The sequence below is a fragment of the Streptomyces sp. NPDC047853 genome (genome assembly GCF_043204535.1).
GTDB lineage: Bacteria > Actinomycetota > Actinomycetes > Streptomycetales > Streptomycetaceae > Streptomyces.
In genome coordinates this window covers 55,784-103,951 of sequence record NZ_JBIDCI010000021.1, presented here as the reverse complement: position 1 = coordinate 103,951, position 48,168 = coordinate 55,784, and the positions used below count along the sequence as shown (strand labels likewise).

Sequence of the window (48,168 nt, the reverse complement as noted above, 5' to 3'; positions counted from 1 at the left end):
AGCGCCGATGGTACTGCAGGGGGGACCCTGTGGGAGAGTAGGACGCCGCCGAACAATTATTGCGAGAAGACCCCGCACCGGGAACGGTGCGGGGTCTTCTGCGTTTAGGGTCGTCTTATGCGCTATGAACTGGTCATCTTCGACAACGACGGTGTTCTCGTCGACAGCGAGCCGATCTCCAACCGGCTCCTGGCCGGCTATCTGACCGAGCTGGGACACCCGACGTCGTACGAGGACTCCCTCCGGGACTACATGGGGGGAGCGATGCACCGCGTGCATGACCTCGTGCTGGAGCGGACCGGGCGGCGGCTGCCCGACGACTTCGACGACGTCTTCCACCGGCGGGTGTTCGCGGCGTTCGAGCGCGACCTGGAGCCCGTGCCCGGGGCCGTGGACGTACTCGGGAAGCTCGCGGCGGACGGGACGGCCTTCTGCGTGGCCTCCTCCGGGAGTCACGAGCGGATCCGGGTGGGGCACCGGAAGACCGGGCTGGACCGGTGGTTCGGAGACGAGCGGATCTTCAGCTCCGAGGACGTGGGGCGGGGAAAGCCCGCACCGGACCTGTTCCTCCACGCGGCCGAGCGGATGGGCGTCGCACCACAACGGTGTGTCGTGATCGAGGACAGCCCGCTCGGCGTGCGGGCGGCCCACGCCGCCGGCATGGACGTCTACGGGTTCACCGCGATGACGCCGCCCGCGAAGCTCGCCGTGGCCGACCGGCTCTTCGGCGACATGGGGGACCTGGTCGACCTGCTGCAGTGACCCACCGCGGTGAAGCTGAGCCGGATTCATCTTTGGCTGGATCTACCCACGGGTAGGCGGGGGCCCTACGCTCGCCGCCATGACTGATGTGCTGCGGCGCGGCAGGGTCTCGTTGGCGTTCGGCTTCTTGGCCCAGGGCGTCGCCTTCGCGCTGCTCGTCACGCGCATCCCGGCCGTCCAGGAGCAGTACGGCGTGTCCGACGCGCTCCTGCCCGTCTTCCTGGCCGCCGTGCCCGTCCTCGCCGGTGTCGGCAGTGTGGTGACCGAGCGGTGGGTGCGGCGGACACCGCCGAGCCGGGTGCTGCGGTGGTCCCAGCCCGTGGTGCTCCTGGCCCTGCTCGGCGTGGGGGTGGGGGACCGGCTGGCGGTGCTGGCCGTCGCGCTGGCCGTCTTCGGGCTCGCGGTGGGCGCGTTGGACGCGTCGATGAACATGCTGGGGGTGAGCCTGCAGCGGTCGTACCGGCGCAGCATCATGCTGGGGTTCCACGCGGCGTACAGCCTGGGCGGGATTCTGGGCGCCTCGCTGGCCTGGGCCGGTGCGCACTGGGGTCTGGCGTTGTGGGTGTCGTATCTCCCGGTCGTGGCCGTGCTGTTGCCGGCCGCGCTGGTGGGCAGCCGGTGGTACGTCGACGGGGAGGACGGGGTGGGTGGGGCGGCCGGGAGTCAGGGGCCGCGGAAGGGGGAGCGTGCGGGCGTCGGCTTCGCCGTGCTGTTGCCGCTGTGCCTGGTGATGACGTTCGCGTACATCGGGGACTCGACCGTCTCCAACTGGAGCGCGAAGTACCTCCAGGACGTGCTGGGGAGTTCGGAGCAGACGGCGACCGTGCCGTACAACGTGTACATGGTGACCACGCTGGTGGGGCGGGCCGTCGGGGACTTCGGTGTGCGGCGGTTCGGGGCCGTGGCCGTGGTGCGGGTGGGCGCGGTCGTCGCGGCGTGCGGGTTCGCGGTGGTGGCCGGGGCGCCGGGGGCGTGGGTGGGGATGCTCGGGTTCACGCTGGTGGGGCTGGGGTTGTGTGTGCTGGTGCCGCAGACGTTCGCGGCGGCCGGGCGGCTCGCAGCGGAGCGGGACGGCCGGCCCGGTGCGTCCGACGCGGCGGTGGCGCGGCTCAATGTGTTCAACTACGTCGGTTTTCTGATCGGTTCGCCGCTGGTCGGGGCGCTCGGGGATGTCTGGAGCTACCGCGGGGCGATGCTCGTACCGATGGTGTTGGTGCTGGTGACGGTCGTGTACGCCCGGTCGTTCGAGGCTCAACCGGACCGATACGGTGGCGGGCATGAGCGGTCGCGCACAGCTGATGTGGGACGAGGCGGTAACGGGCTATGACTTCGGGCCGGAGCATCCGATGGACCCGGTCCGGCTCGCCCTGACGCGAGGACTGGTCGGTGCCCTGGGGATCGACCGCGAGGTGGAGGTCGTCTCGGCGCGGCCGGCCGGGGAGTCGACGCTGCGGCTCGTCCACCGGCAGGACTACATCGACGCGGTGAAGGCGGCTTCGGCCGAACCGGGTTCGGCGGACGGGTCGTACGGGCTCGGGACGGTCGACGATCCGGCCTTCGCGGGGATGCACGAGGTGTCCTCGCTGATCGCCGGGCAGTCGGTGGGGGCCGCGGAGGCGGTGTGGCGGGGGGAGGCGTCGCACGCGGTGAACTTCGCGGGCGGGCTGCACCACGCGATGCCGGGCGCGGCCTCGGGGTTCTGCGTGTACAACGACGCGGCGCTGGCGATCGCGCGGCTGCTGGAGCTGGGGGCCGAGCGGGTCGCGTACGTCGATGTGGACGTGCATCACGGGGACGGCGTGCAGGCGGCGTTCTGGGAGGACCCGCGGGTGCTGACGGTGTCGCTGCACGAGCATCCGCGGACGCTGTTCCCGCAGACCGGGTGGCCGGAGGAGACCGGGGCCGACTGCGCCGAGGGATCGGCGGTGAACGTCGCGCTGCCGGCGGGGACCGGGGACGCGGGGTGGCTGCGGGCGTTCCACGCGGTGGTGCCGGAGGTGCTGGCCGACTTCCGGCCGCAGGTGCTGGTGACGCAGCACGGGGCGGACACGCACTTCGAGGATCCGCTCGCGCACCTCGCGGTGTCGCTGGACGCGCAGCGGGCGGTGCAGGTGGCGTGCCACGAGCTGGCGCACGAGTACGCGGAAGGGCGGTGGGTGGCGCTGGGCGGGGGTGGATACGCCGTGGTGGACGTGGTGCCGCGGTCGTGGACGCACCTGGTGGGGATCGCGGCGGGGCGGCCGGTGGAGCCGGAGACGGTGATCCCGGAGGGGTGGCGGCAGGAGGTGTTCGCGCGGACGCGGCAGCTCGGGCCGATGCGGATGACGGACGGGCGCTGGCCGGTGTCGTGGGCGGCGTGGGAGGCGGGCTACGACCCCGCGGACCGGTTGGACCAGGCGGTGGTGGCGGCTCGGCGGGCGGTGTTCCCGTTGCGGGGCCTGCTGGCGTGACGGTGCGGGCCCTACCGGGGTGAGCCGGGGTGAGGGGGTGAGCGGGGCGCGGTGAGCGCGACGGTGTGCGGGCCCGGCGTCGCGGGGGTGCTCCGCCGGTGTGTCTCCCACGCGTGCGCCTGCGCCGGGGAGGTTACGCCGACCGTGGGTGGATTCCGGCGTTCCTCGTCGCGGGGGCCGGTGGAACCGGCAGCATCGGGTGCGTGCTGACCCGTGAAGCTCTTCGGGCCCATCTTCTGGACGCCGGTCTCGCCGGGGTCGTGGCGACCTCGCGCGAGGTGAGTCTGCGGAGTTACCGGTTGTTCGCCGCACGGGATCCGCGGGCGCTGATCGGGATCGACCCGGTGCGGGACTGGGGGCCGCGGGAGCTGCTCGGACTGATGGCGGAGAGATGCGGGGTCTCGGCCGACCCGCGGCACACCTCGGGCCAGGACGTGATCGACCCGGACCGTACCCTGGCCGCCCTCGACGCCTTCGCGGGCCGGCTCGCGGCGGTCGCTCAGCGTGGCGCACCGGTCCTCCTCGGCACCGGGCACCCGCACCGGCTGCTCGGCTTCTACGCCGCCTTGGCCCAGGCGCTGTCGGCGGCGGGATGTGCTGTCCTCACCCCGGCGCAGGGTCGCCGTGTCGACATAACGACCCGGTTCGGTCTACGCACGTACCGCCTCGACTACGACCGGGGAGTCGCGTTGGTGCGGGAGCCCGGTACCGGGCGCGCCGGTGGTGAGCCCGGCGCACACACGCATTCGCCGCTCCCGGTTCGTACCGCGCTGGCCGTCGCGGCCGAGGGCGGGGGGCCGTTGCCCGAGCTGGTGATCGGGGACCACGGCTGGGTCTGCGGAGCAGGTCAGCTGGGGTTCGAGGCGATCGGGCCGGCCGACACGGACGATCCCGCGCCCTTCGTCGGCCAGGCGGAGGGGTCCGTGTCCGTCGTCGTTCCCCTTGATGACGCTGTGCGTTCCGAGTACTACCGTCCGCTCACCCGCTACGTACTCAATCGGGCCTGTCTGTCACGGTAGGGAAGCGATGGGTGCACCTCTTCCCCATTCGCATCACCCGCCCCTACATTGGGGAGTGAGCACGCAGCGACGAAGAGTCACCGGAAGGGGAAGCCGGTGGCCGTCGAGTGCGGAAGGTTCAGGTGTGTCATGGCTGCAGCAGGCGAAAGGCCTCTGAACGAGGTTCAGTTCCTTACCGTGGCGGAGGTCGCCTCGGTGATGCGCGTGTCCAAGATGACCGTGTACCGGTTGGTGCACAGCGGTCATCTGCCCGCGATCCGGGTGGGACGGTCGTTCCGTGTCCCGGAGCAAGCGGTTCACGAGTACCTCCGCGAGAGCTACGTGGGGGTGGAAACGGCCTGACGGTGGCCCGGGGGAGGCTCTCCGGGCCCCAGGGCTCATCGGGGCTCATCAGGACCTCTCCCGGCCTCCCGGACCCCCTCGGCACCTCGATTACGACCTCAGCGCTCGGGCGGGTAGGCTGACCCCTCGTAGGTCGTGTGGGCCCATGGCGCCCAACAACCGAGTGATGAGAAGTGAGCGAGGGTAGTCGTGGGCTCTGTTATCAAGAAGCGGCGCAAGCGGATGGCCAAGAAGAAGCACCGCAAGCTGCTCAAGCGCACGCGCGTTCAGCGTCGCAACAAGAAGTAAGCGACGCTGCGCCGTCAGCGTGTCCTGTGGCCCCCCACCGCGTCCGGTGGGGGGCCACAGTCGTGTCCGGCGCGGGGCTCGGCCGTATCCGCGAATTCTCGTCACGTGCCGCGTCCGGTGGTGGTCGCCGTGCGACACCGACCGGCTAAGTTGGCCCGCAGACGGGAACGCGGCAGGGTACGGAGCGAGGCGGAAGGAAGGCGCTGATCTTGGGCAAGGTCGTGCTCGTGACCGGAGTGGCCCGGCCGCTGGGGGGCCGGTTCGTGCGGCGCATCCAGCGCGATCCCGACGTGGACCGGGTCGTGGCCGTGGACGCCGTCGCGCCCGAGCACCATCTGGGCGGCGCCGACTTCGTGCAGGCCGACATCCGGCAGTCGGCCATCGGCCGGGTGCTCGCCGAGACCCGCGCCGACACGGTCGTCCACCTGGACGTCACGGGTACGCCGCTGGTCAGCGGCAGCCGTACGTCGGTCAAGGAGACCAACGTCATCGGCACGATGCAGCTGCTCGGTGCCTGCCAGAAGTCGCCGGCCGTGCAGCGGCTCGTGGTGAAGTCCAGTACGAACGTCTACGGGTCCGCTCCGCGCGACCCGGCCGTGTGCACCGAGACCACCGCGCCCAAGTCCCTGCCCAGCGGCGGCTTCGCCAAGGACGCGGTGGAGGTCGAGGGGTACGTGCGCGGGTTCGCGCGCCGGCGTCCCGACGTGGCGGTGACGGTCCTGCGGTTCGCCAACATCCTGGGCCCGGGCGCGGACACCCCGCTCGCCTCGTACTTCGGGCTGCCGGTGCTGCCGACGGTGTTCGGTTACGACCCGCGGCTGCAGTTCGTGCACGAGGACGACGTGATCGAGGTCCTGCGGATCTCCTCGCACGAGCCGCGGCGGGGGACGCTGAACAGCGGCACCTTCAACATCGCGGGCGACGGCGTGCTGCTGCTCTCCCAGTGCTCGCGCCGGCTGGGCCGCCCCACGGTTCCGCTGCTGCTTCCCGCGGTCACCTGGGCGGGCACGCTCGTGCGTACGCTGGGGATGACGGACTTCTCCCCCGAGCAGATCCGGCTGCTCACCCACGGGCGGGTGGTGGACACGACGCAGATGCGCGAGACGCTGGGTTTTCGGCCGAAGTACACGACGGCCGGGGCGTTCACGGACTTCGCGCGCGGCCGCGGTGCCGGACTGCTGCCGCCCCAGGCCCTCGCGGGGGCCGTCGACCGGATCGCGGAGCTGTCCCTGCGGGGCAGCGGCCCCCTCCCGACGCAGAGCGCCAACTGAGGAGCGCAGCAACGATGGCGGACGCCAAGGTCATTCCGTTCGACGACGACCGGTCGCGGGGGAGCGGCACCAGCGGTGGCGGCGCGGCGGCACAGCGCCCGGCGCGGCGCCGTGGCGCGGGGAGCCGGCCCAAGGGCGCGGCGGAGTCCGCGCCGGTGCGTGAGGTGGCGCCCCTGCCGGTGCGGGGTGCCGCGCAGGATGATGCCCGTGCGACGGAGGAACCGCAGGAGAGGCCGGGCGAGGCCGAGCCGCGTGCGGAGGGCGGGGACAGCGGCCTGGAGCGGCGGATCGCGGGCGGCCTGGCCTTCCTGCGCCGCCGGCTCACCGGTGACTACGAGGTCGACGACTTCGGCTACGACGCCGAGCTCACCGACCAGGTGCTGATGTCCCTGCTGCGGCCGGTGTACGAGAAGTACTTCCGGGTCGAGGTGAAGGGCGTGGAGAACATCCCGGCCGAGGGCGGTGCGCTGATCGTCGCCAACCACTCCGGGACGCTGCCGCTGGACGGCCTGATGATGCAGGTCGCCGTCCACGACCACCATCCGGCGGACCGGCATCTGCGGCTGCTGGCGGCGGACCTGGTGTTCGTGCTGCCGGTGGTGAACGAACTGGCCCGCAAGCTCGGCCACACCCTGGCCTGCGCGGAGGACGCCGAACGGCTGCTCGGTCAGGGCGAGCTGGTCGGCGTGATGCCGGAGGGGTTCAAGGGCATCGGCAAGCCGTTCGGCGAGCGCTACAAGCTGCAACGTTTCGGCCGGGGCGGCTTCGTGTCCACGGCGCTGCGGCAGGGCGCGCCGATCATCCCGTGCTCGATCGTGGGCGCGGAGGAGATCTACCCGATGATCGGCAACGCCAAGACCCTGGCGCGGTTGCTGGGCTTCCCGTACTTCCCGCTCACGCCGACCTTCCCGTGGCTGGGCCCGCTCGGCGCGGTGCCGCTGCCGACGAAGTGGACGATCCAGTTCGGCGAGCCGATCCCGACGGACGGCTACCCGCCGGAGGCCGCCGACGACCCGATGCTGATGTTCAACCTGACCGACCAGGTACGGGAGCAGATCCAGCACACGCTGTACAAGCTGCTGGTGCAGCGGCGGTCGGTGTTCTTCTGAGGTGGGGTGTCGCGTGCCGATGGGTGCGGTGAGTCGGCGGACGGAGTCCGGCGCGGCTGCGTGAAGCCCGCGGAGCGGTGCGAGGGCAGCGGGCGGGAGGGGCCAAGCTGCTGGTGCAGCGGCGGTCGGTGTTCTTCTGAGGCTCGCGGTCTTCTTCTGAGGCTCGTCGTACGCCGACGGGGGCGCCCCTCGTGGGAAGGGCGCCCCCGTCGGCGTACCAGCCGTGGATCAGTCCGCGTCCTCCGCCTCGATGCCCAGGCCGGGCAGCAGGCCGGGGAGGAGGGGCGGCAGGGTCACGTCCGGCTCGGTGGGCGGGGTGTTGCCGCCCGTGGACGGAGAGGCGGGACCGCTGTCCTTCGGCGGGTCGAGCAGGCCGCCCGTGTTGCCGCCGAGCAGGCCGTCCTCGGCGCTGCCGGAGCCGGCCGACTCGCTGGGCGCACGGCTGTCGCCGCGCCCCCGGTCGGGCGTGCCGTCGCCGCCGGTGCTGGGCGTCGACGTGCGGCCGGAGCCGGGGGTGTCGGTGGTCGCCGACTCGGAGCCGCCCCGTCGGCCGCCGTCACCGCCGCCGCTCTCGCCGTCCTGGGCCGGTGGCTGCGGCAGCATGGACTGCAGCGGGGCCACGTCGTCCTCTATGGCGGCGAAGACCGATGACACCTGTTCGCTGACGTCCCCGAGCTGTACGGGCAGGCGCTCGCGCAGTGCTCCCCAGGCCTCCCGGTGGGAGCGGGAGAAGGCGGAGAGTGCCTGCATGGGGGCCAGCGACCCGGGGTCGCGCGCATAGGCCGCGCTGAGCAGCCGGTGGCCCTCGGACGCGTCGTGCCGCATGCCGGACAGGGCGCGGCGGATCTCGCCGAGGGACTCGTGGTCGAGGGGTCCGCTGCGCCCGCGCTCCATCAGCCGGCGCGCCTCGCTGAGCCGGGTCGAGGCCAGGTCCAGATAGGCCTCGCCGCGCTCGTCGTCCCCGTCGGTGAGACCGAGGCGGAAGTCCTCTATGCCGCGTTTGAGGCCGTAGAGCGAATCGCCGGGAAGGGCGTCCGAACTGGCGGCGGCGACTCCGCCGAAGGCTCCGGCGGCCACGCTCACGCTCAGTCCGCCCGCGGTGAGGCCCTTGGCCAGCCGTGAGCGCGGCCGGAACCTCTGAAGCGGGGCCGCCCGGTGGGTGCCGCGCGTCCGGCGCTGTTCGGGAACCGAAGTGGCCGCCGCCCCGCCCTCCTGGAGCATGGCCTCGAACGCGGCCACCAGCTGGGCTCGCTGGACGACCTTGACCTCGGGATCCAGCTCGGGCCGGGGCAGCGTCTCCAGACCGGTGGCTAGGGTCAGGAGACGACCCTGCTCGGTCGGTTCAACGGTGGCCTCGGCGCCTGCCGGTCCTTCGGACTGCTCGGCCGCCGCCCCGGGATCGGACTGCTCCTCCAGAGCCTGGGCGAAGGCGTTCGCCCGCCGGTGTGCCGATACGTTCGCGATCACTGGCGGCACCTCCTCTCGTCATGACGGTCGACTCCCCAGGGGGTCCTGAGGGTTGCACACCCTGATCGGAACCACCCGATCGTGTGATCGGAGTCGACCAGGGGGTGACCACAGGGAGCCTGCATCCCGCACAACGAGCGGCGTGGCACTTGGGTTACGGACGGTGGATGATCGGACCGCGGACTCAACAGACTCTCACTGGTGGTGATTTGGGGACAGCGGAGAGTTCCGGTGGGGACGGCGCCTCGGGGGCGCCGGGATCTCAGCGCACGTCGTCCGGGAGCAGCCGGGCCAGGGTGCGCACGGCCCGGTACTGGAGCGTCTTGATGGCGCCCTCGTTCTTGCCCATGACACGGGCCGTCTCGGCGACCGAGAGGCCCTGGAGGAAGCGCAGGGTCACGCACTCCTGCTGCTGCGGGTTGAGCCGGCGCACCGCCTCCAGCAGGGCGGCGTTGGAGAGGGATTCGAGGACGGAGTCCTCGGGGGACCGCTCGACCTCGTTGGCGTCGAGCATCTCGCCGGTGGTGACCTCCAGGCGGAAGCGGCTGGACTTGAAGTGGTCGGCGACCAGGTTGCGGGCGATGGTCACCAGCCAGGCGCCGAAGTCTCGGCCCTGCCAGGTGAAGGTGCCGATGCGTCGCAGGGCCCGCAGGAAGGTCTCGCTGGTGAGGTCCTCGGCGGTCGCCTTGCCGCCCACGCGGTAGTAGATGTAGCGGTACACGGTGTCGCTGTACTGGTCGTAGAGCCGTCCGAAGGCGTCGGCCTCGCCGGCCTGAGCCCGCTCGACCAGGTCCATCATGCGGGCGCTGTCGCTGTCCGCGGCGGGACGGCGGTGGGTGGTGGCGGCGGTCCCGGACGAGGACGACCGCGCGCGTCTGCCGACGGCGGCGCTTCCGTCGGCCAGTGCGTAGCAAGGACCGACGGGGGCGGCGGCGGAGGCGAGGGCGGGGACGGCATACGCGGTGGGGACGAAGCCGCGCAACAGGTCTTGTGCTGTTTTGACCGTTGCGCGCAGCGTAGCCAGGCCCGAGGCGTCAACCCCGACGTGTGGGTACACGGGACTCCCAGAGGCAGAGCTTCCATCACGTGCAGTACGGAACCATTCACCCGTCGTAGCGAAGGTGGGGTGCCGGAATGCGTCTGAGGAGAATAACGCTTCGTGCAGGCACTGCTACGCCCAGTTGCTCAAATCATCGATTACGTCGCTTCCGTGCCCGATTGACGCTCGATCGGATGCGACAGGATGATCGCTTGGTGACCGGAACGGTTCGGATTCCGGTTGACTACAGAGCGTGTTGTGGCCGATGTGAGAAAAGGGGACTGGAGCGGCCGGACGGGGGGTACGTCACATGGCTTGGGGCGACGGCCGGCCCGGATCAGCGGCGGCGGCGGTGCAGCGCGATGGCCGCCGCGGTGCCGCCGGCCACGGCCCCGACGCCCGCGGCCGCGGGGATGCCGACCTTGGCCGCCTTGCGGCCGGTGCGGTAGTCGCGTAGGCGCCACTCCAGCTCGCGGGCGTGCTTGCGCAGCTTGGAGTCCGGGTTGATGGCGTACGGGTGTCCGACCAGGGACAGCATCGGGATGTCGTTGTGCGAGTCGCTGTAGGCGGCGCAGCGGGACAGGTCGAGGGCCTCCGCGGCCGCCAGCGCCCGTACCGCCTCGGCCTTCGCGGGGCCGTGCAGCGGTTCGCCGACCAGCTTGCCCGTGTAGACGCCGCCGATGGACTCGGCCACCGTGCCGAGCGCACCGGTCAGGCCGAGGCGGCGGGCGATCACCTGGGCGATCTCCACCGGGGCGGCCGTGACCAGCCAGACCTTCTGCCCGGCGTCCAGGTGGGCCTGGGCGAGGGCGCGGGTGCCGGGCCAGATCCGCTCGGCCATGTACTCGTCGTAGATCTCCTCGCCGATGGTCTTCAGCTCGGAGACGCGGTGGCCCTTGACGATCGACAGCGCGGAGTCGCGGGCGTCCTGCATGTGCTCGGGGTCCTCGAGCCCGGCGAGCCGGAAGTAGGCCTGCTGCCAGGCGAACCGGGCGAGGTCGCGGGTCTCGAAGAACTTCCGCTTGTACAGGCCCCGGCCGAAGTGGAAGATCGCGGCGCCCTGCATGACGGTGTTGTCGAGGTCGAAGAAGGCGGCCGCCCGGTCGTCGCCGTGGACGGGGAAGTCCGGTTCCGCACCCGTGTCCGGAGGCGCGGACTGCGCGGACTTGCGGGCTGCCTCGGCCGAGGCCTCGCCTGCCAACACGCTCCGCGCCGTGGCGGAGCGCCTCCGGGGGGTGAGCCATCGAAGAGCGGCCATGTCCGTGAGCATAGCCAGTTTGTTCGGAGGCTTCGGAGCCGAGAGGTTCGGAGGGTGTGAACTCTGGGCGACCGGGTCGCCGCAGGAGCGGTCACCGGTGCGCGCCGGGGCGCCGGGGCGGCAGGCGGGCCGGTTCGTGCGCGGGGCTCGGCCGGCGGGGCCGTGCGCGCGAGAATGGCCGGCATGAGTCCCCTCTTCCGCCGAAAGCCCTCGCAGACCCCGCAGGCCCCGCAGGCCGCGCAGTCCCCTGAGTACTCCGAGAACCATCTCGTCACCCTCATCCGCAAACCCGGCTGCCATCTGTGTGATGACGCACAGCTCGTCGTCGAGAAGGTCTGCGCCGACCTGGGCGTCCCCTGGGAGGGGAAGGACATCACCCAGGACCGCGCGCTCCACGACCAGTACTGGGAGCAGATCCCGGTCGTCCTCGTGGACGGTCGGCAGCACACCTTCTGGCGTGTGAACGAGGAACGGCTGCGCAAGGCACTGACCGACGAGTCCAAGTAGTCCGGATGGTCGCTTAGGATCGATGGTGACTTGGTCTCGGGGGCGTTGATCGTGAGGAGCGTGTGCGGCTTTGCCTCCGATGGGAGAGGAGCGCGGGCGCGTATGCGCCGGTTCCCGGTTCGTGCGCCGGGGGCGCGTGAGCCCGGTCACGTTGGCCGGGCAAATCGGACACCATCTTTGTGCACGCGTTCACAAAGACATAGCCTGCATTCGACGGGGCGGTCATGTAGGGACGTATGACCGCCTACAGCCCCGCTCTACCCGCAGGAGCACCGTGGCAACTGGCCGAACACACCGACCGGCGACCCGCAGCCGAGGGATTCCCGAGGCCACCGTCGCCAGGCTTCCGCTGTACCTCCGAGCCCTCACCGCACTGTCGGAGCGCTCGGTGCCCACGGTCTCCTCCGAGGAGCTGGCGGCCGCGGCGGGAGTCAACTCCGCGAAGCTGCGCAAGGACTTCTCCTACCTCGGCTCCTACGGGACCCGGGGCGTCGGCTACGACGTCGAGTATCTCGTCTACCAGATCTCCCGCGAGCTGGGGCTCACCCAGGACTGGCCGGTTGTGATCGTCGGTATCGGTAACCTCGGCGCCGCGCTCGCCAACTACGGCGGTTTCGCCTCCCGCGGGTTCCGGGTCGCCGCGCTCATCGACGCCGATCCGGGAATGGCCGGAAAGCCCGTCGCCGGCATCCCGGTGCAGCACACCGACGAGCTGGAGAAGATCATCCAGGACGACGGTGTCTCCATCGGTGTGATCGCGACGCCCGCCGGTGCCGCCCAGCAGGTCTGCGACCGGCTCGTGGCCGCCGGCGTCACCTCCATCCTGAACTTCGCGCCGACCGTGCTGTCCGTGCCGGACGGCGTCGACGTGCGCAAGGTCGACCTCTCCATCGAACTGCAGATCCTCGCCTTCCACGAGCAGCGCAAGGCGGGCGAGGAGGCCGCGGCCGACGCCGGTGCCGTGCCGCGCGTCGCCGCCCGCAAGCAGCCCTCCACCGACCAGGGACCCGACGGGGACGTGCCCGCCGTGATGCCGGCATGAGTCTCCTCGTCGTCGGGCTGAGTCACCGCAGCGCTCCGGTCAGCGTCCTGGAGCGGGCCTCGCTGAACGCGGACGCCCAGCTCAAGCTGTTGCAGGACACGGTCGCCGCCGAACCGGCCACCGAGGCCGCGGTGCTGGCCACCTGCAACCGCATCGAGCTGTACGCCGACGTGGACAAGTTCCACGCCGGTGTCGCCGAGCTGTCCACGCTGCTGGCCCAGCACAGCGGGGTCGGCCTGGAGGAGCTCACTCCGCATCTGTACGTGCACTACGAGGACCGGGCCGTCCACCACTTCTTCTCGGTGGCCTGCGGGCTCGACTCGATGGTGGTCGGCGAGGGCCAGATCCTCGGCCAGATAAAGGACTCCCTGGCCCGGGCGCAGGACTCGCACACCGCCGGACGGCTGCTGAACGACCTGTTCCAGCAGGCGCTCAGGGTCGGCAAGCGGGCCCACTCCGAGACCGGCATCGACCGGGCCGGGCAGTCCCTGGTCACCTTCGGCCTGGAGCAGCTCGCGGCCGGGGCCGAGGTCCAGACCTGGGTGCGGGGCAAGAAGGCCCTGGTCATCGGCGCCGGTTCGATGTCCTCGCTGGCCGCCGCCACGCTGGCGCGGGCCGGGGTCGCCGAGATCGTGGTCGCCAACCGCACCTTCGAGCGGGCCGAGCGGCTCGCGCGCATCCTGACCGAGGGCGACGACACGGACGTGCTGGCCCGTGCGGTACCGATGGACGCGGTGCCGGACGAACTGACACGTGCCGACGTGGCCGTCTCCTGCACCGGCGCGACCGGGCTCGTCCTCACCGCCGACGCCGTGGCGGCGACGGTGGAGGGCCGTACCGGCGCTCCCGTCGCCGAGGTGGGCACCGCCGCGTCCGCCGCGGCCCCGGTCGCCGGCACGGACGCCGCGCCCGAGACGCCGCTGCCGGGTGCGGGCGCCGACGAGAACTGTCCGCTCGACCTGTCGTCCGTGCCGACCGGCTTCTCCGTCATGGGTGAGGCCGCCGTGGCCGGCATGGACGCGGCGACGCTGGAGCAGCACGGGGCGTGGGCCGCGGGCGGTACGGCGGTGGACCGGCCGCGCGAGGCCGGGCGCCCGGGCGCCGAGGCGGACGCCGAGCTGATCACCGCGCTGGCCGCGACGGCCGCGAGCGTCGGCCGCATCCCCGAGCGCCGACGGCCCGAGCCGGTCGCCGAGGCGCCGCGCCCCGAGCCCGTGCTCTTCCTGCTCGACCTCGCCATGCCGCGCGACATCGACGCCGCCGCGCACCGGCTGGCCGGGGTGCGCCTGGTGGACATCGAGTCGCTCGCCGACGCCTCGGCCGACGCGCCGATGGCCGCCGACGTCGACCTGGTCCGGCGGATCGTCGCCGACGAGGTCGCCGCCTTCGGTGCCGCCCAGCGGGCCGCGCACATCACGCCCACCGTGGTCGCGCTGCGCAGCATGGCCGCCGGCGTCGTGGCGGGCGAGATCGCCCGGCTGGAGGGGCGGCTGCCGGGCCTCGACGACAAGCACCGCGCCGAGATCACCCAGACCGTCAAGCGTGTGGTCGACAAGCTGCTGCACGCGCCGACGGTCCGGGTCAAGCAGCTCGCCGCCGAGCCCGGCGGCGCCGGGTACGCGGACGCGCTGCGCACCCTGTTCGACCTCGACCCCGAGACGGTGGCCTCCGTCTCCCGCGCCGAGAACAGCACTGAGAAGAACCGAGGGCCGGCATGACTGAGAAGGCACTGAGGCTGGGGACCAGGCGGAGCAAGCTCGCCCTGGCCCAGTCCGGGCAGGTGGCGGACGCCGTGAGCCAGGTGACCGGTCGGCCCGTTGAGCTGGTCGAGATCACGACCTACGGCGACGTCTCGCGCGAGCACCTGGCGCAGATCGGCGGCACGGGCGTGTTCGTGGCGGCGCTGCGCGAGGCGCTGCTGCGGGGGGAGGTGGACTTCGCGGTTCACTCGCTCAAGGACCTCCCCACGGCGCAGCACGAGGACCTGGTGGTGGCCGCCGTCCCGGTCCGCGAGGACCCGCGGGACGTGGTCGTCGCCCGGGACGCGCGCAAGCTGACCGACCTGCCCCGCGGGGCGCGCATAGGCACCGGCGCCCCGCGCCGCATGGCGCAGCTGAACGCGTACGCCCGCACCCACGGGCTGGAGATCGAGACGGTCCCGATCCGGGGCAACGTCGACACCCGCATCGGATACGTGCACAGCGGTGAGCTGGACGCCGTCGTGCTGGCCGCCGCCGGGCTGAACCGGGTGGGCCGCATCGACGAGGTGACCGACTTCCTGTCGGTCGACACGGTTCTGCCCGCCCCCGGCCAGGGGGCACTGGCGATCGAGTGCAGGGCGGCGAACACCGCCCAGGACGCCGAACTCGTCGCCGCGCTCGCCGAACTCGACGACCCGTTCACGCGGGTCGCCGTGACGGCCGAGCGGTCACTGCTCGCCGCCCTGGAGGCCGGCTGCAGCGCCCCTGTGGGCGCACTGGCCGACCTCCTGGCCGACGGGCAGATTGTCAAGGAAATGCGCCTGCGCGGCGTCGTCGGCACGACCGACGGCTCGACGCTGGTGCAGCTGTCCACCACCGGTCCCGTGCCCGAGACGCACGAGGCGGCACTGGCATTCGGTCGCGAACTCGCCACCGACATGCTCGCCCAGGGCGCGGCCGGTCTGATGGGGGAGCGAGCACAGTGAGCCCCACCACCTTTACCGCCGGTCCCGAACACGGGCACGTCACCTTCCTCGGTGCCGGACCCGGAGATCCGGGACTGCTGACTCTGCGCGCCGTGGAGGCGCTGTCGCACGCGGATGTCCTCGTCGCCGAGCACGAGGTGCTCGACGTCGTGCGCACGCATGCGCGGCAGGGCGTGACCGAGATGCACACGGACGCCGATCCGTCGGATCCGGGTGCAGGCACGCCCCAGCTGACGGTAGTTGACGGCTCGTCAACGACCGTGGGCGTCCCCGCCGTGCGGGATGCCGCACATCTTGTCATGGAGGCCGCGCGGGGCGGCAGGCGGGTCGTGCGTGCCGTGACCGGGGACCCCGGGCTCGACACGTACGCCGCCGAGGAGATGCTGGCGTGCGCCGCGGCCGGGGTGCCCTTCGAGGTCGTCCCCGGTATCGCGAACGCCGTCGGTGTGCCCGCGTACGCCGGTGTGCCGCTGCGGGACGCCGAGGGCGCCGACGTGCGGTTCGTGGACGCCCGTACGGCGTCGGCCCGGTGCTGGACGGAGGTGGGCGCCTCCGACGGGACCGTGGTGGTCTCGACGACGCTCGACTCGGTCGCCGCGGCCGCCGGTGAGCTGGTGTCGGCGGGCCGCAAGCCGGACACCCCGCTGACGGTGACGGTCGCCGGTACGACGACGCGGCAGCGCACCTGGACGGCGACGCTCGGCACGGTCGCGCAGACGCTGAAGCAGGCGAAGGTGCTGCCGTCCCCGGACGGTGGCCGTCCGGTGATAGCCGTGGTCGGCGAGCGCAGCGCCCCCGCCCGGCGCGACCAGCTGTCGTGGTTCGAGTCCAAGCCGCTGTTCGGCTGGAAGGTCCTCGTGCCGCGCACGAAGGAGCAGGCGGCGTCGCTCTCCGACCAGCTGCGGTCGTACGGGGCCGTGCCCAGCGAGGTGCCGACCATCGCGGTCGAGCCGCCGCGCACGCCCCAGCAGATGGAGCGGGCGGTCAAGGGCCTGGTGACGGGCCGCTACGAGTGGATCGCGTTCACGTCGGTCAACGCGGTGAAGGCGGTCCGGGAGAAGTTCGAGGAGTACGGTCTCGACGCCCGTGCGTTCGCGGGGATCAAGGTCGCGGCGGTGGGCGAGCAGACGGCGAAGGCCCTCGTGGCCTTCGGGGTGAAGCCGGACCTGGTGCCGAGCGGTGAGCAGTCGGCAGCCGGTCTGCTGGAGGACTGGCCGCCCTACGACCCGGTCTTCGACCCGATCGACCGCGTCTTCCTGCCGCGTGCCGACATCGCCACGGAGACGCTGGTCGCCGGGCTGATCGAGCTGGGCTGGGAGGTCGACGACGTCACCGCCTACCGGACGGTGCGCGCCTCGCCGCCGCCGGCCACCACCCGCGAGGCGATCAAGGGCGGCGGCTTCGACGCGGTGCTGTTCACCTCGTCGTCCACCGTGCGGAACCTGGTGGGGATCGCGGGCAAGCCGCACAACGTCACCGTGATCGCGTGCATCGGCCCGGCCACGGCCAAGACGGCCGAGGAACACGGGCTGCGGGTGGACGTCATGGCTCCCGAGCCGTCCGTCCACAAGCTGGCGGAGGCCCTGGCCGACTTCGGCCTGGCGCGCCGGGCGGCGGCCCTGGAGGCCGGGGACCCGGTGACGCGGCCGAGCGAGCGGCGGCCGGGGGCGCGCAGGCGTCGCTCCTCTACATGAGGGGTCGCTCCTCCACGTGAGGCGTCGCGACTGACTGATCCGCGGACATGGCCCGCACCCGGAACCCGGGTGCGGGCCATGTGCGTGGGGCGCCGGGCCCGTGCCGGAACTCCGTTGACAGCCGGTCGGCGGGTGCGTGTAATGGGGGCGGTGCCGCGTGGCGCCGGTCAAAGAGCAGTGGGCCGGCCGGCGATCGGGCGAGCGCCCTTCTTCAAGGGGTACGTGATGAGTTCGCACTCCGCGCCCTGACACGACGTAGCGCATCCGCACGTCGTCGTCCTTCCGCCGCCTCGCCTCTTCCCCTTTTTCCGGTTTTCCCGGCACCGTGACGTCCGTCGCGGTCCGCCGTCATGGAGACACGCAACCGTATGCCCACGCCTTTCCCGCGACCCGTCACCGCCGAGGACGGGAACCTGCTCCTGCTGACCACCACCGACGCCGGGACGGGGGCGCCGCGCACCACTCGGCTCGGACACGTCCGCCATGGGGACTCCCTCCTGGTCCTCGTCTCCGGCCCCGGTCCGGACCGCGCCGCCTGGTACCGCGACGTGCTGGCCCGTCCCCTGGTCGGTGTCGAGATCGGCACCGACTCCTTCGAGGCCCTCGCCGTGCCGACGGCCGGCCCGCTGCCCCCGGGGGTGGTGCTGGAGCGGGCCGAGCCCGAGGGATGGGAGGGCCCGGCGGAGGTCCACACGCTCGCCGACAAGCTGCTCGAGGTCCACACCTGGCTGCGGGGGCAGGTGCGTCAGGTGCGGGCCGAGACCGAGGCGCACTTCGCGCGCCGGGGTGCCGGTGCGCCGGCCGACCTCGGGCTCCAGATCCGGCAGCGGTGCCTGGCGTTCTGCCAGGCGCTGGAGTTCCATCACGTGAGTGAGGACGGGCACCTCTTCCCGGGGATCGCCCGTCACCACCCCCAGCTGGCCGACGTCTTCGACCGGCTCGCCGGCGAACACCGCGCGATCGCCCGCGTCCAGGCCGACCTGGCGGCGCTGCTGGCGGACATCCACATCACCGACCCGCGGCGTTTCCGTACGGAGCTGGCGGCGATGTCGGCGGAGCTGGACGCCCACCTCGACCATGAGGAGGAGGCGCTGATCCCGTTGCTGACCGACGTGCCGTGGCCGCCGGCCGGGCCGCCCGACACCCCCTAGTGGTGCCAGGCCTTTCCGCCGGTGTTGTGGATGAAGCGCTGGAGCACCTTCATGGTGGTCAGGTACTCCGCGTCGGAGATGCCGGCGTGGCGTTCCGCCCACAGCTCGCTCTGGAGGGCGGCGGCCTTCTCCTGGAAGGCCCTGCCCTCGGGGGTGAGGGTCAGGTGGCCGTCGGGGCTCTGGGTGATCCAGCCCCGCGCGAGGGTCGCGTCGATCTCCGGTTCCATCTCCTGGCCCGTGTCGAGGTAGTTCCGCAGGAGGGCGGACACCTCCTCACGGGCCTTCGGGGCGTCGGCGACCTGGTTGAGGACCCACCACTGGGGCTGGGTCGTGCCGATCCCGTCGAGGGCGGCGCGGGTGCGGTCGATGACGGCCTTGTAGGCGGCCCAGCTCCAGTAGCCGATCGGCTGCTTCACCAGTTCGGCGTCGGTGTGCGTGTACCGCATGGTCACTCCCTTGTCCGGTGTGCGTGGGAGCGACCGTAGAAGCTCGACCGGACTTGAGGTCAAGGGCGGCCGGGTCCGACTCCTCGTCGGCAAAGGCACGGGTGGGGCGGGCGTAGCGTAGGTGGTATGTCGACGTACGGATCCTTTCCCGGCACCCGGCCCCGGCGGCTGCGGAGCACCCCCGTCATGCGTCGGATGGTCGCCGAGACCCGGCTGCACCCCGCCGACTTCATCCTCCCCGCCTTCGTCCGCGAGGGCGTGAGCGAGCCGGTGCCGATCGGCGCGATGCCCGGCGTCGTGCAGCACACCCGGGACTCCCTGAAGAAGGCCGCCGCGGAGGCGGTCGAGGCCGGGGTCTCCGGGATCATGCTCTTCGGGGTGCCGGAGGACGAGAAGAAGGACGCGGCCGGTACGGCCGGCACCGACCCGGACGGGATTCTCCAGGTCGCGCTGCGGGACGTGCGGGCCGAGGTCGGGGACGAGCTGCTCGTCATGTCCGACCTGTGTCTCGACGAGTTCACGGACCACGGGCACTGCGGGGTGCTGGACGCCCAGGGGCGGGTCGACAACGACGCCACCCTGGAGCGGTACGCCGAGATGGCGCAGGTCCAGGCCGACGCGGGCGCCCACGTGGTGGGGCCCAGCGGGATGATGGACGGGCAGATCGGTGTCGTCCGGGACGCGCTGGACCAGATCGGGCGGGAGGACGTCGCCGTCCTCGCCTACACGGTCAAGTACGCGTCCGCCTTCTACGGCCCCTTCCGCGAGGCCGTCGGGTCCTCCCTGCGGGGGGACCGGAAGACCTACCAGCAGGACGCCGCCAACGCGCGGGACGCGATGCGGGAGCTGGCCCTCGACCTGGAGGAGGGCGCCGACATGGTGATGGTGAAGCCGGCCGGCCCCTACCTCGACATCCTGGCCAAGGTCGCCGAGGCCTCGGACGTGCCCGTCGCCGCCTACCAGATCTCCGGCGAGTACTCGATGATCGAGGCCGCCGCCGAGAAGGGCTGGATCGACCGCGACCGGGCCATCATCGAGGCGCTCACCGGCATCAAGCGGGCCGGCGCGCGCAACATCCTGACCTACTGGGCCACCGAGGTCGCTCGCACGCTGCGCTGAGCGACCTCCCCCGGTGCTTCGTGCAGGGGGTGCGGACACCCCTTCAGTGGCTGAGCGCCGCGTCCATGTCGGTCTGCCAGTAGGTGACCGTCAGCGCGGTGTCGACGTACACGCCGCCGGAGGGCATGGCGACGGTGGCGATGGAGCCGTCCTCGAAGGGGATCGTGAGGGTGTCGGTCCGGTAGCCGTTCTCGCCGCTGCCGTCGCCGGCCGACAGCAGGACCCCGGCGTAGCCGGCCTCACCGGGCTGGACGCCGGTCAGCGACTGCGGCTTGGTCGACTCCGCGACCGGCGGCACCGACTGCGCCTCGCCGAAGCGGGCCGCCGGGTACTGCGGGAGCATGCAGGTCTTCGAGCCGGTGTTGGTGGCGGTCAGCAGCAGGTGGTTGAGCGGGCGGGGCACCTCCGTCGCGGTGATCTCGACGTCGGCCGCGGAGCACTTGCCGGGCAGGTCGGAGTCCTTGTCACCGGTGCCGCCCGAGGTGCCGGACGAACCCGAGGTGCCGGCGGAGCCGGAGTCGGAAGCGCCTGCGGAACCGGTGGAACCGGCGGAACCGGTGGAGGCGGCCGAGCCTGCGGAGCCGTTCGTCTCCTTGGTGCCGTCGGCCTCCGTGTCCCCGGCCGACTCCTTCCCGCCGGTGGGCTGTTCGCTCTGCTGTCCGGCCGGGGCGGCGGAGGACGGGGACGAGGCGCCCGTGTCCGATCCGTCGCCCTCGCAGGCCGTCAGGGCGAGCGCGGCCAGCGCGACGGTGGTGGCGGCGAACAGGCGGGTACGGGTGGTGCGTGCGGACATGACTGGTGCCCCTTCGGGAGGAGTTGGGGTGAGCCGCTCGGCCGTCGGCCGGGAGCGGCTGCTTGGATGACCACAGCTTGGGGCCGGGTCCGTCCCGGTCGCCAGCGGTGCCGGAGGATGCGGGACAATGGGATGCCGGGACGGCTCTGACCTGGGGGAACGGCATCCTGCTGGGACGCCGTACGGGGATGCGGGGAGAGGGAGGAACGGGTGGCGGGGGACGATTTCGCGGGACTGCTGCGGGAGTTGAAGGAGCGGTCCGGGCTCAGTTACGGAGCACTGGGCAAGCGGCTGCACATGAGCGCCTCGACCCTCCACCGGTACGTCAGCGGGGAGGTCGTACCCACCGAGTTCGCCCCGGTCGAGCGCCTCGCCCGGGTGTGCCGGGCGACCCCCGACGAGGTGCTCGAACTCCACCGCCGCTGGATCCGCGCGGACGCGCTGCGTGGCGTGAAGAAGGAGGAGGGGAGCGCCCCGAAGGGGGCGGGAACCGCCGGGTCGCACGCGGTGGGGGACGCCGAAGTCGCCGAAGTGGCCGAAGTCGCCGAAGTCGAAGTCGCTGATGTGGCTGATGTGGCCGATGTGGTCGAGGGGGCCGAGGTCGCCGGGGCCGACGACGCCTTCGGGGCGGGCGCGGACGGCACCCCGCCGCTCCCGCCCGCGCAGCCCGCCCCGCAGGCGCCACGCCGCCGGGTGCCGCGCAGTGCCCTGTACGCCGCGATCGGCGTCGTAGCCGTCAGTGCGGCCGTGGCCCTGGTGGTCAACCTGGTGCCGGGCACGGGTGGTGACGAAAGCGGGCGCCGCGGACCGGCCGGGGCTGCCGCGCGGGCCTCCGTCTCGGAGTCGGCGACCGCCACCCGGTCGGCGTCCCCCAGCCGTTCCTCCTCGCCGTCCCCCTCCGCGTCCGCGTCGGCGCCCCGGTCCGCCTCACCCTCCGCGTCCGCGTCCGCGCGGGGCGGGAGCACCGCCGGGCCGAGTCGCCGCGCTGCCGACACCGGCCCTCCGCTCACCGTGTCGACCACCCCGTACTACTGGGACACCCCCTGTGAGCACGCGTTCCTGGTGGACCGCAGTCCGAAGAACGTGCTGCCGCCGCCGCCCCAGCAGGACGCGGTCGGCTGGGCCACCGCCTACGGCGCGGTCTCGGCGAACCGGCAGACGGCCGTCCTGACCGTGCAGGGAACCGGCGCGGAGACCGTGGTCCTGACGGGCCTGCACGTGCGCGTGGTGAGCAGCGGGCCGCCGCTGGACTGGGACCAGTACGTGATGGGCAACGGCTGTGGCGGCCAGGTGGACCCCAAGGACTTCGACGTCGCCCTCGACCTGGGCAACCCCCTGGTGATGCCGGTCGGCGGGCAGCGGAACTTCCCGTACAAGGTGAGCGAGTCCGACCCCGAGGTCTTCCGGGTCGACGCGCACACCAGCGGCCACGACGTCAGCTGGTACCTGGAGCTGGAGTGGTCGAGCGGAGGGCGGGAGGGCACGGTGCGCGTCGACGACAACGGCCGTCCGTTCCGCACCAGCGCCTCCAAGGACAGCTCCTACTACGCGTATCCCCTCGGCAGCGACGCCTGGGAGTTCGTCCCGGCCGAGTGAGGCGGGCGGGGCCGGGGCGCCGGAGGGGCCGAACACGCGGCGGTCGTAGGGGTGTCCGGATCGCGGAAAGCCGCGTGTAGACGGCACGCGGTTTCCTAGGGTGCGGGCATGACCGTGACTGAGAACGCGCCCGCACCCTCCGCCTCCCCGCCGCCGCCGCTCGCCGCACGGGCCCGGTCGATCGGCGGGTCGCCCGTACGGGACATCCTCGCCGTCACCGCCCGCCCCGAGGTGATCAACTTCGCGGGCGGGCTGCCGGCTCCGGAGCTGTTCGACGCGGAGGGCATCGCCGCCGCGTACCGGGACGTCCTCGCCGAGCAGCCCGCGCGGGCGCTCCAGTACTCGACCACGGAGGGCGAGCCCTCGTTGCGGGCCGCACTGGCCGCCCGCACCTCGGTCCGCGGGCTGGACACCGACCCCGACGACCTCCTCGTCACCACCGGTTCGCAGCAGGCCCTGTCGCTGCTCGCCACCGCCCTGATCGAACCCGGCGACACCGTCCTCGTCGAGAACCCCTGCTACCTGGCCGCGCTCCAGGCCTTCGGCTTCGCGGGCGCCCGGGTCGTCGCGGTGCCCGGGGACCAGGACGGCATGGACCCGGAGGCGCTGGAGGAGCTGGTGCTGCGCGAGCGGCCCAAGCTGCTCTACACCGTCCCCACCTTCCAGAACCCCACCGGCCGCACCCTCCCCGCCGCGCGCCGTGCCGCCGTGGCCGAGATCGCCGGCCGCTGCGGTCTGTGGATCGTCGAGGACGACCCGTACGGGGAGCTGCGCTTCGAGGGCGAGCGGCTGCCGTGGATCGCCTCCCACGAGGGGGCTCGGGACCGGACCGTGCTGCTGGGCTCCTTCTCCAAGGTCATGGCGCCCGGCCTGCGCCTCGGCTGGCTGCGGGCCCCCGCCGCGCTGCGCCGGGCCTGTGCGGTGGCCAAACAGGCCGCCGACCTGCACACCCCGACGGTCAACCAGCTGGCCGCCGCCCGGTACCTGGCCGACCGGGACCTGGACGCGCACGTCGCCCGGGTCGCCGGGGCCTACGGCGCACGCCGGGACGCGATGCTCGCCGGTCTGGCGGACGCGCTCCCGGCGGGGTCGGTGTGGAGCCGTCCCGAGGGCGGCATGTTCCTGTGGGCGCGGCTGCCGGACGGCCACGACACGACCGCCCTGCTCCCCGCGGTGGTCCGGCACGACGTGGCGTACGTGCCCGGCGCCCCCTTCCACGCCGGGGAACCCGACCGCGCGACGCTGCGGCTGTGCTTCGTGACGCAGACGCCGGACGAGATCACGGAGGGGCTGCGGCGGCTGGGGGCGGCGCTGCGGGAGGCGGCGCCGCGGGGGGCGTAGGACCGGTCCTAGGACGAAGAGCCGAGGCAGGGGCGTCGCGCGCGCACGTACCGTGAGGGCATGCCTGCGACCGTGCCGACGACGACGCCCTTCGACCTCGACGCCTACCTCGACCGGATCGGCTGGGAGGGGGAGCGGCGGCCCGACGCGGCGGTGCTCCGCGGGGTGCACCTCGCCCACCTGCGGGCCGTCCCGTTCGAGAACCTCGACGCCGTCGGCGGCAGGGCGCCCTCCCTCGCGCTGTCCGACCTGATGGCCAAGCTGGTGCGCGGCCGCCGTCGCGGGGGCTACTGCTACGAGCACAACACCCTGTTCGCGGCGGCCCTGGAGGCGCTGGGCTTCGGGGTGACCCGGCTGACCGCGCGGGTCGTCGTCGGCGCGGAGCGCTTCGAGGACCGTCCGCGCACCCACATGGCGCTCCTTGCCGAGGTGCCCGGCGACCCGCGACCGTACCTGGCCGACGTCGGCTTCGGTGCCGTCGGCTCCCTGCTGGAGCCGGTGCCGCTCGTGGCGGACACCGAGTTCCACGACGCCGGGCGCCGGCACCGGCTGGTGCACGCGCCGCGCCGCGGGCCGCTGGAGACGTGGGTGCTGGAGGCGTACCGGCCCGGCGCGGACAGCGGTTGGCAGGCCCAGTACGCCTTCACCCTCGAGCCGTTCGAGGCGTCCGACTACGAGGTCGTCAACTGGCACGTCGCCACCAACCCGCGCTCCCCGTTCTCCCGGCGGCCCTACGTGCAGCGGCTGCTGCCCGACGGACACCTGGCCCTCGACGGCGGCGTCCTCACCAGGACCGGGGCCGACGGCGCGGTCACCGAGCGGAAGCCGGGGGACGAGGCGGAGGTCCGCCGGGTGCTGGCGGAGGAGTTCGGCATCGACGCGCCCGAGGGGGTGCGGCTGACCGGCTGACGGCCGGGGGGAGCGTTGGGGAATGTGCGCTTCCAGTGGTTTGTGTGAAGCAGTGGGGGATAGTCAACTCCGTGTTGTGCACAACCAGTTCGGGCGCCTCCAGGGGCGCCCGCCTCATGAGGGGGAGGCATCCGTGCGCACTCGCACCGGATGGCGGCGTGCCCTGCTCGGCACGCTGGCGGGCCTGACCGCGACGATCGGCCTGACGGCCGGCCTGTCGGCGCCCGCCGCGGCGGCGACCGGGACACCGGTGGCCGTGACGAAGTACAGCCACACCAGCGCGGCCGGCGATTGGGTCGGGCAGGGCGGAAGCGTCGCCTACACGCCCGGGACGGCGGACATCACCGTGTCCGGCGAGCGAGAGGCGCTGACCGTCCGGATCGAGAACGAGACCGACTGGTGGACCGTCGAACTGGCCGCTCCGCAGGGGGAGAAGCTCCACCCCGGGGTCTACCGCGGCGCGGAACGGGCGTCCTCGCGCACCGGGCGGGCCCCGGGCCTCGACGTCAGCGGCGACTCGCGCGGCTGCAACCAGGTCTTCGGGCAGTTCTCGGTCCACCAGATCGAGGCGGACGCGACCGGCGCGGTCACCGTGCTCGACGCGACCTACACGCAGCGGTGCGAGGCGGCCGACGCCCCGGTCCTCAAGGGCGTCGTCAAGTACCGCGCCTTCCCGCTGTCCTTCACCTACGCCAGCGAGCCCGGTGACTACCCCGGCCAGGGCAGGAGCGGCACCCACACCGGCGCCACCAGCCTCTTCTCACTCCAGGAATGGGGCACCGGCGGTCTCCAGTACGACGTGTCCGGCAAGCGCGAGACCTGGTCGGCCCTGCTCGTCCCGCCGGCCGGCGAGCGCTTCGAGGCCGGACGCACCTACCGGACGGAACGCGGCAACGGGCCCGGCGTGGCCGGCCTCGACGTGTCCGGCTTCGGCGGGTGCAACGCCAGTGAGGGCACCCTGACCCTCACCAGGCTGGCCCGCGGCGAGGACGGCGTGGTCACCGCCTTCGCCGCCACGTTCGTCCAGCACTGCGAGGGCGCCGAGCCGGCGCTGCGCGGGACGATCCACTACTACGCCTGACGTCCGACGCCTGACGCGCGGGCCGGGTGCGTCCCGGCCCGCCGGGTCAGAGCCGCTCGGGCGTCCGGATGCCCAGCAGCGCCATCCCCTGGTGCAGGGTGCGCGCCGTGAGGTCGCACAGGAACAGGCGGTTCTCCACCTGCTCCGGGGTGTCGGCCTTGAGGACCGGGCACTTGTCGTAGAACGACGTGTACAGCGAAGCCAGTTGGTACAGGTACGCGGCCAGCTTGTGCGGGGCGTACTCCGCCGCCGCCTCGAAGACCGTGCTGCCGAACGCGTCCAGGTGCAGGCCCAGCGCGCGCTCCGCCTCGTGCAGGTCCAGCTCCGGGTGGGCCGCGGGGCGGAACTCGCCGGCCTTGCGGAGGATGGACCGGATACGGGCGTAGGCGTACTGGAGGTACACGCTGGTGTCGCCGTTGAGCGAGACCATCTGGTCCAGGTCGAACTTGTAGTCCCGGCTCGGCGACGTCGACAGGTCCGCGTACTTCACGGCGCCGATGCCGACCTGCGCGGCCCGCTCCTGGATCTCGTCCTCGGTGAGGTCACGCGCCTTCTCCCGGACCACCTCGGCGGCCCGCTGCACCGCCTCGTCCAGCAGGTCCTCCAGCCGGACGGTCTCGCCCTCACGCGTCTTGAAGGGCTTGCCGTCGGCGCCGAGCACCGTGCCGTAGCCCATGTTGTGCGCGGTGACGTCGTCGTTCAGCCAGCCGGCCCGGCGGGCCGTCTCGAAGACCATCCGGAAGTGCAGCGACTGGCGCACGTCCACGACGTACAGCAGCGTGGTCGCGTGCAGGTCGCCGACGCGGTTGCGGACCGCGGTCAGGTCGGAGGCCGCGTAGCCGAAGCCGCCGTCCGCCTTCTGCACGATCAGCGGGACCGGCTGGTCGTCCTTGCCGCGGATCTCGTCGAAGAAGACGACGAGCGCGCCCTCGGAACGCACCGCGACGCCCATCTCCTCCAGGAGGCGGGCGGTCTCGGGCATCCCCTCGTTGTACGCGGACTCGCCGACGATCTCCTCGTCGCGGATCTCCATGTCGAGCTTCTCGAAGACGGAGTAGAAGTACACCTTCGACTCGTCCACGAACTGCTGCCACAGTTCGAGGGTCTCCTTGTCGCCGGACTGGAGGGCGACGACCCGCCTGCGGGCCCGCTCCTTGAACTCCTCGTCGGAGTCGAAGAGGGCACGCGAGGCCTTGTACACCCGGTTCAGGTTGCTCATGGCCTGCTCGCCGTCGACGTCGGCCGCGGGGGCCAGCTCGCCGGGGTGCTCGAACAGGTACTGGATGAGCATGCCGAACTGGGTGCCCCAGTCGCCGATGTGGTGCCGGCCGATGGTCTTCTCGCCGGTGAAGTCGAGCATGCCGCGCAGGGCGTCGCCGATCACCGCGGAACGCAGGTGGCCGACGTGCATCTCCTTCGCCACGTTCGGCTGGGCGTAGTCGATCACCGTCGTGCCCGGCCGCTCGGCGTACGGGACGCCCAGCCGGCCGGTCTCGTCCGCGTACCGCGCGGCGAGGTTCCCGATGATCGCGCGGTCGCCGACGGTGATGTTGAGGAAGCCGGGCCCGGAGACCTCGACCTCCTTGATCAGGTCACCGGTGGTGAGGTGCGCGACGACCTCGGTGGCCAGCTCCCGCGGGTTCGCCTTGGCTTTCTTGGCCAGGGCGAGGATGCCGTTGGCCTGGTAGTCCGCCCGGTCGCTTCGTCGCAGCAGCGGGTCGGCGCCGGCGGCCTCGGGCCGGGTGGCCGTGAGGGCGGACGCGAGGTGCTGCTGGACGGAGTCGCTGAGGGACGTGACCGAGGCCATGGAGTGGTTCGCCGTTCTGCTCGGGGTTCCGGGAGTGAGGCTGTCGTTAGCTACGGAACCCGAGTATCCCACGCGGTGAAAAGCCGTTTTCGCGGATGCGGGCCGGGCTGGGAGAATGGAGCGGCCAGCCGTGCGACCGTACCGGCTGCTCAGCAGAAGTCCTGGGAATTCCAGGGAACCAGGGAAGAGGACGTGCCGATCGTGGCTCAGAGCACAGAGACCACCGACTGGGTCTCCCGTTTCGCGGACGAGGTCATCGCCGAGTCGGAGCGCCGTGCACCGGGCAAACCCGTCGTCGTCGCGTCCGGACTCTCTCCGTCCGGCCCCATCCACCTCGGCAACCTGCGCGAGGTCATGACCCCGCACCTGGTCGCCGACGAGGTGCGCCGCCGGGGCCACCAGGTCCGGCACCTGATCTCCTGGGACGACTACGACCGCTACCGCAAGGTGCCGGCCGGCATCGCCGGGGTGGACGAGTCGTGGGCCGAGCACATCGGCAAGCCCCTCACCTCCGTCCCCGCGCCGAAGGGCTCCTCGCACCCGAACTGGGCCGAGCACTTCAAGGCCGCGATGGTCGCCTCGCTCGCCGAGATGGGCGTCGAGTTCGACGGGATCAGCCAGACCGAGCAGTACACCTCCGGTGTCTACCGCGAGCAGGTCCTGCACGCCATGCGGCACCGGCAGGACATCGACGCGATCCTCGACCAGTACCGGACGAAGAAGGCCGCGCCGAAGAAGCAGCAGCAGAAGCAGCAGCAGAAGTCGGTCGACGAGGCCGAGCTGGAGGCCGCCGAGGGCTCCGGCGCCGCCGCCGAGGACGACGGCAGCTCCGGCTCCGCCGGGTACTTCCCGTACAAGCCGTACTGCGGCAACTGCGAGAAGGACCTGACGACGGTCACCGCCTACGACGACGACTCGACCGAGCTGACCTACGCCTGCACCGCGTGCGGCTTCTCCGAGACGGTCCGGCTCAGCGAGTTCAACCGCGGCAAGCTGGTCTGGAAGGTCGACTGGCCGATGCGCTGGGCCTACGAGGGCGTGATCTTCGAGCCCAGCGGCGTGGACCACTCGTCGCCCGGGTCGTCGTTCCAGGTCGGCGGGCAGATCGTCGGCATCTTCGGCGGTGAGCAGCCGATCGGGCCGATGTACGCGTTCGTCGGCATCAGCGGCATGGCGAAGATGTCCTCGTCGAAGGGCGGGGTGCCCACCCCGGCCGACGCGCTCCAGATCATGGAGCCGCAGCTGTTGCGCTGGCTGTACGCCCGCCGCCGGCCCAACCAGTCCTTCAAGATCGCCTTCGACCAGGAGATCCAGCGCCTCTACGACGAGTGGGACCGCCTCGACGCGAAGGTCGCCGACGGTACCGCCCTGCCCGCCGACGTGGCCGCCCACGCGCGCGCCGTCCGCACGGCCGCCGGTGAGCTGCCGCGCACGCCCAGGCCGCTGCCGTACCGGACGCTGGCGTCCGTGGCCGACATCACCGCCGGGCACGAGGACCAGGCGCTGCGCATCCTCAGCGAGCTGGACCCGGCCGACCCGCTGGGGACGCTCGCGGAGGCCCGGCCCCGGTACGACAAGGCCGAGGCGTGGATCAACACCCACGTCCCCGCCGACCAGCGGACCATCGTGCGCGGGGAGCCCGACGCCGAGCTGCTGAAGTCCCTCGACGAGCAGGGCCGGCAGTCGCTGCGGCTGCTGCTCGACGGGCTCGCCGAGCACTGGTCGCTGGACGGGCTCACCCACCTCGTCTACGGGGTGCCGAAGGTCCAGGCCGGCTTCTCCGCCGACGCCACGCCCAAGGAGCTGCCGCCGGAGATCAAGGCCGCCCAGCGGTCGTTCTTCGCGCTGCTCTACCACCTGCTCGTCGGCCGCGACACCGGTCCGCGGCTGCCCACGCTGCTGCTGGCGGTGGGGCAGGAGCGGGTGCGGACCCTGCTCGGGGAGTAGGCAGGCGCCACGGCGAAAGGGGCCCTCTGCCGACGGAGGGCCCCTTTCGGCTGTCGGTCACACGCTCCGCCTGCCGGTTACGCGATGTGCTCCTCCTGGAGCTCCCGCGTGTGGCGTTCGCTGAAGACCTTCACCATCCGGTCGGCCTCCCGCGGAGCGAGCGGCACGCCGAAGGTCGCCTCGACGTCGTCCCGGAACTGGGCGGCCGTGGGGTAGCTGCCGTCGATCGACTTCCGGAAGACGGTGTAGTAGTCCTCCGGCGTCGGCGGCGGCTCGGCCGTACCGCCGCCCTCGCCCAGCTCGCGCGTGCGGGTCGGGCCCACCGGGATCGGGAAGCTGCCGGTCTCCTCGGGGGACGGCTCCTGCGGCGGCGGCTCCTCCTCGAACTGCTCCCGGTACTGCTCGGCCTGCCGCTGCTCCTCCGCCCAGTGCGCGTACTGCTCGGGGTCGAAGTCAGGGTCGTAGCCGCCGTGGTACTCCACGGTCTGCGGGTCCCGGGCGTGCAGCCACGGGTTGCGGTCCTCGGTGGGCGCGTCCGGCCCGGGCTCCCGCTCCTGCGGCCGGGCGCCGGCCAGTTCGGGACGCTGTTCCGCCGCGGGGGCCGCCTGCGGGCCCGTCTCCTGGGGCCGGGGCGCCGGGGGCAGCAGGGCAGGCTCGATGCCCGCCGCGGCGAGGCCCGCCGGGGCGGTCTGGGACAGGGGGACGCCGTAGCGGGCCAGGCGCAGCGGCATCAGGGACTCCACCGGGGCCTTGCGGCGCCAGCCGCGCCCGAAGCGGGAGCGCAGCCGGGCCTGGTAGACCAGCCGCTCCTGCTCCAGCTTGATCACCTGCTCGTAGGAGCGCAGCTCCCACAGCTTCATGCGGCGCCAGAGCAGGAAGGTCGGCCCCGGCGAGAGCAGCCAGCGGGTGAGGCGGACGCCCTCCATGTGCTTGTCGGCGGTGATGTCGGCGATCCGGCCGATCGCGTGCCGGGCGGCTTCGACGGACACCACGAACAGGATGGGGATCACGCCGTGCATGCCGACGCCGAGCGGGTCGGGCCAGGCGGCGGCGCCGTTGAACGCGATCGTCGCCGCCGTCAGCAGCCACGCGGTCTGGCGCAGCAGCGGGAACGGGATGCGGATCCAGGTCAGCAGCAGGTCCAGGGCCAGCAGGACGCAGATGCCCGCGTCGATGCCGATCGGGAAGACGTAGCTGAAGTTCCCGAAGCCCTTCTGCAGGGCCAGTTCCCGCACCGCCGCGTACGAACCGGCGAAGCCGATCCCGGCGATGATGACGGCACCGAAGACGACCATGCCGATGAGAACGCGATGCGTCCGGGTCAGCTCTAGTGGCGCGGCCACCCGTACTCCCCTCCCAGTGCCTGTTGTTGCGCGCAACAGAGTGGCACATGTGTACGGGGAACGGGTGGCCGGTGGTCGGTACGGCCCGTCGGCTCGTCCGCTACGACGCCTTGGCCGGGGCCTTGGACGACGTCTCGGCCCCCTTCGACGGCGCCTTCGACTCCGACCCGGAGCCCGAGCCCGAGGCGGACTCGGAGGGCGCCGCGGCAGCGCCGTTGGCCTTCGCCACCGCCGCGACCGCTTCCTTGGCCGCCTTCTGGGCGTCCTTGACCAGGTCGTCGGCGTCGGGGGTGTCGTCGCCGGCCAGGCCCGCGCCGTTGAAGTCGACGGTCACGACGACGTTCTCGACGCGTGTCACGACCGTCTGCTGCTTGAAGGTGCCTTCCTTCTTCTTCAGGTCGTACCGCACGACCGACGCCTCGTCGCCCGTGCCGCTCACCGGCGTGGTCTTCATGCTCTTGGCGCCCTCGGCGCTCTGGACGTCCTGGAGCTGCTTCGTGTAGTAGTCGTGCGCCAGCTCGTCGCCCGCACCGCGCGAGGCGTCCGAGTCGAAGCGCAGCATCGACACGCTCAGCCAGCGGAACTGGGAGCCCTCCACGCCGTTGTCGTCGAGGCTGTCCCAGGAGCAACTGCCGCGCGTCGCCGTGTCGTTGGACGCGCCCTCCTTGCCGGAGTCGGCCTTGGGCACCAGGTCCTTCAGCGTCTTCTTCGCCAGCACCGAGCAGGGCTCGGGCAGCTTCGCGTACGCGGCCGCCTCCACCGTCGGGGACGGGCTCGCGGACGTGGACGCGGCCGGCTTGTCCGCGGCCTTGTCCTTGGCGTCGTCGGAGCCGGAGTCCGAGGAGCAGCCGGCTGCCACCAGCATCAGGGGGACGGCGGCCGCCGCGCAGACAACACGGGGGAGTCGCTTCGCTCGCTGGTCACACTGGGCTCGTCGCTGCATGGTTCCTTCACTCATGGCACTCGTGGTTCCTGCGGTCGGAACGGGTCCGAGGGGTCACCGTACGCGGTGGGGAAAGTGTGCGGCTCCTCTTCGAGGGCTTCACCCGGGGGCACGGGGGAGCCCCCGCCGGGCTCAACCGCTCAGCGAATCCGCGAGCTGGGAGGCCAGTTTCCGCGCCATGTCCTGCATTTCCTCGCTGTCGGGGACGACGCCGAGCATCGCCGACTGCTCCGCGTACTCGATGGTCACCACGACGTTCGACGTGCGGAACGCCACAGTCACCGTGCGGCGTTTCGCCGTGGAACCGGAGCTGCTCAGCTCGTCGTCGACCAGCGCCTCGTCGCCCAGGTCGTCGAGGAGCCGGGGCTGGAGGTCGGTGGGCGTGGCACCGGAGGACGCGCTCGACGAGGGGGCGGTGGACGCGGAGCCGGACGGCCGGGTGGTGGCGGACGTGCCGGGTGACGCGGTGTCGGAGGAGGACGCGGACCCCGACGCGGAGGCCGACGGCGGCTCCGACTCCGATCCCGAACCCGACTCCGACTCCGCCTGGGACTCGGAGACGACCGGTTCGGGCAGGTCGGCGGCCTCCACCTGCTTCGCGAAGAGCTGTTCGGCCTGACTGTCGTCGCTCACGGAGTTGTCGTAGGACACCACCCGCTCGAAGTCGACGAAGAGGTGGTTGGTGGCGTCGGCCGACTCCACCTTCCAACGGCAGCCGACCTTGCGGTCGGTGTCGTACGCGAGGGTCGCCTCGCCGGCGTACGCCTTCGCGCGCTGCTCCTCGTCCGTGATCTCCTGGATGCCGGGCAGCAGCGAGTCGAGCGCCTTGTCGCCCACCGCGCCGCAGGGTTCCGGGAGGGTGCGGTACCTGCCGGGCTCGGCTGCCTCGGTCGCGACGCCGGCCCGGCCCGGATTGGAGTCGTCCGCCGTGGCGCCGTCGCCCGAGCCGCCGGTGCAGCCGGCCAGCAACGCCGCCAGGGCGGCGGCGACGCCGGGTACATAGGCCTTCCGCTGCACGGTACGGCTCCTCTCGCCGGTGTGGCTGTAGGTCGGTACTCCAGTGTCCCCGCTGGTTATTCGCTTGCCGCGCGGGGGCGTCCCCAGAAGACAATGTGTATCGCACGAGCCGCCGTGAACGCCGGTCAGTCGTCCTTTTGGCTGCCCTTGGCGCCGGTTTTGCGCTTTGAGACTTCTGTATGTTTTCCGGGGGAATGAGGACGTTATGTCGTACGTGGAGATGCCGGGCGCGAAGGTGCCGATCCGGATGTGGGCCGACCCGGCGACGGTCGAGGACGGGGCGCTGCAGCAGCTGCGCAATGTCGCGACCCTGCCGTGGATCAAGGGCCTCGCGGTCATGCCGGACGTGCACTACGGCAAGGGGGCGACCGTCGGTTCCGTGATCGCGATGCGGGGTGCGGTGTGCCCGGCCGCGGTGGGCGTGGACATCGGCTGCGGGATGTCGGCGGTGCGGACGTCCCTGACGGCGAACGACCTGCCCGGTGACCTGTCGCGGCTGCGGTCGAAGATCGAGCAGGCCATCCCGGTGGGCCGGGGGATGCACGACAGCCCCGTCGACCCGGGCCGCTTCCACGGACTGGCGACCGGCGGGTGGGACGACTTCTGGGGGCGGTTCGACGGCGTCGCCGATGCGGTCAAGTTCCGTCACGAGCGGGCCGGGAAGCAGATGGGAACGCTCGGATCTGGGAATCACTTCGTCGAAGTGTGCACGGATACGACCGGTTCTGTCTGGCTGATGCTGCACTCCGGTTCCCGCAACATCGGCAAGGAGCTGGCCGAGCACCACATCGGCGTCGCCCAGAAGCTCCCGCACAACCAGGGGCTGGTCGACCGTGACCTCGCGGTGTTCGTCGCGGACACCCCGCAGATGGCGGCGTACCGCAACGACCTGTTCTGGGCGCAGGAGTACGCCAAGTACAACCGCACCCTCATGATGGCGCTCCTGAAGGACGTGGTCCGCAAGGAGTTCAAGAAGGCGAAGCCGGTCTTCGAGCGGGAGATCTCCTGCCACCACAACTACGTGGCGGAGGAGCGGTACGACGGCATGGACCTGCTGGTCACCCGCAAGGGCGCGATCCGCGCGGGTTCGGGGGACTACGGGATCATCCCGGGCTCCATGGGGACGGGTTCGTACATCGTCAAGGGCCTCGGCAACGACAAGTCCTTCAACTCCGCTTCCCACGGGGCGGGTCGGCGCATGAGCCGCAACGCCGCCAAGCGCCGCTTCTCCACCAAGGACCTGGAGGAGCAGACGCGAGGCGTGGAGTGCCGCAAGGACTCCGGCGTCGTGGACGAGATCCCGGGCGCCTACAAGTCGATCGACCAGGTCATCGAGCAGCAGCGGGACCTGGTGGAGGTCGTGGCGAAGCTGAAGCAGGTCGTCTGCGTGAAGGGCTGACGCCCGGTGCGCCGCCGGTGCGTCAGCCCTCCCGGTGCACCTTCGTGTTCGAGGCCTGGGCGCGGGGGCGGACGACCAGGAGGTCGATGTTGACGTGGGCGGGGCGGGTGACCGCCCACGTGATGGTGTCGGCGACGTCGTCGGCGGTCAGGGGGGCGGCGACGCCCTGGTAGACCTTGGCCGCCTTGTCCTCGTCCCCGCTGAAGCGGGTCAGGGCGAACTCCTCGGTCTTCACCATGCCGGGCGCGACCTCCACGACGCGGACCGGGCGGCCGACGATCTCCAGGCGGAGGGTCTCGGCGAGGACGTGTTCGGCGTGCTTGGCGGCCACGTAGCCCGCGCCGCCCTCGTAGGTGGCGAAGCCGGCGGTGGAGGAGACGACGACCACCGTGCCGTCGCCGCTCGCCTCCAGGGCGGGGAGCAGGGCCTGGGTGAGGTTCAGGGTGCCGATGACGTTCGTCTCGTACATGCGGCGCCAGTCGTCCGGGTCGCCGGTCGCGACCGGGTCGGCGCCGAGCGCGCCGCCCGCGTTGTTGACGAGGACGCCGATCGTCTTGAAGGCGGTGGCGAACTCGTCGACGGCCGCGCGGTCGGTCACGTCCAGCGGGTACGCCGTCGCCTGGTGGCCGGCCGCCCGGATCTCCTGGGCCAGCGCCTCGATGCGGTCCTCGCGACGGGCGGTGAGGACGACGCGGTAGCCGGCGGCGGCGAGCTGCCGGGCCGTGGCGGCGCCGATGCCGCTGCTCGCACCGGTGACGACGGCGATGCGCGAGGCGGCGGACGGGGCTGCTGCGGGGGCCATGGGCTGCTCCTGGTTCGTCATGCGGGTGACGCGGGGACGCGTCCCGGGTGCGTCACGAACGGTCGCCGCCCAGCGTAGTCAGCCGCCGTTGCGCGGCGCCCACATGATCACGGCCATCCCGGCGAGGCAGACCAGCGCGCCCGTCACGTCCCAGCGGTCCGGGCGGTAGCCGTCCGCGACCATGCCCCACAGGATCGAACCGGCCACGAAGATCCCGCCGTACGCGGCGAGGATGCGGCCGAAGTGGGCGTCGGGCTGGAAGGTGGCGACGAAGCCGTACGCGCCGAGGGCGAGGACGCCGCCGGTCGCCCAGAGCCAGCCGCGCTGTTCGCGCACGCCCTGCCAGACCAGCCAGGCGCCGCCGATCTCGAAGAGGGCGGCGACGACGAACAGGGCGGCGGAGCGGAGGACGAGCATGCGGGCAGCTTCGCACGCGGGCCGCGTCACGGGCGGCGGGGGCGTCCGCCACCCGGGCCGGGCGTCCCCCAGGGGCTGGTCGTCCCCCCGGGAGGGCCGTGCGCCCCCGGGGTCGGGCGTCGGGCCGGAATAACGTCCGGGACCCCACCGTTGGAGGCGGTATAGTTGAACCGTCAACAACTCGGAGGTTGAGCGACCATGCAGTTCGGCATCTTCACCGTCGGCGACGTCACGCCGGACCCGACCACCGGGCGTACACCGACCGAACGCGAGCGCATCAAGGCCATGGTCGCCATCGCGCTGAAGGCCGAGGAGGTCGGACTCGACGTCTTCGCGACCGGCGAGCACCACAACCCGCCCTTCGTGCCCTCGTCGCCGACCACGATGCTCGGCTACATCGCGGCCCGCACCGAGCGGCTGATCCTCTCCACCTCCACCACCCTCATCACCACCAACGACCCGGTGAAGATCGCCGAGGACTTCGCGATGCTCCAGCACCTGGCCGACGGCCGGGTGGACCTGATGATGGGCCGTGGCAACACCGGCCCGGTCTACCCCTGGTTCGGCAAGGACATCCGCGAGGGCATCAACCTCGCCGTGGAGAACTACGCCCTGCTGCACCGCCTGTGGCGCGAGGACGTCGTGAACTGGGAGGGCAAGTTCCGCACCCCGCTCCAGGGCTTCACCTCCACGCCCCGCCCGCTGGACGGCGTCGCGCCGTTCGTCTGGCACGGCTCGATCCGCTCCCCGGAGATCGCCGAGCAGGCCGCGTACTACGGCGACGGCTTCTTCCACAACAACATCTTCTGGCCCGCCGACCACACCAAGCGCATGGTCGAGCTGTACCGGGCCCGCTACGCCCACTACGGGCACGGCACGCCCGAGCAGGCGATCGTCGGCCTCGGCGGGCAGGTGTTCATGCGGAGGAACAGCCAGGACGCGGTGCGCGAGTTCCGCCCGTACTTCGACGTCGCGCCGGTCTACGGGCACGGCCCCTCCCTGGAGGACTTCACCGAGCAGACCCCGCTCACGGTGGGCTCGCCCCAGCAGGTGATCGAGAAGACCCTCGCCTTCCGCGACTACGCCGGTGACTACCAGCGCCAGCTCTTCCTGATGGACCACGCCGGACTGCCCCTGAAGACCGTCCTGGAGCAGCTCGACCTGCTCGGCGAGGAGGTCGTGCCGGTGCTGCGCAAGGAGTTCGCCAAGAACCGCCCGGCCGACGTGCCGGACGCCCCGAACCACGCGTCGCTGCTGGCCGCCGCCCGCAAGGAGAGCAGGGACAGCAAGGACAGCATGGGCAGCAAGGGCAGCAAGGGCAGCAAGGACAGCAACGAAGGAGTACGGGCATGAAGCTCGTCGTCGTCTCCGCGGGACTGAGCGTCCCCTCCTCCACCCGGCTGCTGGCCGACCGCCTGGCCGCCGCCACCGCGGACCGGGCGCCGGCCGAGGTCGAGGTGGTGGAGCTGCGCGACCTCGCCGTGGAGATCGCGCACACCTTCACCAACGGCTTCCCGGGCCGGAAGTTGTCCGCCGCCTTCGACGCGGTCGCGGCGGCGGACGGGCTGATCGTGGTCACGCCGGTGTTCTCGGCCTCGTACAGCGGGCTGTTCAAGTCGTTCTTCGACGCGCTGAGCGTGACCGAGGAGGACGCCCTCGCCGGGAAACCGGTCCTGATCGGAGCGACCGGTGGCACGGCCCGGCACTCGCTGGTCCTGGAGCACGCGCTGCGTCCGCTCTTCGCCTACCTCAAGGCCGTCGTCGTCCCCACCGGCGTGTACGCCGCCTCGGAGGACTGGGGCGCCGAGGGGCTGGACGGACGGATCGAGCGGGCGGCCGGACAGCTTGCGGCGCTGATGACGGGGCTGTCCACGGCCGGGAGGCCGGCGGGGGAGGGGGCCCAGGAGGCGGTCACGGCGGCGGTCGCGGCGGCGGCCGGGAGGCCGGTCGCGGAGGCCGACGGGATCGTGCCGTTCGCGGAGCGGCTCGCCGCGCTGCGGCCCGCCGGGTGAGATCTCGGTGAGAAGTCCGGCCGTCCGGTCGCGGGGCGCGCGCCCTTGGCAGACTGGGCGCGTGCCCCGGACCGTTCTGCTCGCCGAAGACGACCGCGCCATCCGGCACGCCCTGGAGCGCGCCCTCACCCTGGAGGGGTACCGGGTCACCGCGGTCGCGGACGGCGTCGAGGCGCTGGCCGAGGCCCACCGCGCCCGGCCGGACGTCCTGGTGCTGGACGTGATGATGCCGCGCGCCGACGGCCTCCAGGTCTGCCGGGAGCTGCGCGCCGAGGGCGACCCCACGCCGATCCTGATGCTCACGGCGCTGGTGGAGACCGCCGACCGCATCGCGGGCCTCGACGCGGGCGCCGACGACTACGTGGTCAAGCCCTTCGACGTCGAGGAGGTCTTCGCCCGGCTGCGCGCCCTGCTGCGCCGCACGGACCGCGCGGAGCCCGAGGGCGGTGACGAGGTGCCCGAGGACGACGGCGACCGGGTCGGGACGGGCGGCCGGTACCTGGAGGCGGCCGGGCTGCGCATGGACCCGCGGGCCCGGCGCGCCTGGCGGGACGGGGACGAGCTGGAACTGACCCGCACCGAGTTCGGACTGCTGGAGCTGCTGGTCCGCAACGCGGGCATCGTGCTCGACCACTCCACGATCTACGACCGGATCTGGGGCTACGACTTCGGGCCCGGCTCCAAGAACCTCGCCGTCTACGTCGGCTATCTGCGCCGCAAGCTCGACCGGCCGGGCGCGCCGCGGCTGATCCAGACCGTGCGCGGGGTGGGTTACGTGCTGCGGGAGGACTGAGTGGGCCCCTCTCCGCTCGGGCGCCGGCCCCGGCTGCTGTCGCTGCGGACGACGTTCGCGGTGTCGTTCGCCACGGTCGCGGCCGTGGTCACGGTCCTCGTCGGGGTGCTGTCGTACAACGCGGCGGCCCGGCTGGTCCGGGTCGACCAGGAGTCCGTTTTCGCGCAGGTCGTGCAGGACCTGCGGGCCGAGGTGCGCGAGCGGCGGATGGCGCCCGGCGACTTCTCCTCCAACGCGCCCGGCCACGACATCGTGCGCCCGGCCCGCACCGACGTGCAGGTGCTCGGGCCGGACGGCGGGATCTCCGACCCGGCCGGCCCGCGGCTGCCGGTCACCGGCGCCGACCGGCGGGTCGCGGGCGCCGCCGACGCGGGGCGGACGGTGCAGCACGAGGACGTGGGGGTCGGCCGGGACGTCTTCCGGGTGGCGACCGTCTCCCTCGGCGGCGGCCGGGGGGCCGTGCAGGTGGCGCAGGAGTTCAGCGGCACCGAGGACCTGCTGCGGGCGCTGCAACGCCGGACGCTGCTCCTGATGGCCGCGGTGGTGACCGCGGCGGGCCTGTTCGGCTGGTGGCTCGCCCGGCGCATCACACGGCGTCTGGTGGTCCTCACCTCCGCCGCCGAGAACGTGGCCCGCACCCGCCGGCTCGGTGTTCCCGTGCCGGTCACCGGCCCCGACGAGGTGGGCCGCCTCGGCCGCGCCTTCGACCTCATGCTGGGCCGCCTCGCCCAGTCGGAGGAGGACCAGCGGCGACTGGTCCAGGACGCGGGCCACGAACTGCGGACGCCGCTCACCTCCCTGCGGACCAACATCTCGCTGCTGCGCCGGATCGACGAACTCCCGCCGGGCGCGCGCGAGGAGCTGGTCGCCGACCTGGGCCAGGAGGCGCGGGAACTGACCGACCTGGTCAACGAACTGGTCGAGCTGGCGGCCGGCCAGTCCGCCGGCGAGCCCCCGCAGCGGGTCGACCTCGCCGGGATCGCGCACGACGTGGCAGCCCAGGCCAGGCGCCGTACCGGGCGGGAGATCGGGGTGCGGGTCGGAGGTGCGACGGTGACCGACGGGCGGCCCGCCCTGCTCACCCGGGCGCTCACCAACCTGGTGGAGAACGCCGCCAAGTTCGATCCCGACGGCACCGGACCCATCGAGATCGCCGTCTCCGGGCCCGCCCGGCCGGGCACGATCCGCATCGAGGTCCGCGACCGGGGCCCCGGCATCTCCGACGCCGACCTGGCCCGAGTCTTCGACCGCTTCTACCGGGCCGCCGCCGCCCGTTCGCGGCCCGGCTCGGGCCTCGGCCTGTCCATCGTCCGGGAGGTGGCGCTGGCGCACGGGGGAGCGCCGTTCGCGGTGCGGCGGGACGGGGGCGGGTCGGTGATCGGGTTCACGGTGGGCACGGGGCTCGGGGACGACGAGGGCGACAGGGGCGACCGGGACGGCGGGGACGGCGGTGGGGGTGGCGGGTGCCTGGGGTAGTCCCTGGGGGCGGGTGCACCGCCCCGGCGTTCTGAGGCTCGGTGCGCCGGCGGGGGCCGCCGGGGTGGTCGCCCCGGTCAGTGGTGGGCGTGAACCACGGCGTGGCCCTTGCCCCGGCCGATCATCCACTTGTTGACCGGCGTGGTGATCACGAACGCCACGGCGAACCCGCCGAGCAGCGCCGACCAGAACAGCCCGTCCGACAGGTGCGCGTCCATCGCCCCCGGCGTCAGCGCGATGATGGCGTTGTCGACCAGTTCCATCACCGCGATGGAGACGGTGTCGGCGGCCAGCGCCACCTTGACGGCGGCCTTCAGGGAGACTCCGGCCCGCACCACCGCGACGAGCGTGAAGGAGTAGCCGAAGAGGAAGGCCAGGGTGATCGCGAGGACCATCGTCGGCACGTTGCCCCACATCAGGGCGGTACCGATGACCATGCCGAGGATCTCCCCGACGGCGCACCCGGTGAGGCAGTGCAGCGTCGCCTTGACCGCCGTGGCCCAGGTCGCCCCGTGCGCGTCGTGCGGGTGCCGTGCGTGGCGCTCGTCGTGGTCCATGTCGCTCCCCTTCTCGTTCCCGGTCGACGTCGCATGCGGTTCGCCGTCCATGTGTCCATGGGTCCATGCGGAGCCCGGCGAGCCACGCGATCGGGAACACCATACCCCCCAGGGGTATTCCGGAAGGTTCGGTCGATGGCCGTAGGCTCGCTGGATACGGATCGACGACGCCCTACTTGGAGGACCGGTGCCGACACGCCGGCGGATCACCGCACGCAACGCCCGTTTCCAGCAGTGGGAGGCGCTGCTGGGCAACCGGAACAAGCGCACGCGCGCGAAGGAGTTCCTGGTCCAGGGGGTGCGTCCGATCTCGCTGGCGGTGCGGTACGGCTGGCCCGTCAAGGCGCTGATCCACGACGACCGGCGGGAGCTGTCCCCGTGGGCGCGGGAGCTGCTGCGCGAGGTCGACGCCGAGCAGGTGGCGATGGCGCCCGAGCTGCTGGCGGAGCTGGGGGAGAAGAACGAGAGCGCGCCGGAGCTCGTCGCGGTCGTCGAGATGCCGGCCGACGACCTGGACCGGCTCCCCGTCGACACCGATTTCCTGGGCGTCCTGTTCGACCGGCCGACGAGTCCCGGGAACATCGGCAGCATCATCCGGTCCGCGGACGCCTTCGGGGCGAGCGGGCTCGTCGTGTCCGGGCACGCCGCGGACGTCTACGACCCCAAGTCGGTGCGGGCCAGCACCGGCTCCCTGTTCGCCCTGCCGGCCGTGCGGGTGGGGTCGCCCGGCACCGTCGTGGACTGGGTCGCCGCGCGGCGCGCCGAGGGGCGGCCGATCGTGCTGGTCGGCACGGACGAGAAGGGCGAGTGCGAGGTCTTCGACTTCGACTTCACCCAGCCGGTGCTGCTGCTGGTCGGCAACGAGACGTCCGGATTGAGCAGCGCCTGGCGGGACCTGTGCGACCACACCGTCAGCATCCCGATGACCGGTTCCGCGAGTTCCCTGAACGCCGCCAACGCCGCGACCGCCGTGCTCTACGAGGCGCACCGGCAGCGCCTCGTCGCCGCGAGGCGCGCCTGACGTCTCGGGGCGCCGGCGTCAGACGACCGCGAGCCGTGCCAGGCCCCACAGGATGATCAGGTCGAGGGCCATCACACTGATCGACCAGAGGGGGTAGTAGGGGATGAACATGAACTGGGTCACGAGGCTGACCGCTGCGGTGGCCAGCCCGGCCGCGCGCCCCCAGCTCATGGACCGCAGCATCGCCACCCCCACGACGATCAGCCCGACGCCCACGACCAGGTGGATCCAGCCCCAGCTGGTGAGGTCGAACCGGTACTCGTAGTGCCGCGGCACCCCGTAGAGGCGGTCCTCGGCGATGCCGGTGATGCCCTGAAGGACGCTCAGCACTCCGCTGACGAGCAGCGGCACGCCGAAGTACCGCATCGGCCCGGCGGACCGCCCGTCGTCGGATCGCCCGGCGCCGCGGTCGGTCGGGCCGGTCTCGTGCCGTGCTCCATGGGGCATGTCCACCATGACCTCTCCACTCTTCGTCTCCGAGCGATGGTCACCGCGCCTCACGGTGCGGGCGGGAGGCGGGCGCGTCCGCCACGGTGACAGCGTCACCCTCGCGTGGCCGTGCGGCGACCGCACCGGGGCCGTACGGGTCTGCCCCTCCGGCGCGCGAGGTCCCCCGCCCCTCACCCGACGCCACCTGTCACCCCCCTGGCGCCACCTATCCCCCCCTCTGGCGCCACCTGTCCCCCCCTCCTGGCGCCACCTGCCACCCCCCCTGGCGCCACATGGCGCCAAGTGGCGCCCATCCGGGCCCGCAGAGAGCCATAGGCCTGCCGATCCCTTCTCCCTTCGCACTTTTTCCTCCGTGTTTCCGCAGGTGGGAGCGGTGTCAGCGAGAGAATCGCGAGCGGGCGCCAGCAGAGCTTGCGCATGGCATCACTGTGGTGCCATGATGGCGTCATGGACCTCACACCGTATGTCGACACCCTCCGCCGCGAACTGGCGGTGGCCGCCGAAGCCGGCGGCAAGGACGCTCGTGAGCTGGCCGAGAGGCTCACCGCGCCGCTGGAATCGGCGACCCGGCTGACCATGCTGCACGTGCTCTCCGCCGCGATGGACGAGATCACCCGCGAACTCGCCCCCGGCTCGGTCGACGTACGGCTGCGCGGGCTGGACCCCGACTTCGTGGTGACACCGCCGCCCACCGACGACGGCGCCTCCGCGGAGCCCACCGTGCCCGCGGAACCGCTGAGGGTCCCGGCACTTCCCGCCGACGGCGACGAGGGCGGCACCGCCCGGGTGAACCTGCGCCTGCCGGCCCACCTCAAGACGCGCGCCGAGGAGGCCGCGAACCGCGAAGGGCTGTCGGTCAACGCCTGGCTGGTCCGCGCCGTGTCGGCTGCGGTCGAGGGAGGCGCCGGGCCCCGCCCGACGGAGAAGGCCCGCACCGTCGGGCAGAGCTTCCAGGGCTGGGTGCGCTAGGGAGCGCCACCGCCCGCACCTCGAAGAAGAAGCACCGCAATCCATCACGTCCCACCAGCGGGGACGCCCCCATGACTCATGAGGACGGTACAGCCATGCCTTCTTTCGACACCTCCGGACCGATCGCGGTCAACGCCCACGTGGGCGCCGGCTCCATCCGGTTCACCGCGGGCGACCGGCTCGACACCGTCGTCGAGGTGCGGCCCGGCGACCCCGGACGGGACAAGGACGTACGGGCCGCCGAGCAGACCCAGATCTCCTTCGCGAACGACGTCCTCACCATCAGCACGAAGGACCGCCGCATCATCGGGCCGACCGGCGTCGTCGACGTGACGGTCGAGCTGCCCGCGGGTTCGCACATCGACACGACCGGCTCCTGGACCCAGGTGCTCGGTGAGGGCCCGCTCGGCGAGGTCCGGGTGAAGACCTCGGGCGGTGACGTCCGCCTGGACACGACCGGCCCGCTCCGGCTCGCCGCCTCCCACGGCTCGGTCACCGTGGACCGGGTGGAGGGTACGGCCGAGATCACCACCAGCTCCGGCAGCGTGCGCGTCGGCCTCGTGGAGGGCGCCGCGGTCCTGAAGAACTCGCACGGCTCCACGACCGTCGGCGCCGCCCTCGGCGACCTGCGGGTCAGCCACGCCAACGGCGACATCGACATCACCCGCGCCGAGGGCTCGCTCACCGCCACCACGGCCCACGGCACGCTGCGGGTGGGTGAGGTGGTGCGCGGCGAGGTGCGGCTGGAGACCTCCTACGGTGCCATCGAGATCGGCATCCGCGAGGGCACGGCCGCCTGGCTCGACGCGCACTCGGACGCCGGGCGGGTGCGCAACACGCTCACCGCGTCCGACAACCCCGGGCAGACCGAGGACACCGTCAAGATCCGCGCCCGCACGCGGTACGGCAACGTCGACGTCCACCGCGCCAAGGTCTGACGGACCCGCCCCTCCCGCTCACCCCCAGTCGTCCCGTCATCCACTCGCCCCACTCCTCGAAGGGGAGGGCTCCATGCCTTCATCTGTCATGCCCACGCCCAGGCGGGACGGTCGCCACCCGTCACCGGCCGCTGTCTCCGCCGTCGGTCTGCGCAAGTCGTACGGCGACAAGACCGTCCTCGACGGCATCGACCTGCACATCCCCGCCGGAACCGTCTTCGCGCTGCTCGGCCCGAACGGCGCCGGCAAGACAACCGCCGTGAAGATCCTCTCCACCCTCGTCACGGCCGACGGCGGGCAGGCCCAGGTCGCGGGCCACGACATCGCCGCCGACCCCCAGGCCGTCCGTGCCGCGATCGGGGTCACCGGGCAGTTCTCCGCGGTGGACGGCCTGATCACCGGTGAGGAGAACATGCTCCTCATGGCCGACCTGCACCACCTGTCCAGGGCGGAGGGGCGCCGGGTCGCCGCCGAGCTGCTGGAGCGGTTCGACCTGACGGAGGCGGCGAAGAAGCCGGCCTCCACCTACTCCGGCGGCATGAAGCGCCGCCTGGACATCGCGATGACCCTGGTCGGGGGCCCGCGGATCATCTTCCTCGACGAGCCGACCACCGGCCTGGACCCGCGCAGCCGCCACACCATGTGGGGCATCATCCGCGAGCTGGTCACGGGCGGGGTGACGGTCTTCCTCACCACCCAGTACCTGGAGGAGGCCGACGAACTCGCCGACCGCATCGCCGTGCTCCACGACGGCGGGATCGCCGCAGAAGGCAGCGCCGAGGAACTGAAGCGGCAGATCCCCGGCGGTCACGTGCGCCTGCGCTTCACCGACCCCGCCGCCCACCGGTCCGCCGCCCTCGCCCTCGGCGAGGTCACCCGCGACGACGAGGCGCTCACCCTGCAGATCCCGTCCGACGGCAGCCAGCGCGCGCTGCGCTCCCTCCTCGACCGGCTCGACGCGGCCGGCGTCGAGGCCGACGAGCTGACCGTGCACACCCCCGACCTCGACGACGTGTTCTTCGCCCTGACCGGCCCCACCGACCAGCCCAAGGAGACCGTCCGATGAACGCCGCCCCGGCCGTCGCCCGCCCGACCCGGCTCTCCCTCGCCGCGCGCGACTCCGGCACGATGCTGCGCCGCAACCTCCTGCACGCCCGGCGCTATCCGTCCCTGACGCTGAACCTGCTGCTCACGCCGGTCGTACTCCTGCTGCTCTTCGTCTACATCTTCGGCGACGTGATGAGCGCGGGGATCGGCGACGGCGGCGCCGACCGGTCCGAGTACGTCGCCTACCTGGTGCCGGGGCTGCTGCTGATGACCATCGGCTCCACCACCATCGGCACCGCGGTCTCCGTCGCCATGGACATGAGCGAGGGCATCATCGCCCGCTTCCGCACGATGGCCATCCATCGCGGGTCGGTGCTCGTCGGGCACGTGGTCGGCAGCGTTCTTCAGGCGATGGCGAGCGTGGTCGTCGTCGGCGCCGTCGCCGTGGCCATCGGCTTCCGCTCGACGGACGCCACCGTCCTCGAGTGGCTCGTGGCGCTCGGGCTGCTGGCCTTCGTCACCCTGGCGCTCACCTGGGTCGCGGTCGGCATGGGCCTGGTCAGCCCGAACGCCGAGGCCGCCAGCAACAACGCCATGCCGCTGATCTTCCTGCCGTTCATCTCCAGCGCCTTCGTCCCGGTGGACGCGATGCCGGGCTGGTTCCAGCCGATCGCCGCGTACCAGCCCTTCACCCCGGCCATCGAGACCCTGCGCGGACTGCTGCTCGGCACCGAGATCGGGCACAACGGCTGGCTCGCGGCCGGCTGGTGCCTGCTCCTCACCGTCCTCGGCTACCTCTGGGCGAAGGCGTCCTTCGACCGCGACCCGAGCTGACCCGCACCGCCGGCCGGCCTCCCCCGCCCGGCACCCGTCCCACCGGGGCGGCGTACACCGACACCGCGTCGGCGTACGTCGCCCCGCACGCGTGTCTGGTGCCTCGTACGCGTATCGGTGCCATGGCGCTGACCTGGGACGAGTCGTCATCGACCAGCGAAGGGCGCCACTCGTGGCACCTCATGGCGACGCATGGCGCCAAAAAGGGTCGTCATGGTGCCATGTGTGTGCCATCATGGTGTCAGCGCGAACGAGGGTCCCCGGCCACGAGGCCCGGGAGGCGTCCGCGGAGGGGGCCGGATCAGGTGAACAGGGGGCGGATCATGGACACAGCGCACCACCCGCGGAAGACGGCACCCGGCACCTGCACCGCCTTCGCGCGCTTCGTGCTCTGCGGCGGCGGGATCGGGCTCGCCTCCAGCTTCGCCGTGGCGGCCCTCGCCTCCTGGCTGCCGTGGGCCCTGGCCAACGCGCTGATCACCGTGGTTTCTACGCTCCTCGCCACCGAGTTGCACGCCCGCTTCACCTTCGGCGCGGGCCGCGGCGCGACCTGGCGCGAGCACGCACAGTCGGCCGGCTCGGCGGCGGCGGCGTACGCGGTCACCTGCCTCGCCATGTTCGGCCTGCACTGTGTGGTGGCGACGTCCGGTCCGGTGCTGGAGCAGGCCGTCTACCTCTCCGCCTCGGCCCTCGCCGGCGTGGGTCGTTTCGCGGTGCTGCGCCTGGTGGTCTTCGCGCGCGGCCGGTCGAAGGCCGGGGGCGGTGCGTGCCGTGTGCCCGGGGCACTGGACCGCGCTGTCTCCGGCCACTCCGGCGGAGCACGTCGAGGGGCCTTGGTGTCGTGCGACACCAAGGCCCCGAAGGAACTGCAACACCATCTGCCGGCCCTAGTGCTGCGCCGGCATTCTGTTTCCGCACTGCCGCGCTGTACTGCCGCGGAGGTGCGGGGATCGCGGATGCGTGACCGGAGACCACCTGCCTATCGATGTCCTGCGGTACCCGGGCCTCGTGCCATCCGCCCGGGCGATCCTGATGGCGCTCGACTCCTCCGTTCTTCCCTCTGAACCAACTGTCCGCGGGACGGTGTCCCGCTCGAACTGCGGTACTGCCGTACTGCTCGGCGGCCCCTCATCACTGCGGGCCACCCGGTCCGGTCGTCAGTCCCGTCGCCGTCCTGCGACAACCCTGGCTTCGAAACTCCACCACCGGACCGTCATGCGGGTACTGCTGCCCGGCAGTTCGTGTCTGCCGGGCCTCGCTCGATCTCGACTACGAAAGAAACCATAACCACATGATGACCGAATGTCTACTCCAGCGAGTACAGGTTTCATGGGCTTGGTGATGAGGTATCCCTGCGGCGACCGCCAAGGCTTGCCGGGCTTCGCGGCGCGCTTCCCGGCACGCGAAAGGGCCCTACCGGCGTGCCGGTAGGGCCCTTTCGCGTGCTGCTCGGCTCAGGCCGCCGTGGCGGCCTGCGGGGCGAAGGGACCGATGAGGTCGGCGACGTCCCGCAGGCGGATGCGGTCCGTGTATCCCGAGCTGTCCCGCACGGCCGTGAGACGGACGCCGTGGACCAGCCCGGTGCACAGGCCGTCCTCGTCGCGTACGACCAGGTGACCCGTACGCGCGGCGGCCATCACGGACAGCGCCACTTCCACGGTCATGTCCTCCCACACCTGGGGCTCGCCCGCGTCCGCGGGGCCGGCCGCGCAGCCGTGCGCGGGGTGGGGGCGAACCGTGCGGAACTGCGGCTGGACCAGCGTCAAGGGGTGCCTCCTGCGGGGGTGGGCCGGCTTCCTGATCACGGGGGTCATGCCGCGCCACCGAGGGCGGACCGCCCCGCGGCCGTGCGGCGGGCCGCAGCGGGGCGGCGCCGGCCGCGTGAGGTGGAGCCGCGCCGCTTGGGGCGTTCGACCACGGGCGCGGTGATGACGACCGGGATGCCGGAAGGTGCCTGGGCGCCGGTGATGCGGTGCAGGTCCTCCGTGCCCGAACGGACCTGGGTGGTCTGCGGGACGATGCCGGCGGTGGCCATGAGCCGGGTCATGCCGCGGCGCTGGTTGGGGGTGACCAGGGTGACGACGCTGCCGGACTCACCGGCGCGGGCCGTGCGGCCGCCGCGGTGGAGGTAGTCCTTGTGGTCGGTCGGAGGGTCGACGTTGACGACGAGGTCGAGGCTGTCGACGTGGATGCCGCGCGCCGCGACGTTGGTCGCCACCAGCACGCTCACGTGTCCGTCCTTGAACTGCGTCAGCGTGCGGGTGCGCTGCGGCTGCGACTTGCCCCCGTGCAGGGCGGCGGCCCGTACCCCGCTGTTCAGGAGGTGTTCGGTGAGGCGGTCGACGGCGTGCTTGGTGTCCAGGAACATGAGTACCCGGCCGTCGCGTGCGGCGATCTCGGTGGTGGCCGCGTGCTTGTCGGCGCCGTGGACGTGGAGCACGTGGTGCTCCATGGTCGTGACCGCGCCGGCCGACGGGTCGACGGAGTGGACGACGGGGTCGCTCAGGTAGCGGCGCACGAGCAGGTCGACGTTGCGGTCGAGCGTGGCGGAGAACAGCATGCGCTGCCCGTCGGGCCGGACCTGGTCCAGCAGGGCGGTGACCTGCGGCATGAAGCCCATGTCGGCCATCTGGTCGGCCTCGTCGAGGACGGTGACGGCGACCTGGTCCAGCCGGCAGTCGCCGCGTCCGATGAGGTCCTTGAGGCGTCCCGGCGTGGCGACGACGATCTCGGCCCCGCCGCGCAACGCGCTCGCCTGCCTGCCGATCGGCATCCCTCCCACCACGGTGGCCAGACGCAGCTTCACCGACCGGGCGTACGGCGTGAGCGCGTCGGTGACCTGCTGCGCCAGCTCACGGGTCGGTACGAGCACCAGCCCCAGCGGCTGCCGGGCCTCGGCGCGTCGTCCGGCCGTCCGGGCGAGCAGGGCCAGCCCGAAGGCCAGGGTCTTGCCGGAACCGGTGCGCCCCCGCCCGAGGACGTCGCGGCCCGCGAGGGAGTTCGGCAGCGTGGCGGCCTGGATCGGG

At 72.3% G+C, this 48,168-nt stretch carries 46 protein-coding genes (1 of these 46 running past the window's edge); 31 read left to right on the top strand and 15 right to left on the bottom strand.

Translation table 11 applies throughout. The annotated features are described in order from the left end of the window. The first annotated feature begins 117 nt into the window (after positions 1-117). The 8 genes from ACGF5T_RS30405 (at position 118) to ACGF5T_RS30370 (ending at position 7,241) form a co-directional block, all read left to right on the top strand. A complete protein-coding gene (locus tag ACGF5T_RS30405) occupies positions 118-762 on the top strand; it encodes an HAD family hydrolase (protein ID WP_366769048.1) in 645 nt (214 codons plus the stop codon). Positions 763-841: 79 nt separating this feature from the next. Continuing rightward, positions 842-2,089, top strand: coding sequence for an MFS transporter (locus ACGF5T_RS30400; protein ID WP_366769047.1), 1,248 nt, complete (start codon positions 842-844; stop codon positions 2,087-2,089). Further along, positions 2,040-3,212: an acetoin utilization protein AcuC gene (locus ACGF5T_RS30395; RefSeq protein ID WP_366769046.1), complete on the top strand. Its 1,173-nt coding sequence runs from the start codon at positions 2,040-2,042 to the stop codon at positions 3,210-3,212. The genes ACGF5T_RS30400 and ACGF5T_RS30395 overlap by 50 nt, the downstream gene beginning before the upstream one ends. Before the next feature lie 203 nt (positions 3,213-3,415). Beyond that, positions 3,416-4,231 (top strand): phosphatase, encoded by an 816-nt coding sequence (locus ACGF5T_RS30390; RefSeq protein WP_366769045.1) that lies wholly within the window; start codon positions 3,416-3,418, stop codon positions 4,229-4,231. Positions 4,232-4,360: 129 nt separating this feature from the next. Continuing rightward, on the top strand, positions 4,361-4,573 hold the full coding sequence (locus ACGF5T_RS30385) for a helix-turn-helix domain-containing protein (protein WP_004984898.1): 213 nt from the start codon (positions 4,361-4,363) through the stop codon (positions 4,571-4,573). Between the two features lie 189 nt (positions 4,574-4,762). Then, positions 4,763-4,861: a 30S ribosomal protein bS22 gene (locus ACGF5T_RS30380; protein ID WP_003948845.1), complete on the top strand. Its 99-nt coding sequence runs from the start codon at positions 4,763-4,765 to the stop codon at positions 4,859-4,861. Positions 4,862-5,070: 209 nt separating this feature from the next. Continuing rightward, the gene (locus ACGF5T_RS30375) at positions 5,071-6,132 is read left to right on the top strand and encodes an NAD-dependent epimerase/dehydratase family protein (protein ID WP_366769044.1); all 1,062 of its coding nucleotides are present in this window, start codon (positions 5,071-5,073) and stop codon (positions 6,130-6,132) included. A 14-nt stretch (positions 6,133-6,146) separates the two neighbouring features. Continuing rightward, positions 6,147-7,241: a lysophospholipid acyltransferase family protein gene (locus ACGF5T_RS30370; protein ID WP_361013974.1), complete on the top strand. Its 1,095-nt coding sequence runs from the start codon at positions 6,147-6,149 to the stop codon at positions 7,239-7,241. 228 nt (positions 7,242-7,469) lie between these two features. Here ACGF5T_RS30370 and ACGF5T_RS30365 read toward each other — a convergent pair whose 3' ends face one another. The 3 genes from ACGF5T_RS30365 to ACGF5T_RS30355 all read right to left on the bottom strand — a co-directional run bounded on the left by ACGF5T_RS30365 (position 7,470) and on the right by ACGF5T_RS30355 (position 11,005). Beyond that, positions 7,470-8,708, bottom strand: coding sequence for a DUF5667 domain-containing protein (locus tag ACGF5T_RS30365; RefSeq protein ID WP_366769043.1), 1,239 nt, complete (start codon positions 8,706-8,708; stop codon positions 7,470-7,472). Between the two features lie 262 nt (positions 8,709-8,970). Beyond that, a complete protein-coding gene (locus ACGF5T_RS30360; protein ID WP_356609442.1) occupies positions 8,971-9,765 on the bottom strand; it encodes an ECF subfamily RNA polymerase sigma factor, BldN family in 795 nt (264 codons plus the stop codon). A 319-nt stretch (positions 9,766-10,084) separates the two neighbouring features. Next, positions 10,085-11,005: an HAD-IB family hydrolase gene (locus ACGF5T_RS30355; RefSeq protein WP_356609440.1), complete on the bottom strand. Its 921-nt coding sequence runs from the start codon at positions 11,003-11,005 to the stop codon at positions 10,085-10,087. Positions 11,006-11,179: 174 nt separating this feature from the next. Between ACGF5T_RS30355 and ACGF5T_RS30350 the strand changes: the two genes are divergently transcribed. The 6 genes from ACGF5T_RS30350 (at position 11,180) to ACGF5T_RS30325 (ending at position 18,085) form a co-directional block, all read left to right on the top strand. After that, positions 11,180-11,512 carry a glutaredoxin family protein gene (locus ACGF5T_RS30350; RefSeq protein WP_356609438.1) on the top strand — a complete coding sequence of 111 codons (333 nt, stop codon included), beginning with the start codon at positions 11,180-11,182 and terminating at the stop codon, positions 11,510-11,512. 274 nt (positions 11,513-11,786) lie between these two features. Further along, positions 11,787-12,554: a redox-sensing transcriptional repressor Rex gene (locus ACGF5T_RS30345; protein ID WP_356609436.1), complete on the top strand. Its 768-nt coding sequence runs from the start codon at positions 11,787-11,789 to the stop codon at positions 12,552-12,554. After that, entirely contained in the window at positions 12,551-14,272 is a 1,722-nt protein-coding gene (locus ACGF5T_RS30340; RefSeq protein WP_366769042.1) for a glutamyl-tRNA reductase, read from the top strand. Before ACGF5T_RS30345 ends, ACGF5T_RS30340 begins: the two co-directional genes overlap by 4 nt. Further along, a complete protein-coding gene (gene hemC, locus ACGF5T_RS30335; protein ID WP_356609432.1) occupies positions 14,269-15,240 on the top strand; it encodes a hydroxymethylbilane synthase in 972 nt (323 codons plus the stop codon). Before ACGF5T_RS30340 ends, hemC begins: the two co-directional genes overlap by 4 nt. Beyond that, a complete protein-coding gene (locus ACGF5T_RS30330; RefSeq protein ID WP_356609430.1) occupies positions 15,237-16,934 on the top strand; it encodes a bifunctional uroporphyrinogen-III C-methyltransferase/uroporphyrinogen-III synthase in 1,698 nt (565 codons plus the stop codon). The genes hemC and ACGF5T_RS30330 overlap by 4 nt, the downstream gene beginning before the upstream one ends. Before the next feature lie 368 nt (positions 16,935-17,302). Then, positions 17,303-18,085 carry a nitroreductase/quinone reductase family protein gene (locus ACGF5T_RS30325; protein ID WP_366769041.1) on the top strand — a complete coding sequence of 261 codons (783 nt, stop codon included), beginning with the start codon at positions 17,303-17,305 and terminating at the stop codon, positions 18,083-18,085. Here ACGF5T_RS30325 and ACGF5T_RS30320 read toward each other — a convergent pair. Then, positions 18,082-18,531: a MarR family winged helix-turn-helix transcriptional regulator gene (locus ACGF5T_RS30320; RefSeq protein WP_366769040.1), complete on the bottom strand. Its 450-nt coding sequence runs from the start codon at positions 18,529-18,531 to the stop codon at positions 18,082-18,084. The genes ACGF5T_RS30325 and ACGF5T_RS30320 overlap by 4 nt on opposite strands. 126 nt (positions 18,532-18,657) lie before the next feature. Between ACGF5T_RS30320 and hemB the strand changes: the two genes are divergently transcribed. Beyond that, a complete protein-coding gene (hemB, locus tag ACGF5T_RS30315) occupies positions 18,658-19,650 on the top strand; it encodes a porphobilinogen synthase (RefSeq protein ID WP_356609424.1) in 993 nt (330 codons plus the stop codon). Positions 19,651-19,693: 43 nt separating this feature from the next. On the opposite strand, the gene ACGF5T_RS30310 is transcribed toward hemB, so the two are convergent. After that, positions 19,694-20,443: a DUF4232 domain-containing protein gene (locus ACGF5T_RS30310; protein WP_366769039.1), complete on the bottom strand. Its 750-nt coding sequence runs from the start codon at positions 20,441-20,443 to the stop codon at positions 19,694-19,696. Positions 20,444-20,653: 210 nt separating this feature from the next. On the opposite strand from ACGF5T_RS30310, the gene ACGF5T_RS30305 reads away from it, so the two are divergent. The 4 genes from ACGF5T_RS30305 to ACGF5T_RS30290 all read left to right on the top strand — a co-directional run bounded on the left by ACGF5T_RS30305 (position 20,654) and on the right by ACGF5T_RS30290 (position 25,370). Next, positions 20,654-22,039 (top strand): helix-turn-helix transcriptional regulator, encoded by a 1,386-nt coding sequence (locus tag ACGF5T_RS30305; protein ID WP_366769038.1) that lies wholly within the window; start codon positions 20,654-20,656, stop codon positions 22,037-22,039. A 108-nt stretch (positions 22,040-22,147) separates the two neighbouring features. Then, positions 22,148-23,380 carry a PLP-dependent aminotransferase family protein gene (locus ACGF5T_RS30300; protein ID WP_356609418.1) on the top strand — a complete coding sequence of 411 codons (1,233 nt, stop codon included), beginning with the start codon at positions 22,148-22,150 and terminating at the stop codon, positions 23,378-23,380. A gap of 60 nt (positions 23,381-23,440) precedes the next feature. Further along, positions 23,441-24,289 carry an arylamine N-acetyltransferase gene (locus tag ACGF5T_RS30295; RefSeq protein ID WP_366769037.1) on the top strand — a complete coding sequence of 283 codons (849 nt, stop codon included), beginning with the start codon at positions 23,441-23,443 and terminating at the stop codon, positions 24,287-24,289. Positions 24,290-24,422: 133 nt separating this feature from the next. Beyond that, positions 24,423-25,370, top strand: coding sequence for a hypothetical protein (locus tag ACGF5T_RS30290; RefSeq protein ID WP_366769036.1), 948 nt, complete (start codon positions 24,423-24,425; stop codon positions 25,368-25,370). Between the two features lie 46 nt (positions 25,371-25,416). Here the strand turns inward: ACGF5T_RS30290 and argS are convergent, their stop codons facing one another. Continuing rightward, positions 25,417-27,177 (bottom strand): arginine--tRNA ligase, encoded by a 1,761-nt coding sequence (gene argS, locus ACGF5T_RS30285; RefSeq protein WP_361013992.1) that lies wholly within the window; start codon positions 27,175-27,177, stop codon positions 25,417-25,419. A 192-nt stretch (positions 27,178-27,369) separates the two neighbouring features. Between argS and lysS the strand changes: the two genes are divergently transcribed. Beyond that, positions 27,370-29,124, top strand: coding sequence for a lysine--tRNA ligase (gene lysS, locus ACGF5T_RS30280; protein WP_366769035.1), 1,755 nt, complete (start codon positions 27,370-27,372; stop codon positions 29,122-29,124). A 77-nt stretch (positions 29,125-29,201) separates the two neighbouring features. Here lysS and ACGF5T_RS30275 read toward each other — a convergent pair whose 3' ends face one another. From ACGF5T_RS30275 to ACGF5T_RS30265, 3 genes are all read right to left on the bottom strand, one after another. Next, complete coding sequence (locus tag ACGF5T_RS30275; protein ID WP_356609408.1) at positions 29,202-30,467, bottom strand: DUF2637 domain-containing protein; 1,266 nt, start codon at positions 30,465-30,467, stop codon at positions 29,202-29,204. Positions 30,468-30,567: 100 nt separating this feature from the next. After that, positions 30,568-31,425, bottom strand: a complete 858-nt coding sequence (locus ACGF5T_RS30270) for a DUF3558 family protein (protein WP_356609406.1) — start codon at positions 31,423-31,425, stop codon at positions 30,568-30,570. 117 nt (positions 31,426-31,542) lie between these two features. Then, positions 31,543-32,427: a DUF3558 domain-containing protein gene (locus ACGF5T_RS30265; protein WP_366769312.1), complete on the bottom strand. Its 885-nt coding sequence runs from the start codon at positions 32,425-32,427 to the stop codon at positions 31,543-31,545. A 205-nt stretch (positions 32,428-32,632) separates the two neighbouring features. Here ACGF5T_RS30265 and ACGF5T_RS30260 point away from each other — a divergent pair, with 205 nt between their 5' ends. Beyond that, complete coding sequence (locus ACGF5T_RS30260) at positions 32,633-33,826, top strand: RtcB family protein (RefSeq protein ID WP_356609402.1); 1,194 nt, start codon at positions 32,633-32,635, stop codon at positions 33,824-33,826. A gap of 22 nt (positions 33,827-33,848) precedes the next feature. On the opposite strand, the gene ACGF5T_RS30255 is transcribed toward ACGF5T_RS30260, so the two are convergent. Beyond that, entirely contained in the window at positions 33,849-34,628 is a 780-nt protein-coding gene (locus ACGF5T_RS30255; RefSeq protein ID WP_356609400.1) for an SDR family NAD(P)-dependent oxidoreductase, read from the bottom strand. Between the two features lie 78 nt (positions 34,629-34,706). Then, the gene (locus ACGF5T_RS30250) at positions 34,707-35,045 is read right to left on the bottom strand and encodes a YnfA family protein (RefSeq protein ID WP_053135097.1); all 339 of its coding nucleotides are present in this window, start codon (positions 35,043-35,045) and stop codon (positions 34,707-34,709) included. Positions 35,046-35,243: 198 nt separating this feature from the next. On the opposite strand from ACGF5T_RS30250, the gene ACGF5T_RS30245 reads away from it, so the two are divergent. The 4 genes from ACGF5T_RS30245 to ACGF5T_RS30230 all read left to right on the top strand — a co-directional run bounded on the left by ACGF5T_RS30245 (position 35,244) and on the right by ACGF5T_RS30230 (position 39,326). Beyond that, positions 35,244-36,398 (top strand): LLM class flavin-dependent oxidoreductase, encoded by a 1,155-nt coding sequence (locus ACGF5T_RS30245; RefSeq protein WP_366769313.1) that lies wholly within the window; start codon positions 35,244-35,246, stop codon positions 36,396-36,398. Further along, positions 36,395-37,057: a CE1759 family FMN reductase gene (locus ACGF5T_RS30240; RefSeq protein WP_361014009.1), complete on the top strand. Its 663-nt coding sequence runs from the start codon at positions 36,395-36,397 to the stop codon at positions 37,055-37,057. Before ACGF5T_RS30245 ends, ACGF5T_RS30240 begins: the two co-directional genes overlap by 4 nt. A 61-nt stretch (positions 37,058-37,118) precedes the next feature. Continuing rightward, positions 37,119-37,850, top strand: a complete 732-nt coding sequence (locus tag ACGF5T_RS30235; RefSeq protein ID WP_356609394.1) for a response regulator transcription factor — start codon at positions 37,119-37,121, stop codon at positions 37,848-37,850. Beyond that, a complete protein-coding gene (locus tag ACGF5T_RS30230; RefSeq protein WP_356609392.1) occupies positions 37,851-39,326 on the top strand; it encodes a HAMP domain-containing sensor histidine kinase in 1,476 nt (491 codons plus the stop codon). Positions 39,327-39,403: 77 nt separating this feature from the next. Here the strand turns inward: ACGF5T_RS30230 and ACGF5T_RS30225 are convergent, their stop codons facing one another. Then, positions 39,404-39,883 (bottom strand): DUF4396 domain-containing protein, encoded by a 480-nt coding sequence (locus tag ACGF5T_RS30225; RefSeq protein WP_356609390.1) that lies wholly within the window; start codon positions 39,881-39,883, stop codon positions 39,404-39,406. Positions 39,884-40,070: 187 nt separating this feature from the next. On the opposite strand from ACGF5T_RS30225, the gene ACGF5T_RS30220 reads away from it, so the two are divergent. Beyond that, a complete protein-coding gene (locus ACGF5T_RS30220) occupies positions 40,071-40,904 on the top strand; it encodes a TrmH family RNA methyltransferase (protein ID WP_356609388.1) in 834 nt (277 codons plus the stop codon). Positions 40,905-40,922: 18 nt separating this feature from the next. Here ACGF5T_RS30220 and ACGF5T_RS30215 read toward each other — a convergent pair whose 3' ends face one another. Then, positions 40,923-41,360 carry a hypothetical protein gene (locus tag ACGF5T_RS30215; protein ID WP_366769314.1) on the bottom strand — a complete coding sequence of 146 codons (438 nt, stop codon included), beginning with the start codon at positions 41,358-41,360 and terminating at the stop codon, positions 40,923-40,925. A gap of 441 nt (positions 41,361-41,801) precedes the next feature. Between ACGF5T_RS30215 and ACGF5T_RS30210 the strand changes: the two genes are divergently transcribed. The 5 genes from ACGF5T_RS30210 to ACGF5T_RS30190 all read left to right on the top strand — a co-directional run bounded on the left by ACGF5T_RS30210 (position 41,802) and on the right by ACGF5T_RS30190 (position 46,206). Next, entirely contained in the window at positions 41,802-42,323 is a 522-nt protein-coding gene (locus ACGF5T_RS30210) for a hypothetical protein (RefSeq protein ID WP_366769315.1), read from the top strand. A 95-nt stretch (positions 42,324-42,418) separates the two neighbouring features. After that, complete coding sequence (locus ACGF5T_RS30205; RefSeq protein ID WP_366769317.1) at positions 42,419-43,261, top strand: DUF4097 family beta strand repeat-containing protein; 843 nt, start codon at positions 42,419-42,421, stop codon at positions 43,259-43,261. Between the two features lie 73 nt (positions 43,262-43,334). Then, complete coding sequence (locus ACGF5T_RS30200; RefSeq protein WP_392889849.1) at positions 43,335-44,327, top strand: ATP-binding cassette domain-containing protein; 993 nt, start codon at positions 43,335-43,337, stop codon at positions 44,325-44,327. Continuing rightward, the gene (locus ACGF5T_RS30195; protein ID WP_366768918.1) at positions 44,324-45,142 is read left to right on the top strand and encodes an ABC transporter permease; all 819 of its coding nucleotides are present in this window, start codon (positions 44,324-44,326) and stop codon (positions 45,140-45,142) included. The genes ACGF5T_RS30200 and ACGF5T_RS30195 overlap by 4 nt, the downstream gene beginning before the upstream one ends. Positions 45,143-45,465: 323 nt before the next feature. After that, positions 45,466-46,206, top strand: a complete 741-nt coding sequence (locus ACGF5T_RS30190) for a hypothetical protein (protein WP_392889845.1) — start codon at positions 45,466-45,468, stop codon at positions 46,204-46,206. A gap of 390 nt (positions 46,207-46,596) precedes the next feature. Here ACGF5T_RS30190 and ACGF5T_RS30185 read toward each other — a convergent pair whose 3' ends face one another. Continuing rightward, on the bottom strand, positions 46,597-46,908 hold the full coding sequence (locus tag ACGF5T_RS30185) for a CBS domain-containing protein (RefSeq protein WP_361014030.1): 312 nt from the start codon (positions 46,906-46,908) through the stop codon (positions 46,597-46,599). A gap of 44 nt (positions 46,909-46,952) precedes the next feature. Then, positions 46,953-48,168, bottom strand: the 3' portion of a protein-coding gene (locus ACGF5T_RS30180) for a DEAD/DEAH box helicase (RefSeq protein ID WP_356609373.1). Its footprint extends 296 nt past the window's final position; 1,216 of the gene's 1,512 nt are visible here — the last part of the coding sequence; the start codon falls outside the window, past its right edge; it ends in the stop codon at positions 46,953-46,955.

Bases quoted from the DNA above. Each gene is read 5' to 3' on its own strand.
- ACGF5T_RS30200 (WP_392889849.1), top strand. From the start codon at position 43,335: ATGCCTTCATCTGTCATGCCCACGCCCAGGCGGGACGGTCGCCACCCG.
- ACGF5T_RS30385 (WP_004984898.1), top strand. From the start codon at position 4,361: ATGGCTGCAGCAGGCGAAAGGCCTCTGAACGAGGTTCAGTTCCTTACC.
- ACGF5T_RS30340 (WP_366769042.1), top strand. From the start codon at position 12,551: ATGAGTCTCCTCGTCGTCGGGCTGAGTCACCGCAGCGCTCCGGTCAGC.
- ACGF5T_RS30395 (WP_366769046.1), top strand. From the start codon at position 2,040: ATGAGCGGTCGCGCACAGCTGATGTGGGACGAGGCGGTAACGGGCTAT.
- ACGF5T_RS30370 (WP_361013974.1), top strand. From the start codon at position 6,147: ATGGCGGACGCCAAGGTCATTCCGTTCGACGACGACCGGTCGCGGGGG.
- ACGF5T_RS30190 (WP_392889845.1), top strand. From the start codon at position 45,466: ATGGACACAGCGCACCACCCGCGGAAGACGGCACCCGGCACCTGCACC.
- ACGF5T_RS30195 (WP_366768918.1), top strand. From the start codon at position 44,324: ATGAACGCCGCCCCGGCCGTCGCCCGCCCGACCCGGCTCTCCCTCGCC.
- ACGF5T_RS30320 (WP_366769040.1), bottom strand. From the start codon at position 18,531: ATGCGGTACACGCACACCGACGCCGAACTGGTGAAGCAGCCGATCGGC.
- ACGF5T_RS30215 (WP_366769314.1), bottom strand. From the start codon at position 41,360: ATGGTGGACATGCCCCATGGAGCACGGCACGAGACCGGCCCGACCGAC.
- ACGF5T_RS30260 (WP_356609402.1), top strand. From the start codon at position 32,633: ATGTCGTACGTGGAGATGCCGGGCGCGAAGGTGCCGATCCGGATGTGG.
- ACGF5T_RS30350 (WP_356609438.1), top strand. From the start codon at position 11,180: ATGGCCGGCATGAGTCCCCTCTTCCGCCGAAAGCCCTCGCAGACCCCG.
- ACGF5T_RS30270 (WP_356609406.1), bottom strand. From the start codon at position 31,425: ATGAGTGAAGGAACCATGCAGCGACGAGCCCAGTGTGACCAGCGAGCG.
- ACGF5T_RS30405 (WP_366769048.1), top strand. From the start codon at position 118: ATGCGCTATGAACTGGTCATCTTCGACAACGACGGTGTTCTCGTCGAC.
- hemB (WP_356609424.1), top strand. From the start codon at position 18,658: ATGTCGACGTACGGATCCTTTCCCGGCACCCGGCCCCGGCGGCTGCGG.
- ACGF5T_RS30205 (WP_366769317.1), top strand. From the start codon at position 42,419: ATGCCTTCTTTCGACACCTCCGGACCGATCGCGGTCAACGCCCACGTG.
- hemC (WP_356609432.1), top strand. From the start codon at position 14,269: ATGACTGAGAAGGCACTGAGGCTGGGGACCAGGCGGAGCAAGCTCGCC.
- ACGF5T_RS30225 (WP_356609390.1), bottom strand. From the start codon at position 39,883: ATGGACCACGACGAGCGCCACGCACGGCACCCGCACGACGCGCACGGG.
- ACGF5T_RS30210 (WP_366769315.1), top strand. From the start codon at position 41,802: ATGGACCTCACACCGTATGTCGACACCCTCCGCCGCGAACTGGCGGTG.
- ACGF5T_RS30245 (WP_366769313.1), top strand. From the start codon at position 35,244: ATGCAGTTCGGCATCTTCACCGTCGGCGACGTCACGCCGGACCCGACC.
- ACGF5T_RS30325 (WP_366769041.1), top strand. From the start codon at position 17,303: ATGCCCACGCCTTTCCCGCGACCCGTCACCGCCGAGGACGGGAACCTG.
- ACGF5T_RS30240 (WP_361014009.1), top strand. From the start codon at position 36,395: ATGAAGCTCGTCGTCGTCTCCGCGGGACTGAGCGTCCCCTCCTCCACC.
- ACGF5T_RS30310 (WP_366769039.1), bottom strand. From the start codon at position 20,443: ATGTCCGCACGCACCACCCGTACCCGCCTGTTCGCCGCCACCACCGTC.
- argS (WP_361013992.1), bottom strand. From the start codon at position 27,177: ATGGCCTCGGTCACGTCCCTCAGCGACTCCGTCCAGCAGCACCTCGCG.
- ACGF5T_RS30355 (WP_356609440.1), bottom strand. From the start codon at position 11,005: ATGGCCGCTCTTCGATGGCTCACCCCCCGGAGGCGCTCCGCCACGGCG.
- ACGF5T_RS30255 (WP_356609400.1), bottom strand. From the start codon at position 34,628: ATGGCCCCCGCAGCAGCCCCGTCCGCCGCCTCGCGCATCGCCGTCGTC.
- ACGF5T_RS30400 (WP_366769047.1), top strand. From the start codon at position 842: ATGACTGATGTGCTGCGGCGCGGCAGGGTCTCGTTGGCGTTCGGCTTC.
- ACGF5T_RS30250 (WP_053135097.1), bottom strand. From the start codon at position 35,045: ATGCTCGTCCTCCGCTCCGCCGCCCTGTTCGTCGTCGCCGCCCTCTTC.
- ACGF5T_RS30300 (WP_356609418.1), top strand. From the start codon at position 22,148: ATGACCGTGACTGAGAACGCGCCCGCACCCTCCGCCTCCCCGCCGCCG.
- ACGF5T_RS30295 (WP_366769037.1), top strand. From the start codon at position 23,441: ATGCCTGCGACCGTGCCGACGACGACGCCCTTCGACCTCGACGCCTAC.